The organism is Novosphingobium sp. YAF33 (genome assembly GCF_052113265.1).
Taxonomy (GTDB): Bacteria; Pseudomonadota; Alphaproteobacteria; order Sphingomonadales; family Sphingomonadaceae; genus Novosphingobium.
On the sequence record NZ_JBFRCW010000009.1, the window covers coordinates 56,436 to 111,603 of the forward strand.

The window sequence follows — 55,168 nt, forward strand, 5'->3', positions numbered from 1 at the left end:
ATGGCGGTGGCGCTGACATCCAGCGCGCCGCGGAAGATGAAGGGGAAGCCCAGCACGTTGTTGACCTGGTTCGGATAGTCCGAACGGCCGGTGGCGACGATGGCATCGGGGCGCACGGCCTTGGCTTCGGGCGGGGTGATTTCCGGGTCCGGGTTGGCCATGGCGAAGATGATCGGCTCGGGCGCCATGGTCTTGACCATCTCGGGCGTGATCGCGCCCTTGGCTGAGAGGCCGAGAACGACGTCCGCGCCTTCGAGCGCTTCGGCCAGCGTGCGCCGGTCGGTCTTCACTGCGTGGGCGGACTTGAACTGGTCCACGCGTTCGCGGCCCGGATAGATCACGCCGCGCGTATCGCAGACGAGCACGTTTTCGTGGCGCACGCCCATCGACTTGATCAGCGCGGTGCAGGCCAGCGCCGAAGCGCCTGCGCCGTTCACCACCACCTTGACGTCCTCCAGCTTGCGGCCGGTGATGAGGCAGGCGTTGATCAGGCCGGCGGCGGCGATGATCGCGGTGCCGTGCTGGTCGTCATGCATGACCGGGATGTTCATGCGTTCGCGCAGGGCCTGCTCGATGATGAAGCATTCGGGCGCCTTGATATCCTCAAGGTTGATGCCGCCGAAGCTCGGTTCCATCATGGCGATGGCCTCGATCAGCGCGTCGGTATCCTCGCTGGCGAGTTCGATATCGATGGAATCGACGTCGGCGAAGCGCTTGAACAGCACTGCCTTGCCTTCCATCACCGGCTTCGATGCCAGGGCGCCAAGGTTGCCCATGCCCAGGATCGCGGTGCCGTTCGAGATCACCGCAACGAGGTTGCCCTTCGCGGTGTAATCGTAGGCCGTGGCGGGATCGTCGGCGATGGCCTGGACCGGAACGGCGACGCCCGGCGAATAGGCAAGCGAGAGGTCGCGTTGCGTGGCCATGGGCTTTGACGCAATGATCTCGATCTTACCGGGGCGGATGGTGTTGTGATAGAACAGCGCTTCGCGCTCGGTGAACTGGATCTTCGACTTTTCGGACAAGCGATTTCTCCCGATTTGGGAGTGGCCCTAACGAATGTTCTCGCCACGCGATAGGGGAAAGGCGGCGCCCCGGCGCTTCACAAAAAGGGACGCGCGGGGCTAACGCTCACAGCCATGAGCACAGCGTCCGAGAAAGCGGGGGTGACCCCGATGATGGCCCAGTACCTTGCCTTGCGGGAGGTGGCGGGGGACTGCCTGCTGTTCTATCGCATGGGCGACTTCTTCGAGCTGTTCTTCGAGGATGCAAAAATCGCAAGCCAAGTGCTGGACATTGCACTTACCACTCGCGGCGAACACGGCGGTCAGCCCATCCCGATGTGCGGCGTGCCGGTCCATGCGGCAGAGGGTTACCTGGCCCGTCTGATCAAGGCGGGTTGCCGCGTGGCGATCGCCGAACAGACCGAAACGCCAGCCGAGGCCAAGGAGCGCGCCAGAAAGGAAGGCCGGGCTTCCAAGGCGCTGGTCGCGCGCGATATCGTGCGCTTCGTCACGGCCGGCACGCTCACCGAGGAATCGCTGCTGGAACCGCGCCGCGCCAATGTGCTGGCGGCGGCCTGCGATCTGCGGGGCACGGTGGGGATCGCGGCCTGCGACATCTCGACCGGGCGCATGGAGCTGGAAGAGTGCCCGCCCGAGCGGCTGGGCGCGGCGCTGGCGCGTCTCGGTGCGCGCGAACTGGTGGTGCCGGAGGGCTGGGAGCTGGCGCCGGACGGCGCGATCTCGCGTTCGGGGCACGAGTTTTCGTCCGACGGCGGTGACGAGCGGCTGAAGCTGGTTCACGGCGTCGCCACGCTCGACGGCTTTGGCACCTTCACGCGCGCCATGCTGGCGGCGGCGGGCGGCTTGATCGCCTATCTCGACCATGTCGGGCGCGGCAAGCTGCCGCTGCTGCTGCCGCCGGAAGCGCGCGCGAGCGATGCGGCGCTGGCGATGGACGAGGCGACGCGCGCCAGCCTGGAGATTCTCGAATCGTCTCAGGGCGGACGCAAGGGCAGCCTTGTCGAGGCGATCGACCGCTGCGTGACCGGCGCCGGTGCGCGGCAGCTGGCCGAAGACCTGTCCGCCCCGCTGACCGATCGCCACGCGATTGCCGAGCGGCTGGAACTGGTCGAATGGCTGCACGACGATCCCCTGATGCGCGAGGACATGCGCGCCGCGCTGCGGGCGCAGCCGGATATCGGCCGGGCTCTGGGCCGCGTCGTGGCGGGGCGCGGCAGTCCGCGCGACCTGGGGCAGCTTCGCGACGGTCTGTCGGGCGCGCGCCGGATCGGGGAGCGACTGGCGCAGATGGATGGGTTGCCGGTGCTGCTCGACCGGCTGATGCCGGAGCTTGGCGGAAGCCAGGATCATTGGGCCGCCCTGGTCGATCACTTCGCGCAGGCGCTGGTGGAAACCCCGCCCACCGAGCGCGGGCAGGGCGGCTATATCGCCAGCGGCTACGATGCCGGGTTGGACGAACTGCGTGTCACCTCGGGCAATGCCCGCCGCGCCATCGCCGCGCTGGAAGCGAAATACCGCGAGGAAACCGGCGTTGCCGCGCTGAAGATCAAGCACAACAACGTGCTCGGCTACTTCATCGAAGTGCCGCAGCGCCATGCCGACAAGCTGCTGGAGCCGGACAGCGGATTTTCGCACCGCCAGACGATGGCCGGGGCCATGCGCTTCAACGCGCTGGCGCTGCATGAGGAAGCGAGCCGCATTACCGAGGCAGGTGCCCATGCGCTCGCCGCCGAGGAAGCGCATTTCGAGGAACTGGTCGCCGAGGCCGTCGCCGCCCGCCATGCGATAGCCCGCACCGCTGCGGCGCTCGCCCGGCTCGATGTGGCGGCAGGACAGGCCGAGCGCGCGGTCGAGGGCGGCTGGGCGCGGCCCGAAGTCGTGGACGGTCTCTCGCTGGATATCGAGGGCGGCCGTCATCCGGTGGTCGAGGCCGCACTGAAGGTTCAGGGCGAGCGCTTCGTCGCCAACGACTGCCGCCTTGCCAGCCATGACCGGCTCTGGCTGATCGGCGGCCCCAACATGGGCGGTAAGTCGACCTTCCTGCGCCAGAACGCGCTGATCGTGCTGCTGGCGCAGGCGGGCGGCTTCGTGCCGGCCAGGTCGGCCAAGATCGGCATGGTGGACCGCCTGTTCAGCCGCGTCGGCGCTTCGGACAACCTGGCGCGCGGCCGGTCGACGTTCATGGTCGAGATGGTGGAAACCGCCGCGATCCTGGCGCAGGCGACCGATCGCAGCTTCGTCATCCTCGACGAAGTGGGGCGCGGCACCTCGACCTATGACGGCCTGGCGCTGGCCTGGGCCGTGGCCGAAGCGGTCCACGAGACCAACCGCTGCCGCTGCCTCTTCGCCACGCACTATCACGAGATGGCGCGGCTGGGAGAGACGTGCGAAGCGCTGTCGCTCCACCACGTCCGCGCGCGTGAGTGGAAGGGCGATCTGGTGCTGCTGCACGAACTGGCCGAAGGACCGGCGGACCGCAGCTACGGCCTTGCCGTCGCGCGGCTGGCCGGGGTGCCGCCCAAGGTGATCAGCCGCGCCAAGTCGGTGCTGGACAAGCTGGAGAAGGGCCGCGCCGAGACGGGCGGGCTGGCAGCGGGCCTTGGCGACCTGCCGCTGTTCGCGGCGGCGCACGATGCGCATGAGGAACAGTGCGACGCCCTGCGCGACAAGCTGCGCGATATGGACATCGACGCGCTATCGCCGCGTGATGCGCTGGAAATCCTCTACGACCTGAAGCGCGAGGCGGGTACGGACTCTTAACCCTGCGCCGCTAGTCTGCGCGGATGTTCGGGCCCAAGATCAGGAATGTCTTCAAGAGCCGGTGGCATGCGCTGTTCTGGTCTGCCAGCATGTTGCTGACGGCCTATTGCTCCGTGCCCTCGCCGGACGAGGGCGGCAATGCGAATGACGCTGCCCAGTTGGCCGGCACCCTGGCGGCGCATGCCGATAAGCAGCCGTCGGCGCACCGGAACCCCTGGGCCTTGGACAAGCCGGCGAACTAGCGGAGCTGAAAGCCCGGCTTGCGCTCCTGACGAAGGCCGATTCGCAGGCCCGACTCCGTCGAAAGGCGCGGGTCCCATGGTTTTCAGGCCGCGCGGCATCTTACGGCAAGGAGCCGCCCCTGTGCAGGGAGCGGCCTGCTTCCGTTAAAAGCGCCCCGGAACCTGGTTTTCGCCATCGGTCCCGGCCTTCAACGCCGAGTCAGCTGTCGTCGTCTTCGAAATCCTCGTCGGCGGCGTTCTGGGTGCCGTAGCGGTTTTCGAGGTCGTCCATCGTCTCTTCACCGCGATAGGCGGACATGTCGATGACGCCGCTGGTGTCCATCTGGTTCATGTGATCGACCAGATCCTCGACGTCATCCTCGTCGTCGATGCCGCCTTTCACCTTCTCGCTGTCTTCCAGGCCGAAGGGCGCGGTGGCGCGGTCCTGTGCCTCTTCGGCGACGGACTGGGCCTGCGCTTCTTCGTCATCCTGTTCGGGGTTGAAGGTTTCGGGCGCGGAATCGTCGGGACGTTCGGTCATGGCGTGTCTCCTTTGCCGGGATAACGGCTAAGGGAACACGCGGGTTCCGGTATAGGACGAACGCGACGGGAAACGGCTTCCCGTAGCGTTTCCTGTCCGCGCGCCGGACCTGTCAGCGAGCCACACCCGTCAGCGAGTAGGAACCGGCACTTCGCCCGAATAATCGTAGAACCCCCGGCCGGACTTGCGGCCGTACCAGCCGGCCTCGACATATTTCTGGAGCAGCGGGGCCGGGCGGTACTTGGGATCGCCGGTGGTCGCCAGGAACACCTTCATGATCTCGTAGAGCGTGTCGAGGCCTACGAAGTCGGCAAGCGTCAGCGGGCCCATCGGATGGTTCGCGCCCAGCCGCATGCCGGCGTCGATATCCTCTACCGAGGCCAGCCCCTCGCCCAGCACGAAGATCGCTTCATTGAGCAGCGGGCAGAGGATGCGGTTGACCACGAAGCCGGGGGCATCGCCCGCCAGCACCACGGTCTTGCCCAGGGCCTCACCGAAGGCTTTCATCCGCGCGGTCGTTTCCTCGGAAGTGGCGAGGCCGGGGATCACTTCCACCAGGCCCATGACCGGCACGGGGTTGAAGAAATGCAGCCCGCAGAAGCGCGCCGGATCAGGCGAACTGGCGGCCATGCGGGTGATCGGGATCGAACTGGTGTTGGAGGCCAGGATTGCGTTCGCGCCCAGCACTTCGCCCACGGCGGCGAAGATCTTCAGCTTGATATCCTCGCGCTCGGTCGCGGCCTCGATGATGAGGTCGCAGTCGCCCATTCCCGAGTAGTCTCCGGCCGTGGTGATGCGGGGCAGCAGCGCGTCCACGTCGGCCTGGGCGATCTTTTCCTTCGCCACCAGCCGGGCCAGGCCCTTGGCGATGCCGGCCTTGCCCTTCTCGGCGATGTCGATCGAGATGTCGGACAGGACCACGTCCATGCCCTTGCTCGCCACGGTCTGGGCGATGCCCGAACCCATGATGCCCGCGCCGATGATTCCGACTTTCCGCACTGCCAAACTCCTCTGGTGATCCCTTTGCGCCGGAAGGATTATCATCGGCGCTCGGCGAGGGAACCTAGCGATTCTGGCCGGGTACCCAAAGCACGTCGTCGGCCCCATGGCCATTCACCGCCCGGGCGAGGACGAAGAGATAGTCGCTGAGCCGGTTGAGATAGCCGAGCGCCGCCGGATTGGTGGGCGTTTCGGCGGCCATGGCGACGGCGGCGCGCTCTGCCTTGCGGGCGGAGGCGCGGGCGATGTGGACACGCGCGGCGGCCTCGCTGCCGCCGGGCAGGATGAAGCTGCGCAGCGGCTGGAGATGGGCGTTGATCGCGTCGATCTCCGTTTCCAGCCACGTCACTTGCGAGGGGACCACGCGCAGGGTCATCTCGCCGGGCGTGAAATTCTCGTCACCAGGGGCCTTGGGCGTCGCGAGATCCGCGCCAAGGTCGAACAGGTCGTTCTGGATGCGGGTGAGCACGGAACCGTGCGGCGTTTCCGTCAGCGCGCAGACGGCAAGGCCGATGGCGCAGTTCGCCTCGTCCACCGCGCCGATCGCTTCCATGCGTGCGGCATTCTTGGGCAGGCGGGAGCCGTCGACCAGGCCGGTCGTGCCGTCGTCACCGGTGCGGGTGTAGATCTTGTTGAGACGGACCAAAGTGGAATCCTTTGAAAATCCGCCCAAGGCGGATTTTGGCGGCGAAAGCCCTAGCGCGCCATGGCCAGCAGGATCGCGCAGACGATCACCGCCGCGGCCTGATACTTGATGCGGTTGAACATCATCTTGTTCTGGAGGAGCTGGTTCGCCGTGGGCTCCGTGGAGGCGGGATCCCGGTTCAGATCTTCCTTCGCGCCCTGCATGAAGGCCACGATACCGCGCACGAGGCTGACGACGACCATGATCATCAGCAGGATGATGATGGGGATGAGAATGGTGCTCATGGGCTTTGGTGTAGGCCCGCGGAAAGCGAAATGCCAGCGGGGAAGCGGTGCTGCCGAAGCGCCTCGGCGATGGCCTTGCCGTCCTCTCCCGCGCGCCGCCGGTCACCCAGCGAGGGCGCGCCGCGCCGCTTGGCGAGTTTGCGCCCGTCCGGCTCCACCAGCAGGGCATGATGATGCCACAACGGCACCGGCAGGCCGAGCAGCGCCTGCAGCAGCCGGTGGACATGGCTCGCCGGAAACAGGTCCATCCCGCGGGTGACGAGGGAAATGCCGTCGGCCGCGTCGTCCAGCGTGGCGGCCAGGTGATAGCTGGCGGGCAGGTCCTTGCGCAGCAGCACCACGTCACCGAAGATTTCGGGCGCGGCACGCAGGGTACCGGCCCCCTCGTCCGTCCATTCGAGCGGGCCGGTCAGGTCCAGCGCGCCTGCGGCGTCGAGCCGCCAAGCCGCGCCTTCGGGGTCGATCTCCTGGTGGCGGCAGGTGCCTGGATAGACCGGGCCGTCCGGTCCCATTGCGGTGGCTGCGGCGGCGATCTCGGCGCGGGTGCAGCGGCAGGGATAGAGCAGGCCCAACGCCTTCAGGCGCTCTCCCGCCTCGGCATAACTGTCCAGGCGGCGGGACTGGAAGTGGACGTCTTCATCCCATTCCAGGCCGAGCCATTCGAGGTCGCGGAAGAATTCCTCCACGAATTCCGGGCGGCTGCGCTCTCCGTCGATATCCTCGATCCGCAGCAGGAACGCGCCGCCCCGCGCGCGGGCAAGGTCATGCGCCATCATGGCCGCATAAGCATGGCCAAGGTGCAGCGGGCCGTTGGGGCTAGGGGCGAAGCGGGTGCGGATCATCGCTCCTGCTCCTAGCCGCGCTGCGGCGTGCCGCAAGGGCAAGTGGCGATAGGCGTTTCCGTTTCGCGCTTCCGGCGGGGTTCTGGCTGTGCCTTCGCCTCTGCCGGTGTCCCCTGGCCTTGCCCTGCCTTTGCCTCGACCGCCGCCCCCCCTTCGTCATTGCGAGCGCAGCGAAGCAATCCAGGGCGGTTCTGCGCGGCTCTGGATTGCTTCGCTGCGCTCGCAATGACGAAAAGTAGGGCCGAAAGCGGCAGGACTTCACGCACACCCAGGCGTGTGGATAAGCCTGGCATAACCTGTGCGCCGGGCGTTGGCAGCCTGAGGACATCCTGTGGAATGCTTGTGGCGAACCTGTGGATTGTTGTATGGCGCGAACCCGGTCCCGGCTTGACGGCGACTCGCGTAAATGCTGCAAAGAAACTCATGCGTTGCCATGAAACCGCAATCAGGGCCTGCGACAGGAGGCCATGCTCAAGTCGGAGCTGATCGAGCGCGCGGCCCGGTTCCGCAGCGCGGAGGATGACCCCTCCCGAAGTCTTTCCGACTGTCCTGCCTTAGTGCTCAATGCGGATTACACGCCGCTTTCCTACTACCCCTTGAGTCTCTGGCCCTGGCAGACCGCGATCAAGGCGATCGTTCTGGAAAGGGTGGACATCATTTCCAGCTACGACCGGGTGGTGCACAGTCCCAGCTGGTCGATGCAGATCCCCTCGGTGATCGCCCTGAGGCAATATGTCAGGCCTTCCGAATTCCCCGCCTTCACCCGCTTCAATCTTTTCCTTCGCGACCGCTTCAGCTGCCAATATTGCGGCTCTCCCCAGCAACTGACGTTCGATCACGTCGTCCCGCGCCGTCTGGGCGGAAGGACCAGCTGGGAAAACATCCTCACCGCCTGCGCGCCCTGCAACCTCAAGAAGGGCGGCCGTACTCCCAAGCAGGCGAACATGCCGCCGCTGGTGGCCCCGATCCGGCCGACGAGCTGGCAGCTCCAGGAGCGCGGCCGGGCTTTCCCGCCGAACTACCTCCACGAAACGTGGCGGGACTGGCTCTATTGGGACATCGAGCTGGAGGCCTGAGCCCTCCGATGCCGCCCCGCGCGGGCGCGCCTCCCGAACTCAGCGCTTCCCCGTTCCGCGACGGCACCGGCTGGCCTCGACGGCCTTCAGGTCAGGATCGACGCGCGCGTCGGCGTAGAACCACGCTTTCATACCCGGCTTGAAGCAGGCGACTTTCCCGTCTTCGGTCTGGAAAAAGTAGGCGCCGGCCTGGGCGGCATAAGTCTTGCCCCCCACCGTGATGGCCGGACCCTCGGGCCGCGTGTCGATGACGACCTGACCGTAGCGCGCAAAGTGGCAAGCGTAGACGGCGGCGCGCTGGTCCGCGAAAGCGGAGGAACCGCTTATGAAGACGAGCGCGGCGGCGAGTGCCAGGCAATGCCCTGTCCGCATCAGATGCCCAGCATTTCCGGCTTGAACAGCCTTTTTCGCGACACCCGCTTGCCGGACAGCATGAACTGCCCGTCACCCAGGTAGTGGACGAATTGCGGCGCCTTCGGGCTGGTTGCGGCGCGGATGCGCAGGACTTCGAGGATGAACAGGTCGTACTGGCCCACCATGGCGTCGTCATGGAGACGGCATTCGAGCTGGGCGTGGCATTGCGGAAGGAGGGGGGCGGCGACATGGGCGGCCGGTTCGCGCTCGATGCCGAGATCGGCGAACTTGTCGCAGTCCGCGCCGCTGCAATTGCCGATCCGCACGACCATGTCGAGCAAGTCTGCGGTGGGCACGTTGATGGTGCACTCGCCGCTCCGTCGCAGCAGCGCATGGCTGTGGTTTCCGCGCGAAACGAGGCAGGACATCAGCGCAGGCGTGAATTCCAGTACCTGGTGCCAGCCCATGGCCATCACGTTGTCCGCAGACGCGCCGGCATCGTGGGTCGCCAGCAGGACGACCGGCCCGGGTTCGAGGAATTGCCGGGCGTGGGACGGCGGGACTTCGCGCCAGTGAGTCATGCGGGGCTCCTTTCCTGTCGGATCAGGAGCGCCTCAGGGCCGGCGCGGTTCCACCGGCGCAGCTATGGTCAGTGCAGGGTCTCGACCGGGGTTTCGGCTTCCTCTCCCTCCACGCCGCGGCCGACGGCGGTGGTCAGGGCCACATCCATCGTCACGTTGCCCACGGTGCGCATGAGGTCCGGCAGCACTTCCACGGCCACCAGCACCCCGAGCGGCCAGAGCGGCGTGCCCATGGCCGCCGCGATCGGGCCGATAGAGGATACGAAGCTGATCGTGCCGGGCAGCGAGACGGCGCCGAAGGTGGTGGCGAAGGCCACCAGGGCACCCGCCACGAGCGCGCCGGTGGTCAGCTCCATGCCGGCGAGCCGTGCGGCGTAGACGGCCACGGCCATGTTCATCGCCGGACCCGTCGCGCGGAACAGCGTGACGGCCAGCGGCAGGACGAACTCCGCGGTCGTGCCCGAAACGCCGAGGCGGCGGCTGGAGGCGAGCATGGCGGGCAGTGTGGCGATGGAGGACTGGGTGGAAATGGCCACGACTTGCGCGGGCAGCACGGCCGCGGCGAAAGCGGAAAGGCGGCGCCGCCCGGCGAAAGCGGCGATCAGGTATCCGGCCACCATGACGACGGTTCCGACCGCCGTGACCAGCACGATGTAATGGGCGAGCGCGCCCAGCGCGGCCCCGCCGCTGCGAACGCCCAGGCCGAAGCCGAGCGCGAAGACGCCGATCGGCGCGAGCGCCAGCACCCAGCCGATCACCACCATCATCGCGCCGGCAACCCCTTCGAACAGCACGGCGAGCGCGCGTCGCGGCTCGTCCGCAAGCCGGGTCGAGGCGACGGCGAACAGCGCGACGAACACGATCACCGGCAGCATCGCATTGGCGGCGGCAGCGGAGATGACGTTCTCGGGCATGAGCGAGGAGAGGAAGTCGGCGATGCCGGGCACTGCGGCAGGCTCCTCGCCGTGAGTGAAGCGCACCCCGGGAGGGACGGGGAACAGGTCCAGCAGCAGGGGCATGGCCACCGCGCCCAGCGCGGCGCTGAAGGCCAGGAAGCCGATGATGATCCCCAGCGTGCGCCGCGCCATGGCGCCGGCCTGGGCGACGGCGATGGTCTCGACGATGCCGCTGAACAGCAGGCCCGCGACCAGCGGCAGGATCGTCATCTGCAGCCCCTGCAGCCATAGTGAGCCGATCGGTCCGGCCACTTTCAGCACCGGAATGGCGCGCGGATCGCCCGCCAGCACGAGGCCCAGCACCAGCCCCGCGACGAGTCCGGCCAGGGTCAGCTTTCCAGGAACGCGAATATCCGGAATGCGCGAGGAATTTCCGGGTTTTGCGGGACTTGGGGTGCTCATCGGGCTCCTGGGAGATATGGCCGCGCGGGGGCCTGCGGGGTCGGCCTTGCTCATAAGCGGTGCCGCCGCTCTTGGCAATTTGGCGGCGCTGCGGCTAGAGGATGGGCGAGGGAGCCGCGCGAGCGGGCTGCGGACGTCATCCGGTATTCACGAGACAGTCTCCAAGGGGCAGGTCATGAGCAGACAATTCTTCGGCACCGACGGTATCCGCGGCCGCACCAACCAGGGCGCGATGACGGCGGCCATCGCCATGAAGGTCGGCCAGGCGGCCGGCACCCGCTTCCTGCGCGGCAAGCACCGGCACCGCGTGGTGATCGGCAAGGATACCCGCCTCTCGGGCTACATGCTGGAAAACGCGCTTGTCGCCGGCTTCACCAGCGTGGGCATGGACGTGGTGCTGCTGGGGCCGATGCCGACCCCGGCCGTCGCCCTGCTGACCCGCGAGCTGCGCGCCGACGTGGGCGTGATGATCTCGGCCAGCCACAACCCTTACGAGGACAACGGCATCAAGCTGTTCGGCCCCGACGGCTTCAAGCTCTCCGACGAGGACGAACTGGCGATCGAGGCCATGCTGGCCCAGGATCTGGCGCTCGCCCCGTCCGAGGACATCGGCCGCGCCCGCCGCATCGACGATGCCCGCGGGCGCTACATCCACGCCGTCAAGCGCTCGCTGCCCCATGACATTCGCCTGGACGGGCTCAAGATCGCGGTCGATTGCGCCAATGGCGCCGCCTACCAGGTCGCGCCCTCGGCCCTGTGGGAACTCGGTGCCGAAGTCGTGGCGGTGGGCGTCACGCCCAACGGCCGCAATATCAACGACAAGTGCGGCTCCACGCACGTCGACCTGCTTCAGGAAACCGTGGTCACGACCGGGGCGGATATCGGCATCGCGCTTGACGGCGATGCCGACCGGCTGCTGGTGGTGGACGAAAAGGGCAAGACCGTGGACGGCGACCAGATCATGGCGCTGATCGGCACCCAGCTGGCCGCGCGCGGCGCCCTGCGCGGCGGCGGCGTGGTGGCGACGGTCATGTCGAACCTGGGCCTCGAACGCTATCTGCAGGGGCAGGGCCTCACGCTCGAACGCACCAAGGTGGGTGACCGCCACGTCCTCGAACGCATGCGCGCGGGCGGGTTCAACGTGGGCGGCGAGCAATCGGGCCACATGATCCTGCTCGACCATGCGACCACCGGGGACGGCACCGTGGCGGCGCTGCAGGTGCTGGCGGCGCTGGTCCAGTCCGGCAAGCGGGCGAGCGAACTGCTCCACCTTTTCGACCCGGTCCCGCAGCTGCTGCGCAACGTCCGCTTCTCGGGCGGGCAGCCTCTGGAGGCGGCCAGCGTGAAGACTGCCATTGCCGAGGCGGAGGCTTCGCTCAACGGCAGCGGCCGCCTCGTCATCCGTGCCTCGGGCACCGAGCCCCTGATCCGCGTCATGGCGGAAGGCGACGATGCCGGGCAGGTGGAGGCCGCCGTGGCCTCGATCTGCGCGGCCGTGGAAGAGGCGGCAGCCTGATGGCCCTCGAAATGCGCCCCGACTGCGAACGCTGCGGTACCGACCTTCCGGCCGATGCCCCCGGCGCGTTCATCTGCAGCTTCGAATGCACCTACTGCGCCGAATGCGCGGATGACCTCGACGAGCTTTGCCCCAATTGCAGCGGCGAACTGCTCGACCGGCCGACGCGGGCCAAGCGGCATTTCGATTCCGCGCCCCCGTCGAAGGAGCGCAGGTTCAAGGGCTGATCGGCTCCCGCCAAGGCGCGAAGCGGGCAGAGCGGCTTCGCCGGCTGCGCGACGTCTTCGCGCCTTGGCGGCTTTGCGCGATGCCATCCGGCGCATGCTTGCCGAACGACAACCCGGGTGCCATCAGCCCATCATGACCACACCGCCCCGCATCCTTTCCATCGCCGGCTCCGACAGTTCGGGCGGTGCCGGTATCCAGGCCGATATCAAGACCATCACGATGCTCGGCGGCTATGCCATGACCGCGATCACCGCGATCACTGCGCAGAACACGTGCGGCGTCACGCATGTGGCGGCGCTCTTGCCGGAGATGGTGGCGGCGCAGATCGACGCCTGCGTAAGCGACATCGGCGTGGACGCGGTGAAGATCGGCATGCTCGGCAGTCCCGAGATCGCCCATGTCGTGGCGGAACGGCTGGAGCGGCTGGGCGTGCCGGTGGTGTTCGATCCGGTGATGATCTCCACCAGCGGCTCGGTCCTGGCGGATGCGGCCACCATTGCCGCTTTCGAACGGCTGATGACCCTCGCCACGCTGACCACGCCGAACGTCCCCGAACTGGAGGCGCTGGGCGGGGACCGTGCCATGGCGGCGCGCGGAGTGGCCTATATCGCCAAGGGCGGCGATGCGGAGGGGCCGATCGTGGAAGACAGGCTGCTGCGGCCCGGCGAACCGCCGATGTCGTGGACCGCACCGCGCATCGAGACGCGCCATACCCATGGCACCGGCTGCACGTTCTCCAGCGCCATCGCCACGTTCATGGGGCAGGGCGCCGGCCTGGAAGCGGCGATCGTCAGCGCGCGCGACTATGTCCGCGCGGCGCTGCTCAATGCGCCGGGCTTCGGCGCGGGACATGGCCCGCTGGGACACCACGTTCGCGGCTAGGCAGCGGACAGCCCGGGCAGGGCCTGCCGCAGAAACGCAAGAGAGCCGAAGAACTCGGCCGGCCGAAGCGTGTGCGTCCGGAAAAGGGGCGGCCCGGCGGCCGCCGCCCTTACCTCAGCAGCAGTCGAGATCGTAGAACTTCTGCACGACCTTCCAGCCTTCCTCGCCGGTTTCGCACCAGTGGAACAGCTTGAGGTCCTGCCGGTTGATGACGCCTTCGTCGGCCAGGGCCTCGAAATTGACGACGCGTTCCCAGAATTCCTTGCCGTAGAGCAGGATCGGGATCGGCTTCATCTTGCCGGTCTGGATCAGGGTGAGCAGCTCGAAGAATTCGTCGAACGTACCGAAACCGCCGGGGAACACGGCCACGGCGCGGGCGCGCAGCAGGAAGTGCATCTTGCGCAGCGCAAAGTAGTGGAACTGGAACGAGAGCCGCGGCGTCACGTAAGGGTTGGGCGCCTGCTCATGGGGCAGCACGATGTTGAGGCCCAGCGATTCCGCGCCGACTTCCGAAGCGCCGCGATTGGCGGCTTCCATGATCGACGGGCCGCCGCCCGAGCAGACGACGAACTGGCGCATGCCCTTTTCCACCACCGAGCACTGGCTGGCCAGCTTGGCGAGGGTCTTGGCTTCCTCGTAATACTTCGCCTTGGCGACGAGCCGCTCGGCGACCTTCTTCTCTTCGTCGGTCTTGGCCTGGGCCAGCACGCTTTCAGCATTCTCGGGCGCGGGGATGCGGGCGGAGCCGTACATCACCATGGTCGAGCCGATATTGGCTTCTTCCAGCAGCATCTCGGTCTTGAGAAGCTCAAGCTGGAAGCGGACGGGGCGCAGTTCGTCGCGCAGCAGGAACTCGGTGTCCTGGAAGGCCAGGCGATAGGCCGGGTTCTGCGTCTGGATCGTGCCTTCCTGCGCATCTGCGAAGTTGGCTTCCTGCTCGGCCTTGTAGAACCGGCGGTTGGTGACTTTCTTGTCTTCTTGTTCGGTCATCTGCATTCCATGGCCGCTGGGAGGCGCGGCGTCGAGGGATAAGGATTTAATTATGATACGCTTGCGCGCAAGCACGGCATGCGGTTGCCCGCAGCCCCGATGCACCAGTTTCACGGTTGGCCGCGTTTTCCGGGTCATCAGGTGATTCCCCCTGATGGGAAAACGCTCTAGGCTGCACGACATGTCGAACATGACCATGACACGCCGCGCCGCGATGGCCGGTTTCGGCGCCGTGGCCGCAGGCTCCGTGCTGCCGGTACTCCCCGCTCTTTCGGCCCAGGTCCGTAGCCCTGCGCGCAAGCTGGTGAAGCCCCCGCGCCTGAAGGAAGGCGACGTGCTGGGTCTGGTCGCGCCGGCGGGCTTCGTGGGGGATCGCTTCGGACTGGACCAGATCATGGCGACCGTGCGCGCCATGGGCCTGGAGCCGAGGCCGGCGCTGCACATGCTCCAGCGCGAAGGCTACCTGGCCGGCTCCGACCGGGCGCGGGCAGACGATCTCATGGCCATGTTCGCCGACGACAAGGTCCGCGCCATCATGGCCGTGCGTGGCGGCTGGGGCTGCGCACGCATCCTGCCCTTGCTCGATTTCGACAGGATCGCGGCGAACCCGAAGCTCTTCGTGGGCTTCAGCGACAATACCGCGCTTCATCTGGCTTTCGCGGCGCGGACGGGCGTAGCCAGCATCCACGGGCCGAATGCTTCCGCCTCGTGGCCGCCGGCGGCCTGGGCCTCGTTCCATGCGCTGGCCTTCGAAGGCGCGACTCCGACCTGGCAAGTGCCCGAGGGGGCTGGCGTCAATCTTTCGGGCCGGGGCAAGGACTTGCGCACGTTCCGCGGCGGCAAGGCGCGCGGCCGGCTGCTCGGCGGCAATCTCAGCGTGCTTTCCGCCTTGGTGGGCACACCCTACCTGCCGGACTTCACGGGGGCCGTGCTGTTCATCGAGGACACCAACGAATCCGAATACCGCATCGACCGCATGCTCACCCAGCTTGCGCTGGCAGGGATCTTCGACCGGGTGGCCGGGGTCGTCTTCGGCCAATGCACCGGCTGCCAGAACCCCGACGGCGGCTATTCGAACTTCACGATCTACGAAGTGCTCGACCGGCAGTTTTCCGGCCTTAGGGTTCCCGCGTTCCAGGGGCTCCAGATCGGCCATATCGCCTCGCAGCTCAGCGTGCCGGTGGGGCTGCCGGTGGAGATCGACGCCGATGCCGGGACGATGCACCTGCTGGAAGCGGCGGTTGCGTAAGCTGACGCAAGTCGGCCTGGCCTGCACTTGAGACATGGCGAAGCGACTGTTATCGCGGGCACATGTCCAACTGTGACCTGTGCGTCGTTCGGAACCGGGCGATCTGTTCATCCCTCGATGCGAAAGAGCTGGAAGCGCTCAACGCCATCGGGCGTACCCGCACGATCCAGCCCGGCGAATCGCTGATCTGGGAAGGCGAGGACTCGGTTCTCGTGGCCAACGTGATCGACGGCGTGCTGAAGCTTTCGACCAATACCGAGGACGGGCGCGAGCAGATCGTCGGCGTGGTCTATCCTTCGGACTTCATCGGGCGTCCCTTCGGCGGCACCACCGGCCACGGCGCCACCGCCCTGACGGAAGCGACGGTCTGCGTCTTCTCCCGCCGCGATTTCGACGCTTTCGCCCGCGAGCATCCGGCGCTGGAACACAAGCTGCTGGAGCGGACGCTGGGCGAACTGGACCGCACGCGCCGCTGGATGCTGCTGCTCGGCCGCAAGTCGGCCTCGGAAAAGCTGGCGAGCTTCCTGCTGGAAATGGCCGAGCGGTTGCAACCCCCCGGCTGCGCCTGGAATTTCGAGGATGCCGGCCCGCGCCGCATCACCCTGCCGTTCTCGCGCCAGCAGATCGCCGACGTGCTGGGCCTCACCATCGAGACGGTGAGCCGCCAGTTCACCCGCTTCAAGAACGAGCGGCTGATCGACCTGCCTTCGCGCCGCGACGTGATCCTCCTGGACCACGAGGCGCTGACCGCCGAAGCGGGCTGAAGGGGCCTCGATCCCCCGGATCAGGCCTTGATCGCGATCTCCTGGCGGTAATGTAGGCGAGCCCGCCGCCCCGGCTTTCGCGGGGACGGCGGGCATTCGGCTATGGCCGAAGTGCCTGCCGGAACCGGACCGTCTCTCAGAAGCGGTAGGACACGCCTGCGCTCAGCACCCAGGGATCGAGATCGTGGCGCGTCTTCAGCGCCAGCACGCCATCCTCGTAGAACGAGGCGGTGGGCTTCACCCAGTACTTCTTGGCATCGAGCGAGAGGCCCAGCCCGTTGTCGTTGATGGCGATGTCCACGCCGCCCTGCAGCGCGAAGCCCACCTTGTTCGACATCTTCACTTTGTCCACGCCCAGCGCGCGCGCCGTATCGCCCGGCTTCTCGTCGAACACGAAGAACCAGGCCGGGCCGGCGCCCACATAGGGCTTGAAGGGCGTTCCGGTGTCGAGATGCGCCTTGGCAGTCACCGTGGCGGGCAGGATGAGAACGTGATCGACCAGGCTGGCGCCCGCCACGTCGCCGGTGCCGCTGACATGGTGCTGGGTGAAGCAGCAGATCGTCTCCACCGAGAAGGCGTTGCTGAAGAAATATTCCACCGCCAGCGTCGGCACCACGTTGTCGTTCGCTTTGGTGCCCACGGTTTCTAGCCCGGCAAGCGTGCCGCCCAGCGCGGTGTCGGTGTCGATCGACCTGATCTTGTCGATCTTGCCGTCGGGCAGCACGGCAGTGCCCAGAACCTTGACCTGCCACTTGCCGTCCGGGCTTCCGGCCTGGGCCGGGGTGACGATCGCGGTGGCGGCGGCGGCCGTCAGGGCAGCGGCCGCGAGCATGGACATCTTGCGCATCTTGGGTCTTTCCTGCGCCGCCGGGGCCGCACCGTGCGGGTCCCCCCTCTTGAGCGGCAGCAGGGCCGCTTTGGTCCTCCCGCGCGGCGGGGACATTGATCGCGCGCAAAAATCGGCAGATCGAGCCGGTTTCCCGCCCGTTGATCGAGCGCAATGACGCGGCCGCCTCCAGGCGCGATGGGTCTGCGCATGTGGACCTATCACCCCGAACTGCTTGCGGTGCCCGTGCCGCGCTACACCAGCTTCCCCACCGCCGCCGAATTCGACCAGACCGTCGGTGCCGAGGCTTTCGTGCAGGCGCTGGAGGCGGTGACCGGGGAGGTCTCGCTCTATGTCCATATCCCGTTCTGCGAGAAGATCTGCTGGTACTGCGGCTGCAACACCAGCGTCGCCAACCGCACCGATCGCGTCTCCGGCTATCTCGATGCCCTCCACCGCGAGATCGGCCTTGTCGCCGAACGCCTGCCACAAGGCGCCCGGGTCACGCGCATCGCCTTTGGTGGCGGCAGTCCCAACGGGATTCCCCCGGTCGACTTCGTACGGCTGGTGGACGCGCTGACGCTGCAGTTCCCTGCATCGCGCCCGGTCCTGTCGATCGAGCTGGACCCGCGCACGATGGGCCGCGAATGGGCGGCCGTGATCGGCGCGGTGGGGATCACGCGCGCCAGCCTGGGGGTGCAGACGTTCGCGCCGGGCCTTCAGCAGGCCATAGGACGGGTGCAGCCGGCGTGGATGATCGAGGAAACGACCGCGATGCTGCGCGCGGCAGGCATCGCTTCGCTCAACTTCGACCTGATGTACGGGCTTCCCGGGCAGACCATGGCCGATCTGGAAGACTCGCTGGCGCGAACCGCCGCGCTGGGGGCCGATCGGATCGCGCTGTTCGGCTATGCCCATGTGCCGCACCTGATCGCGCGCCAGCGCAAGATCGATGCCCATGCCCTGCCCGATGCGGAGCAGCGATTCGCCATGGCCGCGCGCGGCCATGCGCTTCTGGTCGAGGCCGGTTATGTGCCCATCGGTTTCGATCACTTCGCCCGGCCCGGAGACACCCTGGCGCAGGCGGCGCTATCGGGAAACCTGCGCCGCAACTTCCAGGGCTTCACCGAGGACAAGGCGCCGGTGCTGCTGGGTCTGGGCGCTTCGTCGATCAGCGGCTTTCCCGAGCTGCTTGTCCAGAACGAGAAGAACACCGGGCGCTATCGCATGCTGCTCTCGCAGGACCGCATCGCCGCCAACCGCGGGATTCGCCGCAGCGGCGAAGACCGGCGGCGCGGCGCGGTGATCGAGGCGCTGCTGTGCCGGGGCAGGGCGCCGATCCCGCGCGACCTGCAATGCGAGGCCTGGCCGCTGCTGCTGCCCTATTTCGATGCCGGGCTTTGTGACAGCGACGGAGAGGATCTGGTGATCCTGCCCCAGGGCCTGCCCTATGCCCGCTCGATCGCAGCGCGCCTCGATCCCTATCGCAAGGATTCGCTGCGACGGTTCAGTTCGGCGGTCTGACGGCGACTTGCTCCCTCAGGGGCGAATGTCGAATTCCACGCCGAAGAGATTGCCGTCCACCCAGCGCACGAGGCCCCACAGTTCGCGGCCATCGTCCATCGCCGCGCGCACGACTTCGTTGCAGGCAGGCGGCTGGCCTGCCGCCGCCGCGCTCAACCCTCGTGACGAGACATTGCGCACGATCACGTCGATCGGCCGGCCGTGCGAATCCATCAGCGTGACATGGGCGCAGCGGCCACGGCGGCGTTCACGCAGGATCGGTGTGGGCCTGAAATGCGGATCATCCATTTTCGGCAGGACGGCGAATCGGCGAAAAATTGAAGGCCGGGGCAGGCGCGAATCGGTCGATTGACCACGATCAATGCAGTGCGGAGCGGGGGCTGGCAGATGGGCCGTGCCGGTCGTGCACCGCCAAGTCGAACCTTGCCGGCGGTGCCAACCGCTTCTCCCCGACTTCGGGCGGCTCTTCCCCGCGAAGGGCCGCCCCTCTTTCCGGGCGACATCCAACTCCAGACATGAACCGGAAAACCGCCGGGATCGGGCACGATTCGCACGTCGCCAGGGCATGCGAAAGCGTCCGGCGATGCCAGACGCGCTTCTCGAAGAAGAAGCGGATTTCAGCGATTTAGGAAGAATTGGATGCCCCGCGAGGATTCGAACCTCGATAGACGGAATCAGAATCCGTAGTCTTACCATTAGACGACGGGGCATCGGGAGGCGCCCCTCTAGTAGGGCTTCTGATTCGCGTCAAGCACCCTTTTTGCAGTCAGGGTTGCCCCTTGGCCCGGGGGGCGTTAGCATCGCCCCAGGTATCCGCCGCGCACGGCGGTAAGATTTATTCGAACGAGATTACATATCATGGCGGAGCAAGATCCGCCGGCAGCAAGAGTCGATGTGTCGGGCCGCACTGGAAGGCGGCGCAAGGCGAGGAAGGGCAAGTCACGCTCGTCCGGACCCGACACGGCCAAGGCGAAGGCGCGCCCTCCGGGCGGCGCCGCCGAGGCAGGCGGAGCGCCGCGCGAAGAGAAGACATCCGGCTCGCAGGCGTCGCCCCGCCAGCCGGAATCGCGCCGGGCAGCTGCCCGGAAGCGCGGCTCCCGCAAGGGCGCGGCGCGTTCCTCCAAGAAACCGCGGGCCCAGGGCGAAGCCGTTGCCGCCAAGACGGTGCCGGCAGAAGCGAAGACCGTTGCACCGGGCTTTCCGGCCGCCAGCTTCGTGCCTGCCGGCTTCACGCCCGTGCTTCCGGGCGCGAACGGGCCGTCGTCGCGCCCGTCCTACCGGCAGTCCTATGCCGCCATCGACCTTGGCACCAACAATTGCCGTCTCCTGATCGCCCGGCCATCGGGCGAGAATTTCACGGTGATCGATGCGTTCAGCCGCGTCGTGCGGCTGGGAGAAGGCCTGGCGCAGTCCGGCCGTCTGTCCGAGGCCGCGATGGACCGGACGCTGGCCGCACTGCGGGTCTGCGCCGAAAAGCTGATGCGCCGCAATGTCTATCTCGCCCGCTCGGTGGCGACCGAGGCCTGCCGCCGCGCGGAGAACGGCCCGGAATTCATCGAGCGCGTGCGCGAGGAAACCGGCATCGCGCTCGACATCATCAGCGCGCGCGAGGAAGCGCGGCTGGCCGTGCTCGGCTGCCATGTGCTGCTGGAGGAAGGCTTCGGCCCGGCGATGATCTTCGACATCGGCGGCGGATCGACCGAGCTCGTCCTGATCGAGAGCACCGGCACCGTGCCGCGTATCCTCGACTGGCAATCGGTGCCCTGGGGCGTGGTTTCGCTGACCGAGAGCTGCGGGCCGGAAGGCACGACGCTGGAGGAACGCCTCGCGCGTTATCGCCACATGCATGGCCTGGTCTCGGAAAGCTTTTCCGCCTTTGCCAAGCGCGTCGGCCCGGCGCGCGGCAGCGCTGCGGAAACGGGTCCGCTGCGCCTGCTGGGCACCAGCGGCACGGTGACGACGCTGGCCAGCCTCCACCTCGAACTGCCGCAATACGACCGCCGCATGGTGGACGGATTGATCGTTCCGGCCGAATCGATGCGCGACATCAGTTCCCGGCTCTCCTCGATGTCGATCGAGGAGCGGCGCGAGGTGAACTGCATCGGGCGGGAGCGTGCGGACCTGGTCGTGGCCGGCTGTGCGATTCTCGAATCGATTCTCGACCTCTGGCCCGCGGCGCGGCTGGGCGTGGCCGATCGCGGCATCCGCGAAGGCATCCTGCGCAGCCTCATCGCATCCCATTCCAGCGGCAGGCCCACGGTAGCCCCCGCGCCATCACACCTATTGGAGAACCGGCCATGAGCCGTTCCGGACGCGATCCCAACGAGCGGCTTCGCACTGGCAAGAAGCGCACGACCAGTTCGGCGCGCTGGCTGACCCGCCAGATCAACGATCCTTATGTGAAGCAGGCCAAGGCCGACGGCTACCGCAGCCGCGCCGCCTACAAGCTGCTGGAACTCGACGAGAAATTCGACCTGTTCAAGAACGTGACCCGCGCGGTCGACCTCGGCATCGCGCCGGGCGGCTGGAGCCAGGTGCTGCGTCTCAAGGCTCCCAAGGCCAAAGTCGTGGGTATCGACCTGCTGCCCACCGACCCGATCGAGGGCGTAACCATCTTCGAGATGGACTTCATGGCCGACGAGGCCCCCGCGGCGCTGGAACAGGCCCTGGAAGGCGCGCCGGACCTCGTTCTCTCGGACATGGCGGCCAATACCGTCGGCCACAAGCAGACCGACCACTTGCGCACCATGGGGCTGGTCGAAACGGCAGCCGATTTCGCGATCCAGTACCTGGCGCCCGGCGGTACTTTCGTTGCCAAGGTCTTCGCGGGCGGTACGGACACCGAGTTGCTCGGCATTCTCAAGCGTCGCTTCACCAGCGTGAAGCACGCCAAGCCGCCGGCCAGCCGCAAGGGTTCGTCCGAGTGGTACGTGATCGCCAAGGGGTTCAAGGGGCCGGCGGACAGCGGCGAATGAGCGCCTATCTGGTCCTGCCCGGCATTGGCGGTTCAGGGCCGGAGCACTGGCAATCGCGGTGGGAAGCCGCCGAGCCGGAGATGCGGCGGTTCGCGCCCGACAGCTGGGACGCGCCGCAGCTCGATCAGTGGATCGCCGCGCTGGACGCGGCCGTGGCCGCGTGCTCCGAGGCGCCGATCCTCGTCGCTCACAGCCTGTCCTGCCTGCTCGTCGCGCATTGGAGCGCGCGGTCCGACCAGGCGGTGCGAGGCGCGTTCCTGGTGGCGATGCCAGATCCGCAAGGCCCGGATTTTCCGCAAGAGGCGGCGAGCTTCGGCAATCCGCCCGAGCTGTTCCTGCGATTTCCGGCGGTGGTCGTGGCGAGTTCGGACGATCCCTATGGTCCGCTCGTCCATTCCCGTACGCGTGCCCGCCAATGGGGCGCGTCCTTCGTCGAGGCCGGGGCACTGGGGCACATCAATGCCGCAAGTGGCCTGGGCGACTGGTCGTGGGGCCGCGAACAGCTCCGCCGCTTCGAAGATGGTTTGACGGGCAAGATCGAAGACTAGAGCAATTTCCGATCCGAATGCATCGGATCAACTGCTCCAGGCTTCTGGTTTGCCGCGTTTTTCCGGGTCATAAGGTGATTCCACCTGCTCGCAAAGTGGTTCGCGATCGGGGCCGAGGCCGCCTCTACGTCCTGACGAAAACGGCCCGCAAGGCGACTCGGTGGCGCCCGCGGGACCGTTTTCTGCCGGCCTGGCCGGATTCCTCGACCGGGCGGTCCGCCCCGACAGAGTCAGGCCGGACCGCTACCGGAAATGGGTTGTTACTCGGCAGCCGCGGCGGCTGCGGGCGCGGCTGCGGCTTCGCTGCTGGCGGCGGCGGGCGCATCGCCGGCTGCCGGTGCTGCTGCTGCTGCCGCAGGTGCGGCGGGAAGCGGCAGGTTCGAACCCTGGGCGTTGAGGTAGGCGATCACGTTGGCGCGATCCTCACCCTTGGGCAGGCCGGCGAACGTCATCTTGGTGCCGGGCGCGAAAGCCTTCGGGCTCTTCAGCCAGTCGTTCAGCTTGTCGAAGTCCCACTTGCCGCCAACGCCCTTGAGCGCGTCGGAAAAAGCGAAACCGCCGACGCCCTGGCCGATGCCTTCACCGACCACGCCATAGAGATTGGGACCGATGCCGTTGGTGCCGCCCTGGTTGATCGTGTGGCAGGACTGGCACTTGGCGAAAGTGGCTTGTCCCTTGGCCGGGTCCGCGCTGGCAAGAAGAGTGGCGATCGGCGCTTCGGCGCCTGCTTCGCCTTCCTGTTCCACGCCTTCGATGGCGTAACCCATCGTCTCGGGACGATGCGGCTTGTCTGCACGGAAGTAATGAGAGCTGACGGTGGTCAGACCAAGACCGACGATACCGGCGAACAAAGCCCAGCCGGCAATGGTGTTGAAACGATCATCCATTTCTTGTTTGCCCTTGCCCCACGGGTGGAGTTTTTTCTCATCCTCTTTGGGTTGAGGCTCTAGAGTTGCCAGCAGGTTAGTGCAAGAGCCATTGCGGACATCGCCTTTGCGGCTTAATCGCGCGGACGCTATGCATTCCTATCCCGAACCCGCTCTCGACCTGGTCGCCCGCATGAACGAGGCCGCTGCGGCCGATCCCTCGCGCGCGGCGGCCTTCCAGGGCGCCCCCGGATGCAATTCGCACCGAGCGGCGTTGGAACACGATCCCGACTGTCTGCCGCTGCCGTGCTTTTCCTTCGAGGATGCGCTGGATGCGGTGAAGGACGGGCGGGCCGGCCGGGCCATCATCCCGATCGAGAATTCGCAGCACGGCCGCGTGGCGGACATCCATTTCCTGCTGCCGGAAAGCGGGTTGTCGATCGTGGGCGAGCACTTCATGGGCATCGAGCATGCGCTGATGGCGCTGCCCAATGCGGACGGCACCATGGGGCCGTTCTCGGGGGCCTACAGCCACCCGCAGGCGCTGGGCCAGTCGCGTCACTACTTGCGCGAGCGGGGCATCGTGCCGATGGCCTATGCCGATACCGCCGGCGCCGCCGCCTTCGTGCGCGAGCAGGGCGATACCGCGGCCTGCGCCATCGCCCCGAACCTGGCTGCGGAACTCTACGGCCTCAAGATCGTCGAGGAGAATGTCGAGGACGCGGCGGACAACACCACGCGCTTCGTCGTCCTCTCGCGTGAGCCGCTCGATCCCTTCGCGCTCAAGGGCGAGAAGGCGGTGACGACTTTCATCTTCGAGGTGAAGAACATCCCCGCCGCGCTCTACAAGGCGCTGGGCGGCTTTGCCACCAATGGCGTCAACATGACCAAGCTGGAGAGCTACCAGATCGGTGCCAGCTTCGCGGCCACCACTTTCTACGCCGACATCGAAGGCGCCCCCGGCGAGCCGCGCATCGACATGGCGCTTCAGGAACTTGCATTCCATTGCAAGTACGTGCGTCCGCTCGGCACCTACAAGCAGGCACGCTCGCGCGGATAGGCGATCCTGGTTCGGTCCGGCACGGCGCGCGTCCTGGTCGGTCGCGCGCCGTGCCGTCCATGACGGGCAGGCGGCCGCAACCCCTCCTCGATCGCTATCCAATCCTTTCATCGCAACGGCTTGCGCCTGCTCCCGGCCCATGCCAATCATCGGCGGGTAATGGCTGCTAGGGGTCAGATGGCGGGTGCGGCCCGGGACGCCGCGAGCGACTGGGAAGCCGTGCGTGGCGCGGCCGATATCCAGTACGCGCCGTTGCCGCCCTTCAAGCCCGATCCTCCGGGGCAGGTCCCGGAGTGGCTCCAGGCGCTCGGCCGCATGCTGGAGGCGATCTTCGCGCCGCTTGGAAGGTTGCTGGGCATGTCCTGGCCGGTGTTCTCCAACATATTGATCGCGCTGGCGGTGCTTCTGGCGCTGTTCATCCTCTGGCGCCTGGCAGGCCCGGCCATCGAGGCCTGGCGCGGCCGCAGCCGCGAGGAAGCGCCCGAGGCCTGGGTGCCGGCAGAGGCCGAGGCGCTGGCCCTGCTGGAGGACGCGGACCGCCTTGCCGGGGAAGGCCGGTTCGACGAGGCCACTCACTTGCTCCTGCGCCGCAGCGTGGGGCAGATCCGGCAGGCGCGGCCGGACTGGCTGCATCCGGCCAGCACTGCGCGGGAAATTTCGGTATTGTCCTCGCTCCCGGACAGCGGCCGCGAGGCGTTCGCCACGATCGCCGCCCGCGTGGAGCGCAGCCGCTTCGCGCTGCGCGAACTGGGCGCCGACGACTGGGCCGCCGCGCGCGAGGCCTATGCCCGCTTCGCCCGGCTGGAACTGCGCGCATGAGCGAGATGTCAGCAACAGCGCCTGCCGATGCGAGACCTGCTGCGCAAGCCGGTATTCCTGTCGGCGCCAATCCGTTCTCGCGCTGGGCGGTGCTGGCGCTGGTGCTGATCGGATCGGCGCTGTTCCTTTCGCTCTTGTGGATGATCGGGACCGGCACCGGCTTCGGCTCCACCAACGACGGCCAGTCCCACGCCGACGGGCGCGGCCTCAACGGCTATGCCGCCATGGCGCGCTATATCGAGAAGCGCGGGCACCCGGTGGTTCGCGCGCGCAACGTGGGCGCGCTCGACAAGCCGGGCCTGCTGGTGCTCACTCCGCCTGCCGGGGCCGATGGCGAGGACATCGAGAAGATCGTCTCGAAGCGGCGCTACATCGGGCCGACGCTGGTGATCCTGCCCAAGTGGATGGCCTTGCAGCCCGGGCGCGAGCAGGAAAAGGCCAAGACCGGCTGGGTCAATCTCCAGGGCATGCGGCCGCTCGAATGGCGCGGTTTCCTCGATGACGTGACGGTCGTGCAGGGCGAGGTCGACGCCAACGGCGCGAAGGCCCGCTGGCACGGCTTCGGCCTGGAGGGCGCGCTGCCCAGCCGCAAGGCGCTGCAATCGGGCAAGGGCGATACGCTGGTGCCGGTCGTGGAGGAGCAGGACGGGCGCGTTCTCGCCGCCTTCATCGATGACGGCGGCAGCTATCCCGCGCTCGAGGACGCGGCGCTGACAGGCATGAGCAGCGACCCGGAGGACGAGGACCTCTACCCCCTGGTCCTGGTGTTCGAACCCGACCTCGTCGACAATTGGGGCATGGCCGATCGCCGCGCCGCGCAGTTGGTGGACGCGCTGGTCGCGGCCAGCGAAGTCGAGCCTCGTGGCACGGTGACGTTCGACCTCACCATGAACGGTTTCGGGCGCGCGCAGAATCTGCTGACCCTGGCTTTCACCCCGCCATTCCTGGCCGCCACGCTCTGCCTGCTGCTGGCCGCCCTGGTGCTGGGATGGCGCGCTTTCCTGCGCTTCGGGCCGCCGCTGGCGGGAGAGCGGGCCATCGCTTTCGGCAAGCGCGCGCTGGTGGCCAATTCTGCCGGACTGGTGCGCCGCTCGCATAGACTGCACCTGATCGGCGGACCTTATGCCGACCATGCCCGCGACCGGTTGATCCGTGCTCTCGCCCTGCCGCGCACGCTCCCGCCCGAGCAGGCCGACGCCGCGATCGACCGCGCCCTTGCCTCGCGCAGGGCGGATGCCGAACCCTTTTCCGCGATTTCCGCGCGCCTTCGCCATGCGCGCAAATCGCACGATCTCGTCAAGGCTGCGCGCGATCTTCACGCGCTCGAAAGGATGCTGACTCGATGACCGATGCCCACTCCCCGAATGCCGAAGGCGATTTTGCTCGGGGCGATTTCGCGGTCGATCTCGCCGGGGTCGCCGCGCTTGCGGGAAGCATTCGCGAGCAGATCGGCAAGGCGGTGGTCGGCCAGAGCGCAACGGTGGAGCATCTGCTGATCGCCCTGCTGGCGCGCGGCCATGTCCTGCTGGAAGGGCCTCCGGGCACGGCCAAGACTTTCCTGGCGCAGTGCTTCGCCGCGACCCTGGGCCTGGATTTCGGCCGCATCCAGTTCACGCCGGACCTGATGCCGGGCGATATCCTGGGCTCGAACCTGTTCAACTTCCAGACCAGCCAGTTCACGCTGACTCATGGCCCGATCTTCTGCGACCTGCTGCTGGCGGACGAGATCAACCGCACGCCGCCCAAGACCCAGGCCGCGCTGCTGGAAGCCATGCAGGAGCGCCGCGTCACGCTGGACGGCACCGCCCATGCCCTGCCGGAGCAGTTCATGGTGGTGGCCACGCAGAACCCGATCGAGAGTCAGGGCGTCTATCCGCTGCCCGAGGCGCAGCTCGACCGGTTCCTGTTCAAGGTGAGCGTCGATTACCCCAGCTTCGAGGAAGAACTGCGCATCGTCGCGCGCTTCGGCGAGAATCGCGGCGCGCCCAGCCCGGCCGCCTGCGGGGTGGAAGCCATTGCCAATCACGCGGTGATCGAGGCGGCGTCCCGCACGGTTTCGCAAGTGACCCTGGCCGAGAGCGTGACCGACTATATCGTCCGCCTGGTGCGCGCCACGCGGGAGAGCCCGGACCTTGCGAGCGGCGCCAGCCCGCGCGCGGCCGTATTGCTGGCCGGCGCCGCGCGCGCCCGCGCCGCGCTGGACGGGCGCGACTACGTGGTGCCGGACGATGTCAAGGCGCTCGCCGGGTCGGTCCTGCGCCACCGCCTGCTGCTCAGCCCCGCCGCCGAGATCGAGGGCAAGCAGGTGGAGGCGCTGGTCGCCCAGCTGGTCGAGCAGACCGAGGCGCCCCGGTGATCCTGCGGTCCTGATCCGATGAGCCTGCGCTCCGCTCCCATGGTGCCCACCGCGCGTGCGGCCGGGCTACTGGCGCTGGCCGCGCCGGTGGCGCTGGTGATCGGCGCGACGCGGCCCGAAGCCTGGGTCGTGGCGCCGGTGTTCGGGCTGGCGGTGCTGGCGTTGATCGCGATCGACGCGCTTCTGGCGGGGCGCCTGGGCGACTTGCGGATCGCGGTACCGGCCGATGTCGAAGTGGGAGAGCCGGCCGAACTGACCGCCGCGCTGGATCTTTCCGCTGCGTGGGCCTCGCGGGTCGAACTCGCCCTGGAATGCGATCCGCGCCTCGTTCCCGGCGGACGGGCCAGCCTCACTCTGGCGAACCGGGGCGAGGAAGGCTGGCGCGGCACGCTCGCCTTCCGCCCCTCGCGCCGCGGTACCGGCCGGATCGCGCGGACCTGGCTGCGCTGGACCGGGCCTATGGGGCTGGGCGCACGGCAGTTTCGCGGTGAACTCGGCCGGGAAGTGCGCGTCTGGCCGAACATTGCCGCCGTGCGCTCCCCGGCGCTGCAGACCTTCCTCAAGGATGCGCAATATGGCCTGATCGCCCGCCGCATCCGGGGCGAGGGCACCCAGTTCGAATCGCTGGCTGAATACGAGCCGGGCATGGACCGCCGCCGGATCGACTGGAAAAGCTCGGCGCGGCACGTTCACCTCTACGCCAAGGAATACGAGACCGAGCGGAACAACCAGATCGTCTTCGCCTTCGATTGCGGACAGACGATGTGCGAACCGATCCAGGGCATGCCCCGGCTCGACCGCGCGGTTTCCGCCGCGCTCGCCACCAGCTACGTGGCGCTCAAGGGCGGCGACCGCGTCTCGCTGTTCGGCTTCGCCGCGCGGCCCGAAGTGGCGACGCCTTTCGTCACCGCATCGCGCGACTTTCACCGGCTGCAACGCGCGGCGGCGGGGCTGGAATATCGCTCCGAGGAGCCGAATTTCACGCTGGCGCTGGCCACCCTGGCCGCGCGCCTGCAGCGCCGTTCTCTGATCGTGGTGTTCTCCGACTTCACCGACCCCACCAGCGCCCAGCTCATGATCGAATCGATCGGGCGCCTCGTCTCGCGCCATGTCGTGCTGTTCGTCACCATGGCCGACGACGAGCTGGAGGCGATCTCGGGCGCGGCACCGGACGACCTCGAAACGCTGTCCATGGCGGTTTCCGCGGATACCCTGCTGCGCCAGCGCGCGCTGGTCACCCGGCGGCTGCAACAGCTGGGCGTGGACGTGGTGGAAGCGCCTTATCACACGATCGGCACCCGGCTGATCGATGCCTATCTCGAAATCAAGCGATCGGGAGCGATCGGATGAACGCCGCCACTCTGCCTTCAGGTACGGGGCGCTCCGATGCCGGGCTTCCCGATTCCGTCTCCGCCATCGAGAGCGCGGCGCTGCGCTCCGACCGCTTCCGCCTCGAGCGCGAGGCCGACTGGCAGCGGCTGGAAGCGATCGTCACCAGCATGGAGAAAGGCCGCCTCCGCCGCCTGTCGGACGAAGACCTGTTGGCCCTTCCGGGGCTCTACCGCACCGTGGCCTCCAGCTTGTCGATCGCGCGGGAAACCTCGCTCGATGCCGCGACGCTGGCATATCTCGAAGCGCTGGTGCAGCGCGCCTGGTTCGTCGTCTACGGCCCGCGCAGTTCGCTGTGGGACTGGCTGCGCGGCTTCCTGGGCGGCGGTTGGAGCGCGGCGGTGCGGGCGATCTGGCTGGACATCCTGGTGGCGCTGGCGGTGATGGTGGCCGGAACCGCGGTGGGCTGGCTGCTCGTGGCGCACGACGTGGACTGGTACCATGCCCTTGTCGGCGGCGACATGGCGGGCGGCCGCGTGCCCGGGGCGACCCGCGAAGCCCTGCGCCACACGCTGTTCGGCGATAGCGGCCGCAACGGCATGAGCCTGTTCGCCACCCAGCTGTTCAGCAACAATTCGCAGGTCTCGATCCTGGCCTTCGCGCTGGGCTTCGCTTTCGGCATCCCCTCGCTCCTGTTGCTGGTGCACAACATGGCCATGCTGGGGGCGATGCTCTGGCTCTACCATGGGGCCGGGCTGCTGACCGATTTCGCCGGATGGCTCGCCGTCCACGGTACGACGGAACTCTTCGCCATCATGCTGGCGGGCGCGGCAGGGCTGCACATCGGCCGCTCGCTCGCCTTTCCCGGCAACCGGCCGGTGCTTCAGGCGACGGCGGAAGCCGGGCGGCGCGCGGCGCTGGTCATGACCGGGGTGGTGCTCATGCTGATCGTCGCCGCGCTGCTCGAAGGCTTCGCGCGCCAGCTCGTCGACCAGACTTTCGGACGATTCGCTATCGGCGGCTTCATGCTGGCGGCCTGGTGCGCCTATTTCTTCGCCTTCCGGGGCAACCGCGGCAAAGTGCGCGCGGCATGAGCGTGGTGCCGACCCGCTACCGGCGCACCTCGCGCGACCGCGTGCTGGTGACGCCGGAAGGCATCTCGGTCCCGGTGACGGTGGCCAGCCGGGGATCGCGCGTGGGCGCGCTCATGCTCGATTTCCTGGTGATCCTGGTGCTCATGGGCCTCACGACCTGGGGGCTCATCGAAATCGCCGGCGGGTTGACCGGGATCGATCGCAATCTCGAACAGAAGAATGCGCTGGGCCATGCCCTGCAGTTCCTCGTCATCGTCTGGCTGGTGGCGATGTTCCTGTTCCGCAACGCCTATTTCCTGTTCTTCGAACTGGGACCGCGCGGCGCCACGCCGGGCAAGCGTATCGCCGGCATCCGCATCGCCGCCCGCGATGGCGGGCGGCTGACGGCGGACATGGTGATCGCCCGCAACCTCCTGCGCGACATCGAGCTGTTCCTGCCGATCGTCTTCATCCTGCAGGCGGGGGCGCAAAGCGGCATGGGGTGGCTGACGGCCACCGGCTGGCTGGCGATCTTCCTGCTCATGCCCTTGTTCAACCGCGACGCCCTGCGGGCCGGCGACATGATCGCGGGGACCTGGGTGCTGGAGCGGCCACGCCAGAAGCTGGAGGCGGCGATGTCCCTCGCGCGCGCGCCGGCGGCAAGGCATGAGGACGAGGTCGCCCTCGATGCCGGCGCAGCGCCGGCGCGGCGCACCTATCGCTTCGAGGAAGCCGAACTGGCGGTCTACGGCGAATACGAGCTGCAGGCGCTGGAACGCGTCCTGCGCGACGACCGCGCGCAATCGCTCGAAAGCGTCTACGAAACCATCGCCCGCAAGATCGACCGCAACGACGGCTGGAACGACGAGCGGGCCTTCCTGGAAGACTACTACACCCAGTTGCGTGCCCGCCTGGAAGCAGGCATGCGCATGGGCCGCCGCAAGGCAGACAAGTTTTCCGGGAGCCAGGAATGACGCTTCATCTGACGATCGTGGAAGACGACCTGACGGGCCGTGACGTACTCGATCTGCTGCAGTTCCATCTCGACGAAATGCACCAGTGGTCTCCGCCGGAGAGTGTCCACGCCATGCCGGCCGCCCGCCTGCGCCAGCCCGATGTCACGTTCTTCTCCGCCTGGGATGGCGAGCGCCTGGCCGGGTGCGGGGCGATCAAGCGTCTGGACGAGGGCCACGGCGAACTGAAATCGATGCGCGCGGCGCCGGACTATCGGGGGCGGGGCGTGGGCAAGGCCATTCTCCTGCGCCTGATCGAGGAAGCGCGCACGCGGGGCTATCACCGCGTCAGCCTGGAAACCGGGCGGCCGGAGCCGTTCCACGCCGCCCATGCGCTCTATCGCGCGCACGGTTTCACGGAATGCCCGCCTTTCGCCAGCTATGAGCACGATCCCTTCTCCATGTGCATGACCCGGGAACTGACATGAATCTTCGCCCCGCCAACCCCGCCGATGCCGCGGCCCTGGCCGAACTCGGCGCCCGCAGTTTCGTCGCGAAGTTCGGCCATATGTACATGCCCCAGGATCTGGAGGATTTCCTGGCCGATTCGCACAGCGAGGCGAAAGTGGCCAAGGAGATCGCGGACCCGGCCATGCGTGTGCTGCTGGCCGAAGAGGACGGCGCGCTGCTGGGCTTTTGCAAGCTCGTCATGGCCTGCGGCTGGCCCGAACATGCGCGGCACGAGCGGGTGGTGGAACTCAAGCAGCTCTACACCGATCCGGAAACGACCGGGCGCGGCATCGGCGCTGCGCTGATGGACCGCGCGCTGGAGATCGGGCGCGAGCATGGCGCCGGGGAAATGCAGCTTTCGGTATGGAGCGGCAATGACGGCGCGCAGAAGTTCTATGCCCGCTACGGCTTCGGCAAAGTGGCCGACATCCATTTCATGGTCGGCGAACAGCGCGACGAGGAATTCCTCTACGCCCGAATGCTGTGACCGGCGATGCCGGGCGGGCGCCGTGAACGCGCCTCTCCGGTACCGCTCTATCGGCCATCCGAAAGGGGATTGCGGACCCCTGCGCAATGGTGCTTCAAACCGTCACTGCAAAGGCCTATAGGGGGGCGCATGTCTTCCGTACGTCCCTGGCGCGATATCGAGCGCCGCAAGAGCCGCCAGATCATGGTCGGTAATGTTCCCGTCGGCGGCGATGCCCCGATCACGGTGCAGACCATGACCAACACCCTGACTTCCGACGCCAAGGCGACGATCGACCAGATCCGTCGCTGCGAGGAAGCCGGGGCGGACCTCATCCGCGTTTCCTGTCCCGACGTGGAGAGCACGGCGGCAATGAAGGAAATCGTGCGCGCCGCGAACGTCCCGCTGATCGCGGACATCCATTTCCATTACAAGCGTGCGCTTGAGGCCGCCGATGCCGGCGCTGCCTGCCTGCGCATCAATCCCGGCAACATCGGCTCTGACGACCGCGTGGCCGAAGTCGTGCGCGCGGCAAAGGCCAACGGCTGCGCGATCCGCATCGGCGTGAACGCGGGCAGTCTCGAAAAGGACCTATTGGAAAAGTACGGGGAGCCTTGCCCCGAAGCGCTCGTCGAATCCGCGCTCGACCATATCAAGCTGCTCCAGGACCATGATTTCCACGAATACAAGGTGGCCGTGAAGGCCAGCGACGTATTCCTGGCCGTCGCCGCCTACCAGGGCCTTGCAGACGCGGTGGACTGCCCGCTGCACCTGGGCATCACCGAGGCGGGCGGCCTCATCGGCGGCACCGTGAAATCCTCGATCGGCATGGGCATGCTGCTCTGGTCGGGCATTGGCGACACCTTGCGCGTCTCGCTTTCGGCCGAGCCGGAAGAGGAAGTGCGCGTGGGCTTCGAGATGCTCAAGGCGCTCGGCCTGCGCACGCGCGGCGTTCGCGTCGTGTCCTGCCCGTCCTGCGCCCGCCAGGGCTTCGACGTAATCCGCACGGTGGAAGCGCTGGAGGACCGGCTGCAGCACATCAAGACGCCGCTCTCGCTCTCGGTGCTCGGCTGCGTGGTCAATGGCCCCGGTGAAGCGCGCGAAACCGATATCGGCCTCACCGGCGGCGGCAACGGCAAGCACATGGTCTACTTGTCCGGCGTGACCGACCACGTCGTGCAGTCCGAAGACATGCTGGACCACATCGTCAAGCTGGTCGAAGCCAAGGCGGCCGAAATCGAAGCCGCGAACGAGGCGCAGGCGCAAGCCGCGGAATGAATCCGGGCAGAGCGCCGAAGGCGAAAGCCCTGCGCGCGTCCGCGCGGAGGGCGACGCACGCGCCTGCGGCGATGGAAGCAGGGACGGGGGCCCCGATGGAGCGGCTCCGCGCGGAAGCCCGCGGCTTCTTCGCCTCGCTGCGAGACAGCCTCGTCCTGTGGAAGCTGGCGCCGGTAATCCCCGCACTCGCCGCCATTCCGGAATTCGCCCAGCATGTCGTCGAGATCCGCCTCGGCATGTTCGCCAGCCGCGATGCCTTTGCCGCCCTGGGCTCGGACCCGGCGCGACTCTCGCTGGGTTCGGTCAAAGTCGCGGGACTGGTCTTCGCCATGCTGCTGGCGGCGCGCTTCTGGGCCAACCGAGAGGCGGGCCTGCGCAGCCTGAGCCTGGCCGGGATCGGCTGGAAGCAGGTCGTGACCGGATTTCTGGTCCAGGTTGTCTTCACGCTGCCGGGCCTGATCGACTTCCGGATGCCAGCGGCGGCCTTCGCCATCTCGATCCTCGCGACGATCGCCAGCATGCCGGGCCTCGTCCTCATGGTCGGCGGATTGCTGGGCGACCGCGAGGCCGGGCTGGCCGATGCCTATCGGCGCGGCTGGGGCAAGGCGCTGCGGATGCTGATCTACATCGCCCCCGCGCTGGCCATCCTGCAGCCGCTGCACCGCTGGGACCATATGGTTGTCCTGGGGCAGCCCCAGGCGCTCGTCTGGGCGCTGATGGCCTGGGATGCCTTGGTCGTCGGGCTCATGGCGGCAGTGGCCGGTACGGGCCTGCACCGGGGCTATACCTTCTGGCAGAGAGCGGGCTGATAAGCCGAGTCCGGGCTTTGGCCAATCCAGCATGATTCGCGTGGCGGCTTCCGCATGAGGTCAGTCACGAGGCCATAGGGGCGCAGTTGAGAGCCCGCGGCTAAAGGCGGCCGTTGGCAGCGATCGTTGCTGTGCCCTGCGCACGGTGGCAACCCCTGACGATCCGGAAAACGGGATGGATCAGAAACGAGAGCCGTGGATCCGGCGTAATCGAATCGAGAGCGGCTCTACCTCTCCGCGATCGGACGTCGGCGTCCCCTGAAATGCCAATCCAGCAGGAATGGGCGTCAGGCGAAGGCGCTGAATCCCGCAAGGCTGGACCAGACTGCGAGCGCAGCCATGGCGATGACCGAAGCCATCGCGGCAGGTACGATCTTGGACTCAGGGTTGCCCATCCGGAACCAGCCTTGCGAGAGAGCGGGGGTGCGGTCGCTATGCCCGTAAAGGCGCCCGCGAGCCATGTCGCCCGTCGAGCGCGGTAAGCCGCCTATCGAAGCCGCCCCTTTGCCGCACCGCCTTGACGCAGGCCCGTCATGCCCAAAGCAAAAGGCCCCGCCGGATCGCTCCGGCGGGGCCCTTATTCTGCCTGTCAGGCGGTAGCGTGGAGACTTACGCCTCGTCGCCACCTTCCGGCTGTTCGCCTTCCGACTGGTCGTCGCCCTTGATCAGGTAATCGCCGGCATCGGCGTCCAGACCATGGGTTTCACCCTCGACCGCTGCAAGCGGATCGTTGCCGATCGCGGCTTCCGGGCCCTGGGCCAGTTCGGCTGCATGCTCTTCTTCCGCCGTGTTGGCGGCGATCAGAGATTCCTGCAGGCGGCGGTAGGACGCGCGCAGGGCGGCATCGCGGCTGGTGGCCGCCACGCGGACGCGGTTCATGCCGGCACCGGTACCCGCCGGGATGAGGCGGCCGACGATGACGTTTTCCTTGAGGCCGATGAGCGAGTCCTTCTTGCCCTCGACAGCCGCCTGCGTGAGCACGCGGGTGGTCTCCTGGAACGACGCCGCCGAGATGAACGAGCGGGTCTGCAGCGAGGCCTTGGTGATGCCGAGCAGCACCGGCTTGCCTTCCGCGGGCATCTTGCCCTCGGGAAGCTTGCTGTTGATCTCGAACATTTCCTCGTAGTCGACCTGTTCGCCCGGCAGCAGGGTGGTGTCGCCACCGGCCGTGATCTCAACCTTCTGCAGCATCTGACGAACGATCGTCTCGATGTGCTTGTCGTTGATCTTCACGCCCTGCAAGCGGTAGACTTCCTGGATTTCCGCCACGAGGTATTCCGCAAGTGCCTCGACGCCGAGAACTTCCAGAATGTCGTGCGGATCGGGCGAGCCCGAAATCAGGTTGTCGCCCTTCTTGACGAAGTCGCCTTCCTGCACGTCGATCACGCGGCTCTTCGGGATCAGGTACTCAACCGGATCACCCTCTTCCGGGATGATCGCGATCTTGCGCTTGGCCTTGTAGTCACGCACGAACTCGATGCGGCCGGAGACCTTGGCGATGATCGAGTTGTCCTTCGGCTTGCGGGCCTCGAACAGTTCGGCAACGCGCGGCAGACCGCCGGTGATGTCGCGGGTCTTGGCGGCTTCGCGCGAGGCACGGGCGATGATGTCGCCGGCCTCGACGGTCTGGCCGTCTTCCACCGAGAGCGTCGTGCCCGGCGCCATCATGTAGCGCGCAGATTCGCCGGAGGCGTCGTCGAGAAGGGTGATGCGCGGACGCAGGTCCTCCTTCTTCTTCGCGGTGCGCGACGAACGGTCTTCCGTCACGACGCGGCTGGTCATGCCGGTCGCATCGTCGACATGCTCGGTCAGCGTGCGGGTGTCGATCAGGTCCTGATACTTCACCGTACCCGAGGTTTCGGTGATGATCGGGAGCGAGAACGGATCCCACTCGGCCAGGCGTTCGCCTTCCTTCACCTTCGCGCCATTGGTGTGGAGCAGCACGGTGCCGTAAGGCACGCGATGCATGGCGCGCTCGCGGCCTTCGGTGTCCATCACGACGATTTCGCCGTTACGGGCCAGCGAGAGGCGACGGCCGCGCTTGTCCACGATCGTCGGGATGTCGCGATATTCGACCGAGCCTTCGCAGATCGATTCCAGGTGGCTGGTTTCGTTCAGCTGGGCGGCGCCGCCGATGTGGAAGGTACGCATGGTGAGCTGCGTGCCCGGTTCACCGATCGACTGTGCGGCGATGACGCCGACAGCTTCACCGATGTTGACCGGCGTACCGCGTGCGAGGTCACGGCCGTAGCACTTGCCGCAGACGCCCTGCTGGGCTTCGCAGACCAGCGGCGAACGGATGCGGGCAGCCTGCAGGCCGGTCGCCTCGATCGCAGCCACGGCGGCTTCGTCCAGGAGCTGGCCCTTGGCGGCGATGACGTTGCCTTCCTTGTCGGCAATGTCTTCGGCCAGGGTACGACCCAGGATACGCTCGGCGAGCGAGGCGATGGTGGAACCGCCCTGCACGATCGAACGCATTTCCAGCGCGCGCTCGGTACCGCAATCCTCGATCACGACGACGCAGTCCTGCGACACGTCGACCAGACGGCGGGTCAGGTAACCCGAGTTTGCCGTCTTGAGCGCCGTATCCGCCAGGCCCTTACGAGCACCGTGGGTCGAGTTGAAGTATTCAAGAACGGTCAGACCTTCCTTGAAGTTCGAGATGATCGGCGTTTCGATGATCTCGCCCGACGGCTTGGCCATGAGGCCGCGCATACCGCCAAGCTGCTTCATCTGCGCCGGGCTACCACGCGCACCGGAGTGGCTCATCATGTAGATCGAGTTGATCTGGGCCATGCGGCCCGTCTCGGGATCGACCGGCTGAGCCTTCAGCTCTTCCATCATGGCGTTCGCCACCTGGTCGCCGCAACGGCTCCAGGCGTCGATCACCTTGTTGTACTTTTCCTGCTGGGTGATCAGGCCGTCCTGGTACTGCTGCTCGTAGTCGGCAACCAGTTCCTTGGTTTCGCCGACCAGGGCTTCCTTCGAGTCCGGGATGATCATGTCATCCTTGCCGAAGGAGATGCCCGCCTTGAACGCGTTGCGGAAGCCGAGCGACATGATCGCGTCGGCGAACAGCACCGTGTCCTTCTGGCCGGTGTGGCGGTAGACCTGGTCGATGACGTCGCCGATTTCCTTCTTGGTGAGAAGGCGGTTGACGACGTCGAAGGGCACGGTGTGCGACTTCGGCAGGCATTCGCCCAGCAGCATGCGGCCCGGCGTGGTCTCGAAGCGCTTCATGTACTGCTCGCCGTTCTCGTCGGTCTGCGGCACGCGGGCCTCGATCTTCGAGTGCAGCGTCACGGCACCGACGTGAAGCGCCTGGTGCACTTCGGCCATGTCCGCGAACTTCATGCCTTCGCCCGGCTCGCCGATGCGGTCCATCGACAGGTAGTACAGGCCGAGAACCATGTCCTGCGAAGGAACGATGATCGGCTTGCCGTTTGCCGGCGAGAGGATGTTGTTGGTCGACATCATCAGCACGCGCGCTTCGAGCTGGGCTTCCAGCGAGAGCGGCACGTGGACGGCCATCTGGTCACCGTCGAAGTCGGCGTTGAACGCCGAGCAGACGAGCGGGTGCAGCTGGATCGCCTTGCCTTCGATCAGGACCGGCTCGAACGCCTGGATGCCCAGACGGTGAAGCGTCGGCGCGCGGTTCAGCATGACCGGGTGCTCGCGAATGACTTCGTCGAGGATGTCCCAGACTTCCTTGCGCTCCTTCTCGACCCACTTCTTGGCCTGCTTCAGGGTCATGGAAAGACCCTTGGCGTCCAGACGGGCGTAGATGAACGGCTTGAACAGCTCGAGCGCCATCTTCTTCGGCAGGCCGCACTGGTGCAGCTTGAGTTCCGGTCCGGTCACGATGACCGAACGGCCCGAATAGTCGACGCGCTTGCCGAGCAGGTTCTGACGGAAGCGGCCCTGCTTGCCCTTGAGCATGTCGGACAGCGACTTCAGCGGACGCTTGTTGGCGCCGGTGATGACGCGGCCGCGGCGGCCGTTGTCGAACAGGGCGTCGACCGCTTCCTGCAGCATGCGCTTTTCGTTGCGGACGATGATGTCCGGCGCACGCAGCTCGATCAGGCGCTTCAGGCGGTTGTTGCGGTTGATGACGCGGCGATAGAGGTCGTTGAGGTCCGAGGTCGCGAAGCGGCCACCATCCAGCGGCACCAGCGGGCGCAGTTCGGGCGGAATGACCGGCACGACGTCGAGAATCATCCACTCGGGGCGGTTGCCCGAATCGATGAATGATTCCACGACCTTGAGGCGCTTGATGATCTTCTTGGGCTTGAGTTCCGACTTGGTCGTCTCAAGTTCCTGGAGAAGGTCCGCACGCTCCTGCTGGAGGTCGAGGTTGATGAGCATGTGCTTCACCGCCTCGGCGCCGATGCCGGCGGAGAACGAATCCTCGCCGTACTCGTCCTGGGCGTCGAGCATCTCGTCTTCGGTGAGGAGCTGGTACTTCTCGAGCGGGGTCAGGCCCGGCTCGATCACGATGTAGCTTTCGAAGTAGAGAACGCGCTCAAGCTGCTTGAGCTGCATGTCGAGCAGCAGGCCGATGCGCGAAGGCAGCGACTTCAGGAACCAGATGTGCGCGACCGGTGCGGCCAGCTCGATGTGGCCCATGCGCTCGCGGCGCACCTTGGTGACGGTGACTTCGACGCCGCACTTTTCGCAGACGACGCCCTTGTACTTCATGCGCTTGTACTTGCCGCAAAGGCATTCGTAGTCCTTCACGGGACCGAAGATGCGGGCGCAGAAAAGGCCGTCACGCTCAGGCTTGAACGTACGGTAGTTGATGGTTTCCGGCTTCTTGATCTCGCCGAAGGACCAGGAGCGGATGCGCTCGGGCGAGGCCAGACCGATCTGGATCTGATCGAAGGTCTCGGGCTTCGCCATCTGGTTGGTGAACTTGGTCAGGTCGTTCATGTTTCAGTCCCTCTGGGGGTGAATTCTCGAGGCGGAAGGAAGGGAAGGCGGGGCCGTGCGGGCCCCGCCCGATCCCGTTATTCCGCCGCCAGGGCCACGCCGTCGTCGTCCTCGTTGTCGTCGTGGCTGGTAAGCTCGACGTTGAGGCCCAGCGAGCGCATTTCCTTGACGAGCACGTTGAAGCTCTCGGGGATGCCGGCCTCGAAGGTATCGTCGCCCTTGACGATCGCTTCGTAGACCTTGGTGCGGCCGACCACGTCGTCCGATTTCACCGTCAGCATTTCCTGGAGCGTGTAAGCCGCGCCGTAGGCCTGGAGAGCCCAGACCTCCATTTCACCGAAGCGCTGGCCACCGAACTGCGCCTTACCGCCCAGCGGCTGCTGGGTGACGAGCGAGTAGGGGCCGATCGAACGCGCGTGGATCTTGTCGTCGACAAGGTGGTGCAGCTTGAGCACGTACTTGCAGCCGACGGTCACCTTGCGGTCGAAACGATCGCCGGTGCGGCCGTCGTAAAGGTCCACCTGGCCCGACTCGTCGAGACCGGCGAGGCGAAGCATGTCGGTGACGTCCTTCTCGACGGCGCCGTCGAAGACCGGCGAACCCATCGGCACGCCCTTGCGGACGGACTGAGCGAATTCGACGATCTGCTCGTCACTGCGCGCCTCGATCTCGGCGGTGTAGTTGGAGCCGTAGACTTCCTTGAGCAGCTCGCGGACCGCTTCCGGCGGTTCGCCGGCCACGGGATCCGGGTTGGCTGCGCGCCAGTCGTCCAGAGCCGCGCCGATACGCGCGCCCAGGCCGCGAGCGGCCCAGCCGAGGTGCGTCTCGAAGATCTGGCCGACGTTCATGCGCGAAGGCACGCCCAGCGGGTTCAGCACGAAGTCGACGGGGGTACCGTCCTCGAGGAAGGGCATGTCTTCCAGCGGCAGGATGCGGCTGATGATACCCTTGTTGCCGTGACGGCCGGCCATCTTGTCGCCCGGCTGAAGCTTGCGCTTCACGGCCACGAAGACCTTGACCATCTTGAGCACGCCGGGCGCGAGTTCGTCACCGCGTTCCAGCTTCTCCTTGCGGTCCTCGAACTTCTCCTGGATCGCCTTGACGGTGAGGTCGTACTGGGTCTTCACCGCTTCGAGCTGCGACTGCATGTGGTCGTCCGCAACGGCGAACTTCCACCACTCGTGACGCTCGACCTCGTCCAGCACCTCGTCGGTGATGTCCACGCCCTTCTTGATGCCCTTGGGCGCCGAAGCGGCGACCTGGCCGAGAAGCATGTCCTTCAGACGGTTGTAGGTGGCGCGGTTGAGGATGGCGCGTTCGTCCTCGCGGTCCTTGGCGAGGCGTTCGATTTCCTCGTTCTGGATCGCGCGGGTACGGTCGTCGACCTCGATGCCGTGGCGGTTGAACACGCGCACGTCGACGATGGTGCCCGAAACGCCCGGCGGCAGACGCAGCGAGGTGTCGCGGACGTCCGAAGCCTTTTCACCGAAGATGGCGCGGAGGAGCTTTTCTTCCGGCGTCATCGGGCTTTCGCCCTTTGGCGTGATCTTGCCGACCAGGATGTCACCCGGGTGCACTTCGGCGCCGATGTAGACGATGCCCGCTTCGTCGAGGTTGCGCAGGGCTTCCTCGCCGACGTTCGGGATGTCGCGCGTGATGTCTTCCGGACCCAGCTTGGTGTCGCGGGCCATCACTTCGAACTCGTCGATGTGGATCGAGGTGAAGACGTCTTCCTTCACGATCCGCTCGGAGATCAGGATGGAGTCTTCGTAGTTGTAGCCGTTCCAGGGCATGAACGCGACGAGCACGTTGCGGCCCAGGGCCAGTTCGCCCAGCTCGGTCGAAGGACCGTCGGCGATGGTGTCGCCGGCCTGGATCACTTCGCCCACCTTCACCAGCGGACGCTGGTTGATGCAGGTCGACTGGTTCGAACGCTCGAACTTCTGCAGGCGGTAGATGTCGACGCCGGACTTGCCGGGTTCGATATCGCCCGAGGCGCGGATGACGATACGCGTTGCGTCGACCTGGTCTACGATGCCGGCGCGCAGCGCCGAGATCGCGGCGCCGGAGTCACGCGCAACGGTTTCTTCCATGCCGGTGCCGACGAACGGAGCGTCCGCCTTCACGAGCGGCACGGCCTGACGCTGCATGTTCGAGCCCATGAGCGCGCGGTTGGCGTCGTCGTTTTCCAGGAACGGAATGAGCGAGGCGGCCACCGAGACGAGCTGCTTGGGCGAAACGTCCATCAGCGTGATCTGGTCGCGCGGGCTCATCACGAATTCGCCGTTCTGGCGAGCCGAGACGAGTTCCTCGACGAACGAACCGTCGGTGTTCAGCTCAGCCGACGCCTGCGCGACGGTGTGCTTCTGCTCTTCCATGGCGGAGAGATAGACGACGTCCTTCGAAACATGACCGTCGACGACGCGGCGGTAGGGGGTTTCGATGAAGCCGTACTTGTTGACGCGCGCGAAAGTCGACAGCGAGTTGATCAGACCGATGTTCGGGCCTTCCGGCGTTTCAATCGGGCAGATACGGCCATAGTGCGTCGGGTGAACGTCGCGGACTTCGAAGCCGGCGCGCTCACGGGTGAGACCACCCGGGCCCAAGGCCGAAACGCGGCGCTTGTGAGTGACTTCCGACAGCGGGTTGGTCTGGTCCATGAACTGCGAGAGCTGCGAGGAACCGAAGAACTCGCGAACGGCGGCCACGGCAGGCTTGGCGTTGATGAGGTCGTTCGGCATGACCGTCGACACGTCCACCGACGACATGCGCTCCTTCACGGCGCGCTCCATGCGGAGCAGGCCGACGCGGTACTGGTTCTCAAGCAGCTCGCCCACCGAACGCACGCGGCGGTTGCCGAGGTTGTCGATGTCGTCGATCTCGCCCTTGCCGTCCTTGAGGCCGACCAGTTCCTTGACCACGGCGAGGATGTCCTCGACGCGCAGCGTGGTGACGGTGTCCTCGGCATCGAGGCCCAGGCGCATGTTCATCTTCACGCGGCCCACGGCCGAGAGGTCGTAGCGATCGGCGTCGAAGAACAGGCCGGCGAAGAGGGCTTCGGCGGTTTCCTTCGTCGGCGGTTCGCCCGGACGCATGACCTTGTAGATCGCTTCCAGACCCATGTCGCGGTTCTCGGCCTTGTCGGCCTTGAGCGTGTTGCGGATCCAGGGACCGGTGTTCACGTCGTCGATGTCGAGCAGGTCGATCTGGTCGATGCCGGCCTGGTCGAGCGCCTCGAGGTTCTCGGGCGAAACTTCGTCGCCGGCTTCGATGTAGATGCGGCCGGTCGACTCGTTGATGAGATCCTTGGCCGAATAGCGGCCGAAGATTTCCTCGGTCGGGATCAGCAGCTCTTCAAGACCGTCCTTCTGCGCCTTGTTGGCGGCACGGGGGCTGATCTTGGTGCCGGCCGGGAACACGACTTCGCCCGACTTGGCGTCGACGATGTCGAAGGCGGGCTTGGCGCCGCGCCAGGCTTCCGACTGATAAGGCAGCTGCCAGCCGCCCGAACCGCGCTTCCAGGTGACCGTCTCGTAGAAGTAGTCGAGGATCGCTTCGTTATCGAGGCCGAGGCCGAACAGCAGCGAGGTCACCGGCAGCTTGCGCTTGCGGTCGATACGGACGTTGACGATGTCCTTGGCGTCGAACTCGAAGTCCAGCCAGGAACCGCGGTAAGGGATCACGCGGGCCGCGAAGAGGAACTTGCCCGAGGAGTGGGTCTTGCCGCGGTCGTGGTCGAACAGGACGCCCGGCGAACGGTGCATCTGCGAGACGATCACGCGCTCGGTGCCGTTGATGAAGAAGGTGCCGTTCTCGGTCATGAGCGGCATGTCGCCCATGTAGACGTCCTGCTCCTTGATATCGAGGACCGAACGGGTCTCGGTCTCGGCATCGACTTCGAACACGATGAGGCGCAGCGTGACCTTCATCGGGGCCGCATAAGTGATGCCGCGCTGGCGGCACTCGGTCACGTCGTACTTCGGCTCTTCCAGCTCGTAGTGCACGAAGTCGAGTTCGCTGGTGCCGGCGAAGTCACGGATCGGGAAGACCGAACGCAGGGTCTTTTCCAGGCCCGAGACGTAGCCCGTCGCAGGGTTCGAGCGCAGGAACTGCTCGTAGCTCTCGCGCTGGACCTCGATCAGGTTGGGCATCTGGACGACTTCGTGGATGTCGCCGAAGATCTTGCGGATCCGCTTCTTTGCAGAGCGGACGCTTGCGGGCTTGGTGGCCATGAGCTGGTCTTTGCCTCTTCGCTTCAAAGGACCGATTCGCGTGAATCGGGCCGGAAAAATTCGTCGTCGCGAGTGACGTTATCCCTGCGTGGGGCAGGGCATCCGAAACGCCAAAAGGCCGCCCGGCACGCGCGGAAAACCTGGAGTTTTACCGATGCGGCCAGCAGCCTTCTGCGTCAGATGAAACCCGTATCGCTTCCTTCCCGGGCCTGTCCCCGCGCATGGACAAGCCTTGCTCGAAGCGATCGAGCGAGGGCGTCATATAGAAGTGGAGGGGCCTGGTGTCAAACCGTCTGGCGATGGCGCGCAGAAAGATTCGCGAAAGCGGAGGGCGCGCGTCAATCCAGGAGCGATAGTATCGTCAATTTTCGCGTGAACGTCAAATTAACATCCGGCGGCGCCAATTTAATAGAGCGCGGCTGATTCGAACGGATATGTGTATAAATGCGTAGATGTGTGCATTTCGTCCGGCTTTTCATTTCCTTTCGTCTCTTGGCAAGTCATTTCGGCGTAACTTCATCGTCTCCCATGCATTGAGCTTGCATGGAAAAAGATCCCGCCCCCCGCTCGTATGGCGCGGTAACGGCGATTGCCGCCGTTCTCGTGCTTTCTGCAACCTCGGCTCTGGCCCCGGCTCAGGCCCAGGACATGACGTCCGGTACCACCTTGCCGACCCAGCCGGGCTCGGCGCCGGTTCCCAGCACGGTCGTGGTGCCTGCTCTGCCCAGCGCCGTGCCGCCGGCGCCCGCTCCGGTGGCGCCCCAGGTCGTGCTGCCCGATTTCAGTCCAGCACCGGCCGTGGCTGCGCCGGAAGCGGCCAGCCCTGAAGCGGCCTCGAGTGCAAGCAATGCGGCGCCGCTGCCCGCAGCGCCTGCCGAGGCGGCCAGCAGTACCGCTCCGGCGCGGGCTATCGCCCGCTCGGCTCCCGAGCCGACGCGCGTGCCCACGGCGGCCGATGCGGGCGCCGCGCGTGACGGGGCGCTCGCCCGCGGCGATGCTCCGCCGCCCGTCGCTGCGCCGCCGCCGCGTGATGCATCGTCTGTTAGCCCATCCGCGGCCGCGCTGGCTGCACCCGCTGCCAGCGCGCCTGCCGGAAATGGAGCGGCCCGAAACCAGGGTCTGCCGGTCGAGGGTGTCCTTGGCCTGCTGGCGGCCCTTGGCGTGGCCGGTGCGGGTATCGCGGCGATGATGATGCGTCGCCGCAAGCCCGAACCGGAGGCCGATTCCTATTCCGAGCCCTGGGCAGCGACCTCCGTCGACGACAGAGCCTATGTGCAGCCGCTGGAACCCGCCGCGGAGGCGCGTCCCGCCGAGGCCGCCGTGCCGATCGCGACCGCGGCCGTGATCCCGCCGCCGACAGGTCCTTCGGCCGATGCGATGGCGGAAGGTCCCGTGCCCTTGCAGCAGGATCGCCGGGCCTTGCTCGAAGCCATGGTCGATGCGCCGCCTGACGCCGCCAATCCCTTCACCTCGCGCAAGGGCCGCATGCGCCGCGCGCGCCTGATCCTGCAACGCCGCGAGCATGCGCAGACCGAGGGCAAGCCCTTCGACTGGCGCACGTACAAGCCAACGACCACGCCCGCCGCGCCGGCAATTGCCGGGCGCAAGGAGCCGGTCGAGGTCTGACGCCGCGCTGCCGTAACCCCTACGCGGCAAGCCGGCGTGTGCGGGGCGGTTCCTCAGGGAGCCGCCCCGCTTTTCGTTGCCTGCGCGATTCGCGGGTCCGGACCTGACAGACCTCGCACGGCCATCGCTTCCCGCGCGGCCATGGAACAGGGCGTGGGGGCACTCGGGAACCGGATCCAGAGGGGCGGATTCTCGTGTATTTTCGACGGTGCTTCTCGAAAAGCAACGAGCCTCATATCGTTTTTCAATATTATTGTTTGACGATATGCCGAATCGAGTTTATTGAATTTCGATATCAGGCATATCGGAGAACGAACAATGATCTTCTCGACTACCCAGGCCGCCAGCCGACCTTTCGCCATTGTCCTTTCCCTGGCTTTCGTTGCCGGCTTCTGGCTGCCGACGATCTCCGCGCCCGCGCATGCGGCCGATACGGCGGTCCATGACACGGCCCCCCGCGACGGCGCCGTCACGCGCATCGTCATCGCCGCGCCCGTCGCGCCGGCCTTGATGTAAGCCGAACAGAAAAGGGGCAGGACGATGACTTCCACCATGCACGCGCTCACCCGCGATCCGCTGCTCGCCATTGCCAAGGGCATGCTCTGGTTCCTGATGGGCGCGATGGCCCTCGCCATCGGCGCCTGCCTCGTCGCGATCCCGGCGATGCTGGCGTTCCAGAACGAGATCTCGGCGGAAATGGCCAGGGAAATGCCGCTGCTGCTGCCGCAGTTCTATTGGGTGGTCAGCGGGATCCTGGTCCTCGCGGCGGTCCTTTGCGGGGTGCTGTTCCGGATATTCCAGCTGCTGAAGCGCATCGTCGGCACCGTGGGCGACGGCGACCCCTTCGTCCCCGAGAACGCCCGGCGGCTGACGCAGATGGCGTGGCTCAGCCTTGTCGTGCAGCTTCTCGGCCTGCCGCTCTCGGCGCTGGGCGCGCTGATCAACAAGATCGGCAAGGGCGAGACTCATCTGGACTCGATCGGCGGCATCTCGGGCAATGGCCTGCTGCTCATGCTGATCCTGTTCATCCTGGCGCGGGTCTTCCGCAAGGGCGCCGAGATGCGCGCCGAACTGGAAGGGACGGTCTGATGGGCGAAGACAGCACAGAAGGAGGCAATATCGTGGTGAAGCTCGACGACCTGCTCCATGCCCGCCGCATGACGCTGACCGAACTGGCGGAGCGCATCGGCATCACCCTGGCCAATCTCTCGATCCTCAAGACCGGCAAGGCCAAGGCCATCCGCTTCTCCACGCTGGAAGCGATCTGCCGGGAACTGGATTGCCAGCCCGGAGACCTGCTGGGCTACGATGCCGCCGGCGAGACCATCTGAGATCGATTGACTCGCGAAACTTGACTCGGGCCGCGCTTTCAGCCAAAGGCGCGGCCGAACCACATGGGTCCCGGCCCATGGTTCATCCGTCCGAGACAGTTGGTGCCCTCGATTTGCGAGGGCTTAATTTCCAGCCTAGACGGGGAACAGGAAAATTTCCGGCCCGGCATTCCTTCGCGGAATGTGGTGCCAGGTTCGTGTTTCGGCACGAAAAACTCCTTCCCCATCGCCAACGGACTCGCCCGAAGTGCATTTGCGCTTCGGACAAACGTAGCCGGCCGTGCGGGATGCAAGTCCCAAGCGGTCACATGTGAAGGAGTAAGGCATGGATCGTTTGCAGAAAGCCGATTCGGTCGCCCAGCTCAACGCAGTCTTCAACGAGGTCGGCGTGGTGGTCATCACCCGTAACCTCGGCATGTCGGTGGCCCAGTCCACCGCCCTGCGCGGCAAGATTCGTGATGCCGGTGCTACCTATAAGGTTGCAAAGAACAGTCTTGCCAAGCTTGCCATCGCGGACACCGACTATGTCGGTATCGGCGACTTCCTCAGCGGCCCGACGGCCATCGCCACTTCGGTGGACCCCGTCGCAGCTGCCAAGGCCGTCGTCGACTTCGCCAAGACGACCGACAAGATCGAGATCGTCGGCGGCGCGATGGGTTCGCAGGTTCTGAACGCCGATGGTGTCAAGGCTCTCGCCTCGATGCCCTCGCTCGACGAACTGCGCGCCAAGCTCATCGGCCTCGTTCAGGCTCCGGCGACCAAGATCGCACAGCTTCAGACCGCTCCGGCGGCCAAGCTGGCGCGCGTCTTCGCTGCCTACGCCGACAAGGCTGCTTGAGCTCAGGCCTGAGGCGGTCTCTCGCAGATCGCCAAAGGGCAAGCCTAAGCAATTCTATTCGTTTCGATTTATCCCGGTGGACCGCATCCAGCACCCCGGGACCACAGATCAGGAGTTATTATCATGGCCGATATCGCCAAGCTTGTTGAAGAACTGTCGCAGCTGACCGTCCTCGAGGCCGCTGACCTCGCCAAGGCCCTTGAAGAAGCATGGGGCGTTTCCGCCGCTGCCGCTGTTGCCGTGGCTGCTGCCCCGGCCGGCGACGCTGGCGCCGCTGTCGAAGAGAAGACCGAATTCGACGTCATCCTCACCGGCGACGGTGGCAAGAAGATCCAGGTCATCAAGGAAGTCCGCGCCATCACCGGTCTGGGCCTCGCTGAAGCCAAGGCTCTCGTCGAAGGCGCTCCCAAGGCTGTCAAGGAAGGCGTCAACAAGACCGAAGCCGAAGACATCAAGAAGAAGATCGAAGAAGCCGGCGGCACCGTCGAGCTCAAGTAATCCGCTGCGGGTTTCGGCCCGCAAGGATTCTCCCGGATTCGCTCCGGGATCGATCTCTCGGTTCTTCCGAGCAGACAGGGAAGGGCGGCTCCTCGGAGCCGCCCTTTCTCTTTGCCCGCTTGACGGTCCGGGCTTATCTCCATAACGCGATATATAACGTGATATGGAGTTGAATGCATGACCGATGTGATCGCCCGTCTCGGCGGTGTCTATCTCGGCAGCCGCCTCAAGCGCCTGGCCGAGCGGCTCCAGGGCGATGCCGCGCAGATCATCCAGGCGGCGGGGATTCCCGCGCAGCCGGGCCAGATGCCGCTGCTGACCGCGCTTGACGATGGCGCCAGGACGATCGGCCAACTGGCCGAGGCCGTGGGCTCCAGCCAGCCCGGCGTCACCCGCGCGATCGGCCAGCTCGTCGCACAGGGACTGGTTCAGACGGCCCAGGGCAGCGACCTTCGCCAGCGGCACGTATCGCTCACCCCGGCCGGCGAAACGGCCATGGCGCGGACGCGCATGCATGTCTGGCCCGGCATCGGGCTGGCCGTGGACGAGATGTGCGGCGGTGAGACCGCGACCTTGCTGGCGCTTCTGGAGCGGGTCGAGAACGCGCTGGACGAATCCTCGATGGTGGCGCGCTGCGATCGGCTGAAGCCGCCCGTCCTGCGCATTCGCGAATTCGAGGATGGCCTTGCCCAGGATTTCCACGACATCAATGCGGAGTGGATCGCGGCGATGTTCCGCCTCGAACCCACCGATCGCGAGGTTCTCGAAAACCCGCGCCAGCGGATCGTCGATCCGGGCGGGGCGATCCTGTTCGTGGAGGCGGAAGGGCTGGGGATCGTCGGCACTTGCGCGTTGCAGAAGACGGGGGAGCGGTCGTTCGAACTCACGAAAATGGGGGTGCGGGCTTCTGCGCGCGGGTTGAAAGCCGGGGAATTCCTGCTCGATGCCATGATTGCGCGGGCAGGGGAGATGGGCGCCGATCCGCTCTATCTCCTGACCAACAGGCACTGCGAGGCGGCGATCCACCTCTACGAAAAGCTGGGTTTCCGCCACGATGCCGGCATCATGGCGCAGTACGGCGCGCGCTACGAGCGGTGCGACGTGGCCATGCTCTACAGGCGATGAGCTGAGCCTGCGCGGGCCTGAAGCGAAGGGGCGCCGTCATCCGGCGTTCAGCTTGGCGGGCGCAGCTTTCGCCTCCGGAAGGGCTGCACCGACGGCCCGCTTTCAGGAGTTGTTTGCCCATGCGAATGCCTTCGAGGACATATCTTTTCGGCGCTGCCGCGCTGGCCCTGCTGGGCGCGGGCGTGGCCGAAGCAGCCACGGCCAGGCTGCACACGATGAACGTCGACGCGCCGGACGGTTCGCAGATCCAGGTTCGCTACTTCGGCGATACCGCGCCGCAAGTGGAAGTCGTGCCCGTGGAAGCCGCCGCCGAGGCTGGTGATGCCGGTGATGGCGGGGTCATGGCCGATCCCTTCATGGCAATGGCGCGGATCTCGGCAGCCATGGATGCGCACATGGATGCGATGATGCAGCAGGCGGCGCTCGTCCAGCGCCATGCCGCGCAGATGCAGCAGCAGGCGGTGGCCGGCGGCCATGCGCAGGGTGCACCCGGCGTGATCCTGGCCGGAGACATGCCGGCCGGCTCGCATGTGACGTATTATTCCTCGTCCACCGACGCGCGGGGCTGCACACGCTCGGCCTCCTACAGCTCCGACGGCTCCGGCGCGGCGCCGAAGATGACGCAAGCCGCTTCGGACGGCTGCGATGCCGCCGGGGCCACGAACCGTGCCATCCCGGCCGCTCTCCCCGCCCGGATCGAGCCCGCTGCCGAGCAGCAGGTCCCGCCCGGCCGCAAGGTCTGATTCGCTTTCCCGGTCCTGGCTCTGGCCGCACCTTCGGCCTCACCCCCCGCAAGGACCGGTGGAAAGAAGGGCGCCGCGCGTACCCGCGGCGCCCTTCATTTCGCAACCCAAGTCAGCCGGCCAACCCAAGTCAGCCGGCCAGGCCAAGTCAGCCGGCCAGGCCGATGACGGCGCTCCCCTGGAAACCGCCCGCCGCAGAGCCGCCGACCTCCAGTGTCATCACCTTGATCCGCTCGGCGCCATTGTCGCCGAAAACCATGTCGCGCGCGATCTCGCGGGATTGCGCCCAGGTTCGCGCCGAGCGCGCATAGATCGAGGACGTGTAGGCCGCGTCGCAGGTCTCTGCGGGGACGGCGAGCTGCGAGGTCAGGCGCGCGAATTTCCCCGCCGTCGCGATCGGCAGGCTGGTGAAGGCTTCGAAGTGGATATGGGGATAGCGGCCCATGTAGCACCCCGGCACGATCGTGCGGAACCGGACGAGGCCGTTGTCGTCAGTGACCTGCAATCCGCGCAGCCAGCTGCGATCCGGCTGGTCGTAGAGCGAATACTGGCCGTTCGGATCGCAGTGCCAGAGATAGATGGCATGGCCCGGAAGCGGCATGCAGCCGGTGTTGACGTCGACGAGGCGCAGCGAGAGGTCGAGCGGGATGCCGGGCGCCGCGTTGCCGCCGCCGATGTCGCTGCGAATGTCCTGGCGCTGCAGGCCCGAGCGGCCGAGCACGTTGGCCACCTGTCCGCGCGCCGTGTTGGAGCCATCTGCAGGATAGGGCCCCTCGGTCTCACGCGCGAAGGCCACGCAGCGCGTGCCGTTGGATGCGGTGCCGGTGACGACCGGGCCGTTGTCGATCTGCGGCGGCGGTCCTCCCGGGCCATGATCGCCGAAGCCGCCGGGCGGGGGACCGCGCCTGCCGCCGGGCGGTGGGCCGCGCATGCCGTCAGCCGGTGGGCCGCCCCAGCCGCCAGACGGCGGCCCTTCCGGCGGTCCGCTCCGGCCCGCAGGCGCAGCGCAGCCGGCTAGCGCGGCGAGTCCGCCGATCGCGCCCAGCGAAAGCATTCGCCGCCGGCCGAGATTCATCTGTTCGATCCGCGTCAGGTCCGCCGCAAGGCCTTCCCGTTCCTGTCTGTCCATCCGTTCTTCTTCTGCTGGAAGCCATGTCGCACCATGGCAGGCCCTAGCAGCGGGAAGCGGCGGATCGCGGTCGTAAATTGTCGCCGATGGTAACCCGGCGGGGGGCCGGGCGACGGTCTCACTTCAGGGATTCGAGGTAGTCGATCACATCCTGGCGCTTCTTCGGATCGGGCACGCCGATCACCATCTTCGTGCCGGGCACCATCTTCATCGGACCCTGGAGCCAGGTGTCGAGCGACTGCCGGTCCCAGGTCACGCCCGAAGCCTTGAGGGCGGGGCTGAAGTTGTAGCCGGGTACGTCGCCGGCCTTGGTACCGACAATCCCGAACAGCGAGGGGCCGACGCCGTTGCGGCCCGGTTCCACCGCGTGGCAAGAACGGCAGACGGCAAAGGCCGCCGGCGCATCGGCGGCAGCCTGGGCATTGCCCGGCGGGGGGCTGGCGGACGTTCCGGCATCCGCGGAAGTCTGCGCGGTTTCGGACCTATCCTGACCCGATCCGCCGCAGGCGGTGAGGACGAGCAGGGGGGCGATCAGGGAAGCAACAGTAGTAAGGCGTGCAGGCGTCATGGTTCCTCCGGCGCTGCGGTGGTGCCTATTCGACCGGGCGTGGGATGGAAAGCCATGATGCAGCGCAAATCGGCCTTTGAAGCCGCAGGAAAACGGCAGGAATTTCCTTTCGCTTGTCGGTCCGCTCCCGTATCGCCCTGACCGATAATGGCTTCGCACCTTCTACCTTCGACTTTTCGCGCCGAATTGGGCGCCACCATGCGTCTTGCCGGGCCGCTGGCGCTCGCCAACCTGCTGCAGATGGCGGTCTTCGCGACCGACGTGATTTTCGTGGCGCGCCTGGGGCAGCAGGCCTTGGCGGCCTCAAGCCTGGCGATCGCGATCGTCGCGCTGATGATGATGGGCATCAATGGCGTGACCGGCGCGGTTGCCCCGCTGATCGCTGCTGAAATCGGCCGCCGCCGCAATTCCGTGCGCGAAGTGCGCCGCTCGACGCGCATGGCGCTGTGGGTGGCGGTCCTGTTCAGCCTCGGCGCCATCGCGCTGTCGCAATTGGGCAACCTGCTGATGGAAGCCACCGGGCAGGATCCCGAGGTTTCCGTGACGGCGTCGGCCTTCCTCAGGCTGGTGAGCATCGCCGTGCTGCCGATGACCATCGCCAACGTGCTGCGCACCTTCGTTTCCGCGTTGGGCCGGCCGTTCTTCGCCACGGTGATCACGGCGCTGGCGATTGGCGTCAATGCCACTGGCAACTACGTGCTGGTCTTCGGACACTTCGGCTTTCCGGCGCTCGGCCTCATGGGTTCCGCGCTGGCCAGCATCACCACGGCCTGCGTGATGGTGCTGGCCTATATCGTGGCCATCCGCAGCGACCGCCGCCTGCGCCGCTATCATGTGCTTGGGCGCATCTGGCGGACCGAATGGCAGCGCCTGCGCCAGATCCTCTCGCTCGGCCTGCCGATCGCGGCGACGCTCATTGCGGAGGGTGGACTGTTCAGCGGCGCCGCGTTCCTGATGGGGCGCATCGGCGAAGCGCAGCTTGCCGCCCATACCGTCGCCCTCCAGATCGCGGCTTTTGCCTTCCAGGTGCCGTTCGGCGTGGGTCAGGCCGCGACGATCCGGGTCGGCTATCACTACGGCGCGGGCAATCGCATCGGCGTGGGACTGGCAGGCTGGGCTGCGATCACCGTGGCGATGATCTTCATGGTCCTCTCGGCATCGACCATGCTGCTGGCGCCGCGCTTCATCCTTTCCGCCTATGTCGACGTGGAGGCGCCGCAAAACGCCGTGCTCGTGGGTTTTGCGCTGCATTTCCTGTTCGTGGCGGCGATATTCCAGCTGACCGACGGGCTCCAGGCGGTGGCGGCCGGCGCTCTGCGCGGCATCCAGGACACCCGCGTGCCGATGGCCATCGCGCTGTTCGGATACTGGGTCACGGGCTTCGCCACCTCGGCCCTGCTCGGCCTGTTCACCCCGCTGGAAGGCGTGGGCGTGTGGATCGGCCTGGCCGTGGGGCTGACCGTGGCGGCGGTGCTGCTGCTGGCGCGCTGGCACTGGCGCGAAGAGTTCCACCTCGACCGGGTGTAACCGTCTCGTCTCATCCCGCGCCCATACCGGGTGAGAAATTTTTGGAAGCGATGCGCTTGACGTCGCCTCGGGCCAGAACCATATCCACGGCCGTTGGCACTCTACAACCATGAGTGCCAATTCCAGTTTCTTGCCCTTTAGTTCGTAGGATTAGGGAGATCCCCATGACTTTCCGCCCGCTGCACGACCGTGTTCTCGTGCGCCGCGTCGAGGCCGAAGAAAAGACGGCCGGTGGCATCATCATCCCCGACAGCGCCAAGGAAAAGCCGGCTGAAGGCGAAATCGTGGCCGTCGGCACCGGCGCCCGCGCCGAAAACGGCACCATCACTCCGCTCGACGTCAAGGTCGGCGACCGCGTGCTGTTCGGCAAGTGGTCCGGCACCGAAGTCAAGGTTGGCGGCGAAGACCTGCTGATCATGAAGGAATCGGACATCCTCGGCGTTATCGGCTGAGAATCGACGATTTCCGCATTTTCCAGATTTTCTAAAAGGAATTCAAAATGGCAGCCAAGGACGTAAAGTTCGGCCGGGACGCGCGTGAACGCATTCTCGCCGGCGTCGACACCCTCGCCAACGCCGTCAAGGTGACCCTGGGCCCCAAGGGCCGCAACGTCGTGATCGAGAAGAGCTTCGGCGCTCCCCGCATCACCAAGGACGGTGTCTCGGTCGCCAAGGAAATCGAACTCAAGGACAAGTTCGAGAACATGGGCGCGCAGATGCTGCGCGAAGTGGCCTCGAAGGCTAACGACAAGGCCGGTGACGGCACCACCACCGCGACCGTCCTCGCCCAGGCGATCGTTCGCGAAGGCATGAAGTCGGTTGCCGCCGGCATCAACCCGATGGACCTCAAGCGCGGTATCGACCTCGCTGTCCACAAGGTCGTCGAAAACCTCAAGACCCGCTCGACCCCGGTCGCCGGTTCGGCCGAAATCGCCCAGGTCGGCATCATCTCCGCCAACGGCGACGTCGAAGTCGGCGAGAAGATCGCCGAAGCGATGGAGAAGGTCGGCAAGGAAGGCGTGATCACCGTTGAAGAGGCCAAGGGTCTCGAATTCGAACTCGATGTCGTCGAAGGCATGCAGTTCGATCGCGGCTACCTCTCGCCCTACTTCGTCACCAACCCCGACAAGATGACGGTCGAGCTCGAAAACCCGTACATCCTCATCCACGAAAAGAAGCTTTCGTCGCTCCAGGCGCTGCTTCCGATCCTGGAAGCCGTGGTGCAGTCGGGTCGTCCGCTCCTCATCATCGCCGAAGACATCGAGGGCGAGGCTCTTGCCACGCTCGTCGTCAACAAGCTGCGTGGCGGCCTGAAGATCGCGGCCGTCAAGGCTCCGGGCTTCGGCGATCGTCGCAAGGCCATGCTGGGCGACATCGCCACGCTGACCGCCGGCGAGATGATCTCGGAAGACCTCGGCATCAAGCTTGAGAGCGTCACGCTCGGCATGCTTGGCGAAGCCAAGAAGGTCACCATCGACAAGGACAACACCGTCATTGTCGACGGCGCCGGTTCGCATGACGAAATCAAGGGCCGCGTCGAGCAGATCCGTTCGCAGATCGAAGTCACGACTTCGGACTACGACCGTGAAAAGCTCCAGGAACGCCTGGCCAAGCTGGCCGGCGGCGTTGCCGTCATCAAGGTCGGCGGTGCCACCGAAGTCGAAGTGAAGGAACGCAAGGACCGCGTCGACGACGCTCTCCACGCGACCCGCGCTGCGGTTGAAGAAGGCATCGTCCCCGGCGGCGGTACCGCGCTGCTCTACGCGATCCGCGCTCTCGACGGCTTGGCCGGCGCGAACGAAGACCAGACCCGCGGCGTGGACATCGTCCGCAAGGCGATCTCGGCTCCGGTGAAGCAGATCGCCGAGAACGCCGGCAGCGACGGCGCCGTCGTTGCAGGCAAGCTGCTCGACCAGACCGACGAGAACATCGGCTTCAACGCCGCGACCGACGTCTACGAGAACCTGAAGGCTGCCGGCGTGATCGACCCGACCAAGGTCGTCCGCACCGCGCTGCAGGATGCGGCTTCGGTTGCCGGCCTGCTGATCACCACCGAAGCGGCGATCAGCGACAAGCCGGAAGACAAGGCCTCCATGCCGGCAATGCCCGACATGGGCGGCATGGGCGGCATGGGCGGCTTCTAAGCCACTCCCGTCACCGACGCGAATTGGGGCCGGAAGGAGGAATCCTTCCGGCCCTTTTTCTTGGCCGGGTAAACGGCAACGACATTCGCCTACTCCTCTCCAAGTTCGTCATTGCGCGAGCAATGACGAAAGGATGGGAGCGGTTTTCAGCCAGCCAGTGTTACCTTCGCTCAACGGATTCGTTCATCTGGGCGAAAGGATTGTACGATTCCGAGCAATTGCCCGCATGGAACATGCAGTTCGTCGCGCCGGGCTGGCGCTTTATCTCGTTACCGTTAACTCTGTAGGAACATGTACAAGTACAGGGTGGGATCTGCATGATCGGGGCAGAGAAACTCGTTGCGCAGTGCCGCAAGGGCACGGGGCGCTTCCTTCAGATTGCGGGCTTGGTCGCCGCGGGCCTTTCGCTGGGCAGCTTGTCGCTGGCACCGGCGCAGGCGCAAGTCCGGACGCAGTTCCGCGCCCATTCGGGTGCCGTCAATGCGTCGGGTTCCAGCTATCAGGCCGGGGCCATCGGCGATGTGCAGGATTCGTTCGATTCGGTGTTCGGCACCGAGGAACGGGCGCCGCGCACCTATTCCAGCGATTTCGGTAAGCAGCTCGCTTCGGTGGCGAACGCCTCGCAGGGCCGCATCGGCGTCGCGGCGGTGGACCTGTCCACCGGGCGCATGGTCGACGTGCTGGGCAACCAGCGCTTTCCCATGGCCAGCACCAGCAAGATCGCCATTGCCGCGACATTCCTGGAAGGCGTGGACAAGGGCAAATGGACGC

General features: G+C 66.5%; 53 protein-coding genes and 1 tRNA gene (2 of these 54 only partly in view). 35 read left to right on the forward strand and 19 right to left on the reverse strand.

The annotated features are described in order from the left end of the window. Window positions 1-1,025, reverse strand: partial view of an NADP-dependent malic enzyme gene (locus AB4Z00_RS18935; protein WP_132264456.1) — the 5' portion only. It extends 1,237 nt beyond the left edge of the window; 1,025 of the gene's 2,262 nt are visible here — the first part of the coding sequence; its start codon is at window positions 1,023-1,025; its stop codon lies off the left edge, out of view. A gap of 150 nt (window positions 1,026-1,175) precedes the next feature. Between AB4Z00_RS18935 and mutS the strand changes: the two genes are divergently transcribed. Beyond that, on the forward strand, window positions 1,176-3,785 hold the full coding sequence (gene mutS, locus AB4Z00_RS18940; RefSeq protein WP_442046958.1) for a DNA mismatch repair protein MutS: 2,610 nt from the start codon (window positions 1,176-1,178) through the stop codon (window positions 3,783-3,785). 23 nt (window positions 3,786-3,808) lie between these two features. After that, window positions 3,809-4,027 carry a hypothetical protein gene (locus AB4Z00_RS18945; RefSeq protein ID WP_442046905.1) on the forward strand — a complete coding sequence of 73 codons (219 nt, stop codon included), beginning with the start codon at window positions 3,809-3,811 and terminating at the stop codon, window positions 4,025-4,027. A 199-nt stretch (window positions 4,028-4,226) separates the two neighbouring features. On the opposite strand, the gene AB4Z00_RS18950 is transcribed toward AB4Z00_RS18945, so the two are convergent. From AB4Z00_RS18950 to gluQRS, 5 genes are all read right to left on the reverse strand, one after another. After that, window positions 4,227-4,547: a hypothetical protein gene (locus AB4Z00_RS18950; protein WP_442046906.1), complete on the reverse strand. Its 321-nt coding sequence runs from the start codon at window positions 4,545-4,547 to the stop codon at window positions 4,227-4,229. A 129-nt stretch (window positions 4,548-4,676) separates the two neighbouring features. Continuing rightward, on the reverse strand, window positions 4,677-5,546 hold the full coding sequence (locus AB4Z00_RS18955) for a 3-hydroxyacyl-CoA dehydrogenase family protein (RefSeq protein WP_243841069.1): 870 nt from the start codon (window positions 5,544-5,546) through the stop codon (window positions 4,677-4,679). Window positions 5,547-5,610: 64 nt separating this feature from the next. Further along, on the reverse strand, window positions 5,611-6,192 hold the full coding sequence (locus AB4Z00_RS18960) for a cob(I)yrinic acid a,c-diamide adenosyltransferase (RefSeq protein WP_442046907.1): 582 nt from the start codon (window positions 6,190-6,192) through the stop codon (window positions 5,611-5,613). A 50-nt stretch (window positions 6,193-6,242) separates the two neighbouring features. Further along, a complete protein-coding gene (locus tag AB4Z00_RS18965; RefSeq protein WP_132264465.1) occupies window positions 6,243-6,476 on the reverse strand; it encodes an HIG1 domain-containing protein in 234 nt (77 codons plus the stop codon). Continuing rightward, window positions 6,473-7,318: a tRNA glutamyl-Q(34) synthetase GluQRS gene (gluQRS, locus tag AB4Z00_RS18970; RefSeq protein WP_442046908.1), complete on the reverse strand. Its 846-nt coding sequence runs from the start codon at window positions 7,316-7,318 to the stop codon at window positions 6,473-6,475. Before gluQRS ends, AB4Z00_RS18965 begins: the two co-directional genes overlap by 4 nt. Window positions 7,319-7,785: 467 nt before the next feature. On the opposite strand from gluQRS, the gene AB4Z00_RS18975 reads away from it, so the two are divergent. After that, window positions 7,786-8,394, forward strand: a complete 609-nt coding sequence (locus AB4Z00_RS18975; protein ID WP_132264468.1) for an HNH endonuclease — start codon at window positions 7,786-7,788, stop codon at window positions 8,392-8,394. Window positions 8,395-8,433: 39 nt separating this feature from the next. On the opposite strand, the gene AB4Z00_RS18980 is transcribed toward AB4Z00_RS18975, so the two are convergent. From AB4Z00_RS18980 to AB4Z00_RS18990, 3 genes are all read right to left on the reverse strand, one after another. After that, window positions 8,434-8,766, reverse strand: coding sequence for a hypothetical protein (locus tag AB4Z00_RS18980; RefSeq protein ID WP_442046909.1), 333 nt, complete (start codon window positions 8,764-8,766; stop codon window positions 8,434-8,436). After that, window positions 8,766-9,329 (reverse strand): flavin reductase family protein, encoded by a 564-nt coding sequence (locus AB4Z00_RS18985; protein ID WP_442046910.1) that lies wholly within the window; start codon window positions 9,327-9,329, stop codon window positions 8,766-8,768. Before AB4Z00_RS18985 ends, AB4Z00_RS18980 begins: the two co-directional genes overlap by 1 nt. Before the next feature lie 68 nt (window positions 9,330-9,397). Then, complete coding sequence (locus AB4Z00_RS18990) at window positions 9,398-10,687, reverse strand: dicarboxylate/amino acid:cation symporter (RefSeq protein WP_132264473.1); 1,290 nt, start codon at window positions 10,685-10,687, stop codon at window positions 9,398-9,400. A 175-nt stretch (window positions 10,688-10,862) separates the two neighbouring features. Between AB4Z00_RS18990 and glmM the strand changes: the two genes are divergently transcribed. The 3 genes from glmM to thiD all read left to right on the forward strand — a co-directional run bounded on the left by glmM (window position 10,863) and on the right by thiD (window position 13,313). Further along, window positions 10,863-12,203 carry a phosphoglucosamine mutase gene (glmM, locus tag AB4Z00_RS18995; protein ID WP_132264474.1) on the forward strand — a complete coding sequence of 447 codons (1,341 nt, stop codon included), beginning with the start codon at window positions 10,863-10,865 and terminating at the stop codon, window positions 12,201-12,203. Then, window positions 12,203-12,430, forward strand: a complete 228-nt coding sequence (locus tag AB4Z00_RS19000; protein ID WP_132264476.1) for a DUF1272 domain-containing protein — start codon at window positions 12,203-12,205, stop codon at window positions 12,428-12,430. Before glmM ends, AB4Z00_RS19000 begins: the two co-directional genes overlap by 1 nt. A gap of 133 nt (window positions 12,431-12,563) precedes the next feature. Next, the gene (thiD, locus tag AB4Z00_RS19005) at window positions 12,564-13,313 is read left to right on the forward strand and encodes a bifunctional hydroxymethylpyrimidine kinase/phosphomethylpyrimidine kinase (protein WP_442046911.1); all 750 of its coding nucleotides are present in this window, start codon (window positions 12,564-12,566) and stop codon (window positions 13,311-13,313) included. Window positions 13,314-13,427: 114 nt separating this feature from the next. On the opposite strand, the gene AB4Z00_RS19010 is transcribed toward thiD, so the two are convergent. Continuing rightward, window positions 13,428-14,303, reverse strand: a complete 876-nt coding sequence (locus AB4Z00_RS19010) for a TIGR00730 family Rossman fold protein (RefSeq protein ID WP_132264479.1) — start codon at window positions 14,301-14,303, stop codon at window positions 13,428-13,430. A 190-nt stretch (window positions 14,304-14,493) separates the two neighbouring features. Between AB4Z00_RS19010 and AB4Z00_RS19015 the strand changes: the two genes are divergently transcribed. Both AB4Z00_RS19015 and AB4Z00_RS19020 read left to right on the forward strand, forming a co-directional pair. Then, complete coding sequence (locus tag AB4Z00_RS19015; RefSeq protein WP_442046959.1) at window positions 14,494-15,552, forward strand: S66 peptidase family protein; 1,059 nt, start codon at window positions 14,494-14,496, stop codon at window positions 15,550-15,552. Window positions 15,553-15,614: 62 nt separating this feature from the next. Then, window positions 15,615-16,316 carry a Crp/Fnr family transcriptional regulator gene (locus AB4Z00_RS19020; protein WP_132264483.1) on the forward strand — a complete coding sequence of 234 codons (702 nt, stop codon included), beginning with the start codon at window positions 15,615-15,617 and terminating at the stop codon, window positions 16,314-16,316. Window positions 16,317-16,452: 136 nt separating this feature from the next. Here the strand turns inward: AB4Z00_RS19020 and AB4Z00_RS19025 are convergent, their stop codons facing one another. Further along, window positions 16,453-17,163, reverse strand: coding sequence for an OmpW/AlkL family protein (locus AB4Z00_RS19025; RefSeq protein WP_442046912.1), 711 nt, complete (start codon window positions 17,161-17,163; stop codon window positions 16,453-16,455). Window positions 17,164-17,352: 189 nt separating this feature from the next. On the opposite strand from AB4Z00_RS19025, the gene hemN reads away from it, so the two are divergent. Then, entirely contained in the window at window positions 17,353-18,666 is a 1,314-nt protein-coding gene (gene hemN / locus AB4Z00_RS19030; protein ID WP_442046960.1) for an oxygen-independent coproporphyrinogen III oxidase, read from the forward strand. A gap of 15 nt (window positions 18,667-18,681) precedes the next feature. Here hemN and AB4Z00_RS19035 read toward each other — a convergent pair whose 3' ends face one another. Together AB4Z00_RS19035 and AB4Z00_RS19040 are read right to left on the reverse strand one after the other, a co-directional pair. Continuing rightward, window positions 18,682-18,954, reverse strand: coding sequence for a histidine kinase (locus AB4Z00_RS19035; protein WP_132264488.1), 273 nt, complete (start codon window positions 18,952-18,954; stop codon window positions 18,682-18,684). A gap of 348 nt (window positions 18,955-19,302) precedes the next feature. After that, window positions 19,303-19,376: transfer RNA gene (locus tag AB4Z00_RS19040), tRNA-Gln, on the reverse strand. A 148-nt stretch (window positions 19,377-19,524) separates the two neighbouring features. Here AB4Z00_RS19040 and AB4Z00_RS19045 point away from each other — a divergent pair. From AB4Z00_RS19045 to AB4Z00_RS19055, 3 genes are read left to right on the forward strand one after another with little or no spacing between them, the layout of a single operon-like run. Next, on the forward strand, window positions 19,525-20,967 hold the full coding sequence (locus AB4Z00_RS19045; RefSeq protein WP_132264490.1) for a Ppx/GppA phosphatase family protein: 1,443 nt from the start codon (window positions 19,525-19,527) through the stop codon (window positions 20,965-20,967). Next, window positions 20,964-21,641: an RlmE family RNA methyltransferase gene (locus AB4Z00_RS19050; protein WP_132264492.1), complete on the forward strand. Its 678-nt coding sequence runs from the start codon at window positions 20,964-20,966 to the stop codon at window positions 21,639-21,641. Before AB4Z00_RS19045 ends, AB4Z00_RS19050 begins: the two co-directional genes overlap by 4 nt. Then, window positions 21,638-22,189, forward strand: coding sequence for an RBBP9/YdeN family alpha/beta hydrolase (locus tag AB4Z00_RS19055; RefSeq protein WP_314467668.1), 552 nt, complete (start codon window positions 21,638-21,640; stop codon window positions 22,187-22,189). The genes AB4Z00_RS19050 and AB4Z00_RS19055 overlap by 4 nt, the downstream gene beginning before the upstream one ends. 260 nt (window positions 22,190-22,449) lie before the next feature. Here AB4Z00_RS19055 and AB4Z00_RS19060 read toward each other — a convergent pair whose 3' ends face one another. Then, window positions 22,450-23,076, reverse strand: a complete 627-nt coding sequence (locus AB4Z00_RS19060) for a cytochrome c family protein (RefSeq protein ID WP_314467666.1) — start codon at window positions 23,074-23,076, stop codon at window positions 22,450-22,452. Between the two features lie 130 nt (window positions 23,077-23,206). Between AB4Z00_RS19060 and AB4Z00_RS19065 the strand changes: the two genes are divergently transcribed. The 11 genes from AB4Z00_RS19065 (at window position 23,207) to AB4Z00_RS19115 (ending at window position 33,708) form a co-directional block, all read left to right on the forward strand. Next, entirely contained in the window at window positions 23,207-24,115 is a 909-nt protein-coding gene (locus tag AB4Z00_RS19065) for a prephenate dehydratase (RefSeq protein WP_442046913.1), read from the forward strand. A 159-nt stretch (window positions 24,116-24,274) separates the two neighbouring features. After that, window positions 24,275-24,934 (forward strand): hypothetical protein, encoded by a 660-nt coding sequence (locus AB4Z00_RS19070; RefSeq protein ID WP_442046914.1) that lies wholly within the window; start codon window positions 24,275-24,277, stop codon window positions 24,932-24,934. Beyond that, window positions 24,931-26,280, forward strand: a complete 1,350-nt coding sequence (locus AB4Z00_RS19075) for a DUF4350 domain-containing protein (protein WP_442046915.1) — start codon at window positions 24,931-24,933, stop codon at window positions 26,278-26,280. The genes AB4Z00_RS19070 and AB4Z00_RS19075 overlap by 4 nt, the downstream gene beginning before the upstream one ends. After that, window positions 26,277-27,290, forward strand: coding sequence for an AAA family ATPase (locus AB4Z00_RS19080; protein WP_134094761.1), 1,014 nt, complete (start codon window positions 26,277-26,279; stop codon window positions 27,288-27,290). Before AB4Z00_RS19075 ends, AB4Z00_RS19080 begins: the two co-directional genes overlap by 4 nt. A gap of 18 nt (window positions 27,291-27,308) precedes the next feature. Then, entirely contained in the window at window positions 27,309-28,640 is a 1,332-nt protein-coding gene (locus AB4Z00_RS19085) for a DUF58 domain-containing protein (RefSeq protein WP_442046916.1), read from the forward strand. Further along, window positions 28,637-29,713 carry a stage II sporulation protein M gene (locus tag AB4Z00_RS19090; protein ID WP_314467657.1) on the forward strand — a complete coding sequence of 359 codons (1,077 nt, stop codon included), beginning with the start codon at window positions 28,637-28,639 and terminating at the stop codon, window positions 29,711-29,713. Before AB4Z00_RS19085 ends, AB4Z00_RS19090 begins: the two co-directional genes overlap by 4 nt. Further along, window positions 29,710-30,666, forward strand: coding sequence for an RDD family protein (locus tag AB4Z00_RS19095; RefSeq protein ID WP_442046917.1), 957 nt, complete (start codon window positions 29,710-29,712; stop codon window positions 30,664-30,666). The genes AB4Z00_RS19090 and AB4Z00_RS19095 overlap by 4 nt, the downstream gene beginning before the upstream one ends. After that, on the forward strand, window positions 30,663-31,133 hold the full coding sequence (locus tag AB4Z00_RS19100) for a GNAT family N-acetyltransferase (protein ID WP_442046918.1): 471 nt from the start codon (window positions 30,663-30,665) through the stop codon (window positions 31,131-31,133). Before AB4Z00_RS19095 ends, AB4Z00_RS19100 begins: the two co-directional genes overlap by 4 nt. Beyond that, window positions 31,130-31,642, forward strand: a complete 513-nt coding sequence (locus AB4Z00_RS19105; protein WP_442046919.1) for a GNAT family N-acetyltransferase — start codon at window positions 31,130-31,132, stop codon at window positions 31,640-31,642. Before AB4Z00_RS19100 ends, AB4Z00_RS19105 begins: the two co-directional genes overlap by 4 nt. A gap of 129 nt (window positions 31,643-31,771) precedes the next feature. Continuing rightward, window positions 31,772-32,899 carry a flavodoxin-dependent (E)-4-hydroxy-3-methylbut-2-enyl-diphosphate synthase gene (gene ispG / locus AB4Z00_RS19110; RefSeq protein WP_132264510.1) on the forward strand — a complete coding sequence of 376 codons (1,128 nt, stop codon included), beginning with the start codon at window positions 31,772-31,774 and terminating at the stop codon, window positions 32,897-32,899. A gap of 95 nt (window positions 32,900-32,994) precedes the next feature. Further along, window positions 32,995-33,708: a hypothetical protein gene (locus AB4Z00_RS19115; protein ID WP_442046920.1), complete on the forward strand. Its 714-nt coding sequence runs from the start codon at window positions 32,995-32,997 to the stop codon at window positions 33,706-33,708. Between the two features lie 287 nt (window positions 33,709-33,995). Here the strand turns inward: AB4Z00_RS19115 and AB4Z00_RS19120 are convergent, their stop codons facing one another. From AB4Z00_RS19120 to rpoB, 3 genes are all read right to left on the reverse strand, one after another. After that, a complete protein-coding gene (locus AB4Z00_RS19120; RefSeq protein WP_165921361.1) occupies window positions 33,996-34,169 on the reverse strand; it encodes a hypothetical protein in 174 nt (57 codons plus the stop codon). A 148-nt stretch (window positions 34,170-34,317) separates the two neighbouring features. After that, a complete protein-coding gene (gene rpoC, locus AB4Z00_RS19125) occupies window positions 34,318-38,637 on the reverse strand; it encodes a DNA-directed RNA polymerase subunit beta' (RefSeq protein ID WP_132264512.1) in 4,320 nt (1,439 codons plus the stop codon). Window positions 38,638-38,714: 77 nt separating this feature from the next. Beyond that, complete coding sequence (gene rpoB, locus AB4Z00_RS19130) at window positions 38,715-42,869, reverse strand: DNA-directed RNA polymerase subunit beta (RefSeq protein WP_132264514.1); 4,155 nt, start codon at window positions 42,867-42,869, stop codon at window positions 38,715-38,717. A 543-nt stretch (window positions 42,870-43,412) separates the two neighbouring features. Here rpoB and AB4Z00_RS19135 point away from each other — a divergent pair. From AB4Z00_RS19135 to AB4Z00_RS19170, 8 genes are all read left to right on the forward strand, one after another. After that, a complete protein-coding gene (locus tag AB4Z00_RS19135; protein ID WP_442046921.1) occupies window positions 43,413-44,495 on the forward strand; it encodes a hypothetical protein in 1,083 nt (360 codons plus the stop codon). Between the two features lie 318 nt (window positions 44,496-44,813). After that, complete coding sequence (locus AB4Z00_RS19140) at window positions 44,814-45,011, forward strand: hypothetical protein (RefSeq protein WP_442046922.1); 198 nt, start codon at window positions 44,814-44,816, stop codon at window positions 45,009-45,011. Between the two features lie 24 nt (window positions 45,012-45,035). Further along, a complete protein-coding gene (locus AB4Z00_RS19145) occupies window positions 45,036-45,584 on the forward strand; it encodes a DUF2975 domain-containing protein (RefSeq protein ID WP_442046923.1) in 549 nt (182 codons plus the stop codon). Beyond that, window positions 45,584-45,826 (forward strand): helix-turn-helix domain-containing protein, encoded by a 243-nt coding sequence (locus AB4Z00_RS19150; protein ID WP_132264519.1) that lies wholly within the window; start codon window positions 45,584-45,586, stop codon window positions 45,824-45,826. The genes AB4Z00_RS19145 and AB4Z00_RS19150 overlap by 1 nt, the downstream gene beginning before the upstream one ends. A gap of 325 nt (window positions 45,827-46,151) precedes the next feature. Then, complete coding sequence (gene rplJ, locus AB4Z00_RS19155) at window positions 46,152-46,664, forward strand: 50S ribosomal protein L10 (protein ID WP_132264521.1); 513 nt, start codon at window positions 46,152-46,154, stop codon at window positions 46,662-46,664. A gap of 123 nt (window positions 46,665-46,787) precedes the next feature. Continuing rightward, window positions 46,788-47,162 (forward strand): 50S ribosomal protein L7/L12, encoded by a 375-nt coding sequence (gene rplL, locus AB4Z00_RS19160; protein WP_132264523.1) that lies wholly within the window; start codon window positions 46,788-46,790, stop codon window positions 47,160-47,162. Between the two features lie 177 nt (window positions 47,163-47,339). After that, the gene (locus AB4Z00_RS19165) at window positions 47,340-48,287 is read left to right on the forward strand and encodes a bifunctional helix-turn-helix transcriptional regulator/GNAT family N-acetyltransferase (RefSeq protein WP_442046924.1); all 948 of its coding nucleotides are present in this window, start codon (window positions 47,340-47,342) and stop codon (window positions 48,285-48,287) included. Between the two features lie 119 nt (window positions 48,288-48,406). After that, complete coding sequence (locus tag AB4Z00_RS19170) at window positions 48,407-49,030, forward strand: hypothetical protein (protein WP_442046925.1); 624 nt, start codon at window positions 48,407-48,409, stop codon at window positions 49,028-49,030. Between the two features lie 148 nt (window positions 49,031-49,178). On the opposite strand, the gene AB4Z00_RS19175 is transcribed toward AB4Z00_RS19170, so the two are convergent. Both AB4Z00_RS19175 and AB4Z00_RS19180 read right to left on the reverse strand, forming a co-directional pair. Then, entirely contained in the window at window positions 49,179-50,159 is a 981-nt protein-coding gene (locus tag AB4Z00_RS19175; protein WP_442046926.1) for a dioxygenase family protein, read from the reverse strand. A gap of 118 nt (window positions 50,160-50,277) precedes the next feature. Then, a complete protein-coding gene (locus AB4Z00_RS19180) occupies window positions 50,278-50,727 on the reverse strand; it encodes a c-type cytochrome (RefSeq protein ID WP_442046927.1) in 450 nt (149 codons plus the stop codon). Window positions 50,728-50,925: 198 nt separating this feature from the next. Between AB4Z00_RS19180 and AB4Z00_RS19185 the strand changes: the two genes are divergently transcribed. The 4 genes from AB4Z00_RS19185 to AB4Z00_RS19200 all read left to right on the forward strand — a co-directional run. Then, window positions 50,926-52,254, forward strand: a complete 1,329-nt coding sequence (locus AB4Z00_RS19185) for an MATE family efflux transporter (protein WP_243654139.1) — start codon at window positions 50,926-50,928, stop codon at window positions 52,252-52,254. Between the two features lie 164 nt (window positions 52,255-52,418). Then, on the forward strand, window positions 52,419-52,706 hold the full coding sequence (groES, locus tag AB4Z00_RS19190; RefSeq protein ID WP_086492655.1) for a co-chaperone GroES: 288 nt from the start codon (window positions 52,419-52,421) through the stop codon (window positions 52,704-52,706). Window positions 52,707-52,753: 47 nt separating this feature from the next. Continuing rightward, window positions 52,754-54,397 (forward strand): chaperonin GroEL, encoded by a 1,644-nt coding sequence (gene groL, locus AB4Z00_RS19195; RefSeq protein WP_132264534.1) that lies wholly within the window; start codon window positions 52,754-52,756, stop codon window positions 54,395-54,397. Window positions 54,398-54,714: 317 nt separating this feature from the next. Then, window positions 54,715-55,168 carry the beginning of a serine hydrolase gene (locus AB4Z00_RS19200; RefSeq protein ID WP_132264535.1) on the forward strand. It continues 653 nt past the right edge of the window, so 454 of the gene's 1,107 nt are visible here — the first part of the coding sequence; the start codon lies at window positions 54,715-54,717; its stop codon lies beyond the right edge, outside the window.

Excerpts from the sequence above, each read along its gene's own strand:
- AB4Z00_RS19095 (WP_442046917.1), top strand. The coding sequence starts at position 29,710 with ATGAGCGTGGTGCCGACCCGCTACCGGCGCACCTCGCGCGACCGCGTG.
- AB4Z00_RS19050 (WP_132264492.1), top strand. The coding sequence starts at position 20,964 with ATGAGCCGTTCCGGACGCGATCCCAACGAGCGGCTTCGCACTGGCAAG.
- AB4Z00_RS19180 (WP_442046927.1), bottom strand. The coding sequence starts at position 50,727 with ATGACGCCTGCACGCCTTACTACTGTTGCTTCCCTGATCGCCCCCCTG.
- AB4Z00_RS19035 (WP_132264488.1), bottom strand. The coding sequence starts at position 18,954 with ATGGATGATCCGCATTTCAGGCCCACACCGATCCTGCGTGAACGCCGC.
- AB4Z00_RS18975 (WP_132264468.1), top strand. The coding sequence starts at position 7,786 with ATGCTCAAGTCGGAGCTGATCGAGCGCGCGGCCCGGTTCCGCAGCGCG.
- thiD (WP_442046911.1), top strand. The coding sequence starts at position 12,564 with ATGACCACACCGCCCCGCATCCTTTCCATCGCCGGCTCCGACAGTTCG.
- AB4Z00_RS19115 (WP_442046920.1), top strand. The coding sequence starts at position 32,995 with ATGGAGCGGCTCCGCGCGGAAGCCCGCGGCTTCTTCGCCTCGCTGCGA.
- AB4Z00_RS19140 (WP_442046922.1), top strand. The coding sequence starts at position 44,814 with ATGATCTTCTCGACTACCCAGGCCGCCAGCCGACCTTTCGCCATTGTC.
- AB4Z00_RS19070 (WP_442046914.1), top strand. The coding sequence starts at position 24,275 with ATGGCTGCTAGGGGTCAGATGGCGGGTGCGGCCCGGGACGCCGCGAGC.
- AB4Z00_RS19165 (WP_442046924.1), top strand. The coding sequence starts at position 47,340 with ATGACCGATGTGATCGCCCGTCTCGGCGGTGTCTATCTCGGCAGCCGC.
- groL (WP_132264534.1), top strand. The coding sequence starts at position 52,754 with ATGGCAGCCAAGGACGTAAAGTTCGGCCGGGACGCGCGTGAACGCATT.
- AB4Z00_RS19000 (WP_132264476.1), top strand. The coding sequence starts at position 12,203 with ATGGCCCTCGAAATGCGCCCCGACTGCGAACGCTGCGGTACCGACCTT.
- AB4Z00_RS19060 (WP_314467666.1), bottom strand. The coding sequence starts at position 23,076 with ATGGATGATCGTTTCAACACCATTGCCGGCTGGGCTTTGTTCGCCGGT.
- AB4Z00_RS19175 (WP_442046926.1), bottom strand. The coding sequence starts at position 50,159 with ATGGACAGACAGGAACGGGAAGGCCTTGCGGCGGACCTGACGCGGATC.
- rpoB (WP_132264514.1), bottom strand. The coding sequence starts at position 42,869 with ATGGCCACCAAGCCCGCAAGCGTCCGCTCTGCAAAGAAGCGGATCCGC.
- AB4Z00_RS19105 (WP_442046919.1), top strand. The coding sequence starts at position 31,130 with ATGAATCTTCGCCCCGCCAACCCCGCCGATGCCGCGGCCCTGGCCGAA.
- rpoC (WP_132264512.1), bottom strand. The coding sequence starts at position 38,637 with ATGAACGACCTGACCAAGTTCACCAACCAGATGGCGAAGCCCGAGACC.
- AB4Z00_RS19145 (WP_442046923.1), top strand. The coding sequence starts at position 45,036 with ATGACTTCCACCATGCACGCGCTCACCCGCGATCCGCTGCTCGCCATT.
- AB4Z00_RS19015 (WP_442046959.1), top strand. The coding sequence starts at position 14,494 with ATGACCATGACACGCCGCGCCGCGATGGCCGGTTTCGGCGCCGTGGCC.
- AB4Z00_RS19075 (WP_442046915.1), top strand. The coding sequence starts at position 24,931 with ATGAGCGAGATGTCAGCAACAGCGCCTGCCGATGCGAGACCTGCTGCG.
- AB4Z00_RS19085 (WP_442046916.1), top strand. The coding sequence starts at position 27,309 with ATGAGCCTGCGCTCCGCTCCCATGGTGCCCACCGCGCGTGCGGCCGGG.
- AB4Z00_RS19065 (WP_442046913.1), top strand. The coding sequence starts at position 23,207 with ATGCATTCCTATCCCGAACCCGCTCTCGACCTGGTCGCCCGCATGAAC.
- AB4Z00_RS19055 (WP_314467668.1), top strand. The coding sequence starts at position 21,638 with ATGAGCGCCTATCTGGTCCTGCCCGGCATTGGCGGTTCAGGGCCGGAG.
- AB4Z00_RS18945 (WP_442046905.1), top strand. The coding sequence starts at position 3,809 with ATGTTCGGGCCCAAGATCAGGAATGTCTTCAAGAGCCGGTGGCATGCG.
- AB4Z00_RS19090 (WP_314467657.1), top strand. The coding sequence starts at position 28,637 with ATGAACGCCGCCACTCTGCCTTCAGGTACGGGGCGCTCCGATGCCGGG.
- AB4Z00_RS19080 (WP_134094761.1), top strand. The coding sequence starts at position 26,277 with ATGACCGATGCCCACTCCCCGAATGCCGAAGGCGATTTTGCTCGGGGC.
- groES (WP_086492655.1), top strand. The coding sequence starts at position 52,419 with ATGACTTTCCGCCCGCTGCACGACCGTGTTCTCGTGCGCCGCGTCGAG.
- gluQRS (WP_442046908.1), bottom strand. The coding sequence starts at position 7,318 with ATGATCCGCACCCGCTTCGCCCCTAGCCCCAACGGCCCGCTGCACCTT.
- AB4Z00_RS19185 (WP_243654139.1), top strand. The coding sequence starts at position 50,926 with ATGCGTCTTGCCGGGCCGCTGGCGCTCGCCAACCTGCTGCAGATGGCG.
- AB4Z00_RS18990 (WP_132264473.1), bottom strand. The coding sequence starts at position 10,687 with ATGAGCACCCCAAGTCCCGCAAAACCCGGAAATTCCTCGCGCATTCCG.
- AB4Z00_RS19010 (WP_132264479.1), bottom strand. The coding sequence starts at position 14,303 with ATGACCGAACAAGAAGACAAGAAAGTCACCAACCGCCGGTTCTACAAG.
- AB4Z00_RS19100 (WP_442046918.1), top strand. The coding sequence starts at position 30,663 with ATGACGCTTCATCTGACGATCGTGGAAGACGACCTGACGGGCCGTGAC.
- AB4Z00_RS19025 (WP_442046912.1), bottom strand. The coding sequence starts at position 17,163 with ATGCGCAAGATGTCCATGCTCGCGGCCGCTGCCCTGACGGCCGCCGCC.
- mutS (WP_442046958.1), top strand. The coding sequence starts at position 1,176 with ATGATGGCCCAGTACCTTGCCTTGCGGGAGGTGGCGGGGGACTGCCTG.
- hemN (WP_442046960.1), top strand. The coding sequence starts at position 17,353 with ATGTGGACCTATCACCCCGAACTGCTTGCGGTGCCCGTGCCGCGCTAC.
- AB4Z00_RS18950 (WP_442046906.1), bottom strand. The coding sequence starts at position 4,547 with ATGACCGAACGTCCCGACGATTCCGCGCCCGAAACCTTCAACCCCGAA.
- AB4Z00_RS19045 (WP_132264490.1), top strand. The coding sequence starts at position 19,525 with ATGGCGGAGCAAGATCCGCCGGCAGCAAGAGTCGATGTGTCGGGCCGC.
- ispG (WP_132264510.1), top strand. The coding sequence starts at position 31,772 with ATGTCTTCCGTACGTCCCTGGCGCGATATCGAGCGCCGCAAGAGCCGC.
- rplJ (WP_132264521.1), top strand. The coding sequence starts at position 46,152 with ATGGATCGTTTGCAGAAAGCCGATTCGGTCGCCCAGCTCAACGCAGTC.
- AB4Z00_RS19120 (WP_165921361.1), bottom strand. The coding sequence starts at position 34,169 with ATGGCTCGCGGGCGCCTTTACGGGCATAGCGACCGCACCCCCGCTCTC.
- AB4Z00_RS19020 (WP_132264483.1), top strand. The coding sequence starts at position 15,615 with ATGTCCAACTGTGACCTGTGCGTCGTTCGGAACCGGGCGATCTGTTCA.
- AB4Z00_RS18985 (WP_442046910.1), bottom strand. The coding sequence starts at position 9,329 with ATGACTCACTGGCGCGAAGTCCCGCCGTCCCACGCCCGGCAATTCCTC.
- AB4Z00_RS19150 (WP_132264519.1), top strand. The coding sequence starts at position 45,584 with ATGGGCGAAGACAGCACAGAAGGAGGCAATATCGTGGTGAAGCTCGAC.
- rplL (WP_132264523.1), top strand. The coding sequence starts at position 46,788 with ATGGCCGATATCGCCAAGCTTGTTGAAGAACTGTCGCAGCTGACCGTC.
- AB4Z00_RS19135 (WP_442046921.1), top strand. The coding sequence starts at position 43,413 with ATGGAAAAAGATCCCGCCCCCCGCTCGTATGGCGCGGTAACGGCGATT.
- AB4Z00_RS19170 (WP_442046925.1), top strand. The coding sequence starts at position 48,407 with ATGCGAATGCCTTCGAGGACATATCTTTTCGGCGCTGCCGCGCTGGCC.
- glmM (WP_132264474.1), top strand. The coding sequence starts at position 10,863 with ATGAGCAGACAATTCTTCGGCACCGACGGTATCCGCGGCCGCACCAAC.
- AB4Z00_RS18980 (WP_442046909.1), bottom strand. The coding sequence starts at position 8,766 with ATGCGGACAGGGCATTGCCTGGCACTCGCCGCCGCGCTCGTCTTCATA.
- AB4Z00_RS18965 (WP_132264465.1), bottom strand. The coding sequence starts at position 6,476 with ATGAGCACCATTCTCATCCCCATCATCATCCTGCTGATGATCATGGTC.